This is a genomic window from Sphingobacterium sp. UBA5670 (assembly GCF_002420705.1).
GTDB lineage: Bacteria > Bacteroidota > Bacteroidia > Sphingobacteriales > Sphingobacteriaceae > Sphingobacterium.
On record NZ_DIIM01000011.1, the window covers coordinates 57,672 to 115,342 of the forward strand.

General features: G+C 39.6%; 38 protein-coding genes (2 of these 38 cut by a window edge). 30 read left to right on the forward strand and 8 right to left on the reverse strand.

The features are described 5' to 3' along the window. The 4 genes from B3C94_RS10210 to B3C94_RS10225 form a co-directional block, all read right to left on the reverse strand. Window positions 1–733, reverse strand: the start of a protein-coding gene (locus B3C94_RS10210) for a TonB-dependent receptor (RefSeq protein ID WP_293902983.1). Its footprint begins 2,843 nt before the window's first position; only the first 733 of its 3,576 coding nucleotides appear in the window; the start codon lies at window positions 731–733; its stop codon lies beyond the left edge, outside the window. Window positions 734–919: 186 nt separating this feature from the next. Then, window positions 920–2,056 (reverse strand): FecR family protein, encoded by a 1,137-nt coding sequence (locus B3C94_RS10215; protein WP_293902985.1) that lies wholly within the window; start codon window positions 2,054–2,056, stop codon window positions 920–922. Between the two features lie 141 nt (window positions 2,057–2,197). Then, on the reverse strand, window positions 2,198–2,773 hold the full coding sequence (locus B3C94_RS10220) for an RNA polymerase sigma factor (protein WP_293902987.1): 576 nt from the start codon (window positions 2,771–2,773) through the stop codon (window positions 2,198–2,200). Between the two features lie 108 nt (window positions 2,774–2,881). Continuing rightward, window positions 2,882–4,315: an arylsulfatase gene (locus B3C94_RS10225; protein ID WP_293902989.1), complete on the reverse strand. Its 1,434-nt coding sequence runs from the start codon at window positions 4,313–4,315 to the stop codon at window positions 2,882–2,884. Between the two features lie 396 nt (window positions 4,316–4,711). Here B3C94_RS10225 and B3C94_RS10230 point away from each other — a divergent pair, with 396 nt between their 5' ends. From B3C94_RS10230 to B3C94_RS10375, 30 genes are all read left to right on the forward strand, one after another. Further along, a complete protein-coding gene (locus tag B3C94_RS10230; protein ID WP_293902991.1) occupies window positions 4,712–5,698 on the forward strand; it encodes a LacI family DNA-binding transcriptional regulator in 987 nt (328 codons plus the stop codon). Window positions 5,699–5,843: 145 nt separating this feature from the next. Further along, the gene (locus B3C94_RS10235; RefSeq protein ID WP_293902993.1) at window positions 5,844–8,192 is read left to right on the forward strand and encodes a GH92 family glycosyl hydrolase; all 2,349 of its coding nucleotides are present in this window, start codon (window positions 5,844–5,846) and stop codon (window positions 8,190–8,192) included. Window positions 8,193–8,202: 10 nt separating this feature from the next. Beyond that, window positions 8,203–8,925 (forward strand): basic secretory protein-like protein, encoded by a 723-nt coding sequence (locus tag B3C94_RS10240; RefSeq protein ID WP_293902995.1) that lies wholly within the window; start codon window positions 8,203–8,205, stop codon window positions 8,923–8,925. A 10-nt stretch (window positions 8,926–8,935) separates the two neighbouring features. Further along, window positions 8,936–11,230 carry a GH92 family glycosyl hydrolase gene (locus B3C94_RS10245; RefSeq protein ID WP_293902997.1) on the forward strand — a complete coding sequence of 765 codons (2,295 nt, stop codon included), beginning with the start codon at window positions 8,936–8,938 and terminating at the stop codon, window positions 11,228–11,230. A gap of 595 nt (window positions 11,231–11,825) precedes the next feature. Then, window positions 11,826–14,765, forward strand: coding sequence for a SusC/RagA family TonB-linked outer membrane protein (locus B3C94_RS10250; RefSeq protein ID WP_293903000.1), 2,940 nt, complete (start codon window positions 11,826–11,828; stop codon window positions 14,763–14,765). A gap of 11 nt (window positions 14,766–14,776) precedes the next feature. Further along, window positions 14,777–16,291, forward strand: a complete 1,515-nt coding sequence (locus B3C94_RS10255; protein ID WP_293903003.1) for a RagB/SusD family nutrient uptake outer membrane protein — start codon at window positions 14,777–14,779, stop codon at window positions 16,289–16,291. Window positions 16,292–16,302: 11 nt separating this feature from the next. After that, window positions 16,303–17,406: a fasciclin domain-containing protein gene (locus B3C94_RS10260; RefSeq protein ID WP_293903006.1), complete on the forward strand. Its 1,104-nt coding sequence runs from the start codon at window positions 16,303–16,305 to the stop codon at window positions 17,404–17,406. Window positions 17,407–17,427: 21 nt separating this feature from the next. Further along, window positions 17,428–18,537, forward strand: coding sequence for a DUF5007 domain-containing protein (locus tag B3C94_RS10265; protein ID WP_293903009.1), 1,110 nt, complete (start codon window positions 17,428–17,430; stop codon window positions 18,535–18,537). A gap of 11 nt (window positions 18,538–18,548) precedes the next feature. Continuing rightward, window positions 18,549–21,707, forward strand: coding sequence for a SusC/RagA family TonB-linked outer membrane protein (locus B3C94_RS10270; protein ID WP_293903012.1), 3,159 nt, complete (start codon window positions 18,549–18,551; stop codon window positions 21,705–21,707). A gap of 12 nt (window positions 21,708–21,719) precedes the next feature. Beyond that, complete coding sequence (locus B3C94_RS10275) at window positions 21,720–23,267, forward strand: RagB/SusD family nutrient uptake outer membrane protein (protein WP_293903015.1); 1,548 nt, start codon at window positions 21,720–21,722, stop codon at window positions 23,265–23,267. A gap of 12 nt (window positions 23,268–23,279) precedes the next feature. After that, complete coding sequence (locus B3C94_RS10280; RefSeq protein ID WP_293903018.1) at window positions 23,280–24,041, forward strand: fasciclin domain-containing protein; 762 nt, start codon at window positions 23,280–23,282, stop codon at window positions 24,039–24,041. 30 nt (window positions 24,042–24,071) lie between these two features. Further along, window positions 24,072–25,688 (forward strand): DUF5008 domain-containing protein, encoded by a 1,617-nt coding sequence (locus tag B3C94_RS10285; protein WP_293903021.1) that lies wholly within the window; start codon window positions 24,072–24,074, stop codon window positions 25,686–25,688. 16 nt (window positions 25,689–25,704) lie between these two features. After that, entirely contained in the window at window positions 25,705–27,441 is a 1,737-nt protein-coding gene (locus B3C94_RS10290; RefSeq protein WP_293903023.1) for an alkaline phosphatase family protein, read from the forward strand. Window positions 27,442–27,504: 63 nt separating this feature from the next. Beyond that, window positions 27,505–28,875 (forward strand): discoidin domain-containing protein, encoded by a 1,371-nt coding sequence (locus B3C94_RS10295; protein ID WP_293903026.1) that lies wholly within the window; start codon window positions 27,505–27,507, stop codon window positions 28,873–28,875. Between the two features lie 44 nt (window positions 28,876–28,919). Further along, window positions 28,920–29,963: a PKD domain-containing protein gene (locus tag B3C94_RS10300; protein ID WP_293903029.1), complete on the forward strand. Its 1,044-nt coding sequence runs from the start codon at window positions 28,920–28,922 to the stop codon at window positions 29,961–29,963. 245 nt (window positions 29,964–30,208) lie between these two features. Beyond that, complete coding sequence (locus B3C94_RS10305) at window positions 30,209–32,506, forward strand: GH92 family glycosyl hydrolase (protein WP_293903032.1); 2,298 nt, start codon at window positions 30,209–30,211, stop codon at window positions 32,504–32,506. Between the two features lie 219 nt (window positions 32,507–32,725). Further along, a complete protein-coding gene (locus B3C94_RS10310) occupies window positions 32,726–33,088 on the forward strand; it encodes a hypothetical protein (RefSeq protein WP_293903035.1) in 363 nt (120 codons plus the stop codon). 270 nt (window positions 33,089–33,358) lie between these two features. Further along, complete coding sequence (locus B3C94_RS10315; protein WP_293903038.1) at window positions 33,359–34,465, forward strand: efflux RND transporter periplasmic adaptor subunit; 1,107 nt, start codon at window positions 33,359–33,361, stop codon at window positions 34,463–34,465. A 14-nt stretch (window positions 34,466–34,479) separates the two neighbouring features. Beyond that, a complete protein-coding gene (locus B3C94_RS10320; protein WP_293903041.1) occupies window positions 34,480–39,030 on the forward strand; it encodes an efflux RND transporter permease subunit in 4,551 nt (1,516 codons plus the stop codon). 249 nt (window positions 39,031–39,279) lie between these two features. Further along, entirely contained in the window at window positions 39,280–40,908 is a 1,629-nt protein-coding gene (locus B3C94_RS10325; RefSeq protein WP_293903044.1) for a DUF6377 domain-containing protein, read from the forward strand. Between the two features lie 255 nt (window positions 40,909–41,163). Next, the gene (locus B3C94_RS10330; protein WP_293903047.1) at window positions 41,164–44,142 is read left to right on the forward strand and encodes a SusC/RagA family TonB-linked outer membrane protein; all 2,979 of its coding nucleotides are present in this window, start codon (window positions 41,164–41,166) and stop codon (window positions 44,140–44,142) included. An 11-nt stretch (window positions 44,143–44,153) separates the two neighbouring features. Further along, window positions 44,154–45,671 (forward strand): RagB/SusD family nutrient uptake outer membrane protein, encoded by a 1,518-nt coding sequence (locus tag B3C94_RS10335; RefSeq protein ID WP_293903050.1) that lies wholly within the window; start codon window positions 44,154–44,156, stop codon window positions 45,669–45,671. 74 nt (window positions 45,672–45,745) lie between these two features. Beyond that, window positions 45,746–47,218 (forward strand): glycoside hydrolase family 30 protein, encoded by a 1,473-nt coding sequence (locus tag B3C94_RS10340; protein ID WP_293903053.1) that lies wholly within the window; start codon window positions 45,746–45,748, stop codon window positions 47,216–47,218. A 57-nt stretch (window positions 47,219–47,275) separates the two neighbouring features. Beyond that, window positions 47,276–48,613, forward strand: a complete 1,338-nt coding sequence (locus B3C94_RS10345) for a DUF5125 domain-containing protein (RefSeq protein WP_293903056.1) — start codon at window positions 47,276–47,278, stop codon at window positions 48,611–48,613. A 197-nt stretch (window positions 48,614–48,810) separates the two neighbouring features. Then, a complete protein-coding gene (locus B3C94_RS10350) occupies window positions 48,811–49,188 on the forward strand; it encodes a hypothetical protein (RefSeq protein WP_293903059.1) in 378 nt (125 codons plus the stop codon). 446 nt (window positions 49,189–49,634) lie between these two features. Further along, window positions 49,635–50,540: a hypothetical protein gene (locus tag B3C94_RS10355; RefSeq protein ID WP_293903062.1), complete on the forward strand. Its 906-nt coding sequence runs from the start codon at window positions 49,635–49,637 to the stop codon at window positions 50,538–50,540. Between the two features lie 5 nt (window positions 50,541–50,545). After that, the gene (locus B3C94_RS10360) at window positions 50,546–52,534 is read left to right on the forward strand and encodes a TonB-dependent receptor plug domain-containing protein (protein ID WP_293903065.1); all 1,989 of its coding nucleotides are present in this window, start codon (window positions 50,546–50,548) and stop codon (window positions 52,532–52,534) included. A gap of 21 nt (window positions 52,535–52,555) precedes the next feature. Next, window positions 52,556–53,407, forward strand: coding sequence for an MbnP family protein (locus B3C94_RS10365; RefSeq protein ID WP_293903068.1), 852 nt, complete (start codon window positions 52,556–52,558; stop codon window positions 53,405–53,407). Window positions 53,408–53,488: 81 nt separating this feature from the next. Beyond that, complete coding sequence (locus B3C94_RS10370) at window positions 53,489–54,517, forward strand: cytochrome-c peroxidase (RefSeq protein ID WP_293903071.1); 1,029 nt, start codon at window positions 53,489–53,491, stop codon at window positions 54,515–54,517. 21 nt (window positions 54,518–54,538) lie between these two features. Continuing rightward, window positions 54,539–55,636 carry a hypothetical protein gene (locus B3C94_RS10375; RefSeq protein ID WP_293903073.1) on the forward strand — a complete coding sequence of 366 codons (1,098 nt, stop codon included), beginning with the start codon at window positions 54,539–54,541 and terminating at the stop codon, window positions 55,634–55,636. Between the two features lie 56 nt (window positions 55,637–55,692). On the opposite strand, the gene folP is transcribed toward B3C94_RS10375, so the two are convergent. The 4 genes in view from folP to B3C94_RS10395 are tightly spaced (at most 32 nt apart) and all read right to left on the reverse strand, a layout consistent with a single transcriptional unit that may run on beyond the window. Further along, window positions 55,693–56,535: a dihydropteroate synthase gene (folP, locus tag B3C94_RS10380; RefSeq protein ID WP_293903076.1), complete on the reverse strand. Its 843-nt coding sequence runs from the start codon at window positions 56,533–56,535 to the stop codon at window positions 55,693–55,695. A 32-nt stretch (window positions 56,536–56,567) separates the two neighbouring features. Further along, window positions 56,568–57,047 (reverse strand): DUF4920 domain-containing protein, encoded by a 480-nt coding sequence (locus B3C94_RS10385; RefSeq protein WP_293903079.1) that lies wholly within the window; start codon window positions 57,045–57,047, stop codon window positions 56,568–56,570. Between the two features lies 1 nt (window position 57,048). Next, window positions 57,049–57,627: an L-threonylcarbamoyladenylate synthase gene (locus B3C94_RS10390; protein WP_293903082.1), complete on the reverse strand. Its 579-nt coding sequence runs from the start codon at window positions 57,625–57,627 to the stop codon at window positions 57,049–57,051. Between the two features lie 26 nt (window positions 57,628–57,653). Further along, a protein-coding gene (locus B3C94_RS10395; RefSeq protein WP_293903085.1) for a 2,3,4,5-tetrahydropyridine-2,6-dicarboxylate N-succinyltransferase crosses the window boundary here: on the reverse strand, window positions 57,654–57,671 show its final stretch. Its footprint extends 801 nt past the window's final position; 18 of the gene's 819 nt are visible here — the last part of the coding sequence; the start codon falls outside the window, past its right edge; it ends in the stop codon at window positions 57,654–57,656.

Below are 57,671 nucleotides of genomic sequence, written 5' to 3' on the forward strand. Positions count from 1 at the left end.
CGATTGAACTTGATGCCGATTCTTTTAATATGATATCGAATTTTGATTTGCCATTAACGACGACTTCTTGTGGGTCATATCCAACCATTGTAAAGACCATTGTTGCATTAGCAGGTACCTTTAGCACAAAAGCGCCATTGATATCGGTCGCTGTACCTAAACCTGATTTCCCCTTGACACTCACACTGACGCCCGTAAGTTTTCTGCCTAAGGTATCACTGACAGAACCTGTAACTTGGGTTTCTTGCTGTATGTCTAAACTTTTATTGATGATTGGCTTGCTGATAATCCTGCTTGGTTCTTCACGATGTGGTTCAGTCTTTTTCTTAATGACAATTGTTTTGTCAAAGAAATCGTAAGTAAAATCTGCATTCCCTAATATAATGTTTAAAACCTGTGAAAACGGCTGGTTTTTTACATCTATAGAAATGTCTTTATTGGCAGATATTTCATTCTTTTTGTAGAAGAAAGTATATCCACTTTGTTTCTCAAGATCTTTTAAAATAACTTGAAGACTTGCATTATGCTTTTTAAGCGTAATTTGCTGTGCATAGGTATGAGCATCCACTTGGGATAGCCCTAGGCCGATCAATAAAGTGATTAAGTTGACCCTCATAAGAGATCTAGGTAATGGTCGCGCAAAAAAAGGTTTTTGTTTTTCACTTTTAAGGCTTTTATTAGGCGTCATGTTAACGCCCAATAAACCTTCATGAAAATCCCTCTCCTTTCTCATGAACGGAGTTGTTGAAAATTTCATTAAATTCGTTTGGTTTTAATGTGTTAATAATTGAGATGTTATAAGACGCTTTAATACCAATTACTATGACGGATTCTGCGCCAACAGGGTCCGTTTTTTATTGGCATTAACAATAAGTAATTATGGTGGAAGTTTTGTGCTTGTCATAATTTTAGCAATTGGTTATGTAATGATTAATTTAATTCGGCTATTGTCACCCATCAAAGCTTTTGTATTGATATCTGCATAATTGAGTAGCTCAATCAATTTGTTTAAACTTAAATTGCGGGGGATTGTACCCATGTATTGTTCTTTGCTTTTATTTCGTCTGTAGATGATGTCAATGTTATACCAGCGGCCAATTTGTTGCATTACCTCTTCTATGTTATTACCATTGAAATAAAACTGACCTTTTTTCCAGCTTAATACTTCTTCAATATCTATGTGGCGGGAATTTAGTGTGCCATGTTGTAGAGTAGCCTGTTCATTTGGTTTTAGGTAAATATTGGATTGCGGTACATCTTGTGCTGAGACGACCACAGACCCTTCCTCTAAGGTTGTTTGTGTTCTATCTGTTTCGGGATAAGCATTGACATTGAAGCGGGTTCCAAGAACCTCAATTTTCTGACCAGGTGTCTTAACGATAAATTTGCGTCTATTGGTTGTTTTCTTTACATGAAAGTAGGCTTCCCCCTGTAATTCAACTTCTCTGTCTCCATGGTCAAAGGAGGTTGGATATGAGATTTTCGAATCAGCGTTTAGCGTCACCAATGTGCCGTCTGATAAGGTTAGGTCATAGGTAGCACCTTTTGGCGTATACATGCTATTTTTCTGTATACTTATTTGTCCTGTTTTTACATCATGATAGCTGATTTGTCCCTTACCATCCTTTTTTATAATAACATCTCCTGTTTGTATACTTTGATTGAGCGAAAGATGTTCGAGATCTATTCGTTTACCATTTCCCAAGATTATGATTGCTCTTTCTTTACCAGGCGGGATTGATGCCAATTGCGCTGTGGTTGCTAAAATCTCGGGCTTTGGCCTGAATTTTAAGATTGAAAAACCAATCAACAGGATGCTGGCAGCGATAGTTATATACCTGACTGCACGAAGCTGTATAATTTTTCCTGCGGGATTTTGTATCTCCTTGATAAGGCTCTTTTTTGCATTATTTTGAATATCTGCAAATTCGGCCTCAGAAATGCCATTCTCGGATTGTTTTTCAAACCAGTCAAGTAGTTCTTTTCTCTCTCGAACTGTATCCTTCCTATTCAAGAAGACGGAAATCAGCTTGTATATTTCGTTCATTTGATTCATAACAGGTTCCATTGGAATGGTCAGTTATTATACAAGTGTGTAAAATAAGGTGCAACCTCCAGTCGAAAATGAAAAAAAATATTTTTTTTAAAAATGGGTAAAATATTTATGGAAATATCTGTTAAAAGGTAGGCGTGTTGACTAAAAAAACAGTGTAAAATGAAATAATTGGCTTGTGGCTGCTCGAAGATGTTTGAGTGCTTTATTAATGTGTTTTTCGACAGTAGACTCGCTGATATTAAGCTGCTGAGCAATAGCTTTGTTGCTCATGTAGAAATCACGACTCAATTTAAATACTTCCCGGCACTTTTCGGGAAGATTTTCGACTTCTTTAGCGACAATATCAATGATATAACGGTAATAGAGTTTGTCTTCTATTGAAACGGTTTCATCTTCCAGTTCGAGCTCGTCAAAATCGAACGCTGATACCTTTAATTTTATATTTTTGCGATAATGCGCAAGGATGAGGTATCTACAGGAACTAAATAGATAAGCTGGAAGAGATTCAATTTCCTCAATCATTTCCCGATTTTTCCATACAGACATAAAAAGGTCGTGCAGTATATCTTCAGCGACTTCACTGCTAGCAACTTTTTTTGCAATAAAAGCGATTAAATCGGGCGTAAATAAATCATATAATAAAACAAATGCTCGTTGGTCTCCCTGGCGTATAAGAGGGAGAAGCTCGTGATATTGATATGATTTTTGATTTTTCATGGGTACACTCGGGCAGTAAACTTAATGAAAAAAATATGATTTCATGTTATAGGAAAGATAATCTCTATTTTGGGAGTAACATCTAGTAGCTACTCCCAAACCTTCGTTTTATTTTTTATGTGTGGTTGCACTTGTCAATGGAAAAATATTACTTTCGACATGTGATTTTTCAATCAGCTGTCGCAACTCCTTTACTTTCTTTGGGTTTTCCTGAGCTATATTGTTTTGTTCCGTAGGATCATTTTTGAGGTTATATAGTTCGGCTGAAGGCTGGCTACTTGTAACATTTTGTAAGATAAGTTTCCAGTCTCCCCGACGCAAGGCTTGACGTCCCCCGTCTTCATGAAATTCCCAGTATAGGTATTGATGCTGTTTTTGTTGTTTATTTTTACCCAGCAGCGTTGGCACAAATGAGATGCCATCCGTATAATTAGGTTTGTTCGCCTGGGCAAGCTCGACCATCGTCGGCATAATATCCCAAAAAGCTCCCAAGTAGCTTGAAGTTTTCCCTTCGGCAACTTTACCATGCCAATAAACAATGAAAGGAGTCTTGATACCACCTTCGTAGAGGTCGCGCTTGTTGCCGCGTAACCCACCAGAGCTATTGAAAAAATTGGGGTCAGCACCGCCTTCTTTGTGTGATCCGTTGTCGCTCGTAAAAATGATAATTGTATTATCCAATAATTTGTTTTTGCGTAAGCGATCAACAATTTGACCGACATAAGCATCCATACGGCTTACCATACTCGCATACATGGCATGCGGTTTTTCGACCGAAGTGTAACCGGGAACAGTCGCTTGTGGTCCATAGTCGTTTCCTTTATGCGGTTTTTCATCAAACCTGTCTGCATATAATTGGTAATATTTGTCATCCGGGCCTGATAATTCGGCGTGAGGAAGCACTGTGGGTACATAAAGGAAAAAAGGTTTTTCTTTATTTTCATCAATAAATTCCAAGGTCTTCTCTTGGATTAATGCCGGTGCATATTGCCCTTGTGACATTAAGCCATTACCATTTAGTTCTATCCTTTCCTTATTATGCCAGAGGTGAGTTGGGTAGTAGCGATGGGATTGACGTTGACAGTTATAGCCATAAAATTCATTGAATCCTTTTTGATCAGGTGCGCCTGTCGTATTGACCATTCCAAGTCCCCATTTTCCAAACGCACCGGTTGTATAGCCAGCTTGTTGGAGGAGCATAGCAAATGTCTGTACGGAGTCCGCTAGCGGTTGTTGTCCTTCAGGTTCAATTTCTTTGTTGCCACGCACGTAGGTATGTCCGGTGTGCTGTCCCGTCATTAAAGATGAGCGAGATGGCGCGCATACGGATGTACCAGCATAGAAATTGTCAAATTTCATTCCTTTGGCAGCCAATGAATCGATGTGCTTCGTTTCAATTTTTTGCTGACCGTATACGCCGAGGTCTCCATATCCTAGATCATCTGCCATTATAAGTACAATATTCGGTCTTTGGTCCTTCTTTTGAGCTATAGCAATAGAGGCTAGGGTCAAAAGAAAGGATAACATAAAAGATGTTTTCATTTGCATTCGGTTATTTCTTCAAAATAATTTTTTCTTCGCTAAGACTTTTCACTAGTTTATATAACAGTGCAACTTACTCCATTAAAACAGTAAGATGGTCTTATTTAGTTTTATTGGTAATGGTTCGTATGCTTTTTTAGTACTTCTCTATTTAGAGAAGCATTATCCTAAAAAGAATGATCGTTAAATTTAATCATAAATATCTTTTTGCGGGTATCTATGCTCATTCACAGGGGCTAATAATCGAGTGAGAAATTAGTCTTAATTAGGTGTTTATTCATTTTTTCGTTTCTACGCATACGATTGTGTAATAATTTATTTCATGTTGTCAATTGTAATCTCCGATATGTTCATATTTATTTTCTAATTTCACCCTAATTTTATGAAAATGCTCTTATGGCCAAATCAATTAAAGAAATAGCACAGGAACTCAATGTGTCTAAATCGACTGTATCATTAGTCATCAATCACAAGGCCGAACAAGCACGGATCAGCAAAGAATTGGAAAACCGCGTACTAGCATACGTTGAAAAGGTTGGCTATAAGCCTAATGCTTTGGCAAAAAGTTTAGCGACGGGGCGGTCAAATACTATCGGTCTTATTGTAGAGAATATTGGGGATTCTTTCTTTGGCCCATTTGCATTGTATGTGGAGGAATTGTTTCGGAAAAAAAATTATCATGTTCTCTACAGTAGCACACTTGGAGACTCACAAAATGCGCGTGATATCATCGATTCTATGCTGGAAAAGAAAGTGGAGGGTATTATCTTGGCTCCAACAATAGATTTGGAGGAATATCAACGAAAGATTTTGGAATATGGTGTGCCACTGGTTGTTTTCGACAGAAATAGCCCAGCGGTAGAGACACATTATGTCCATATTGATAATGAGGATAGCAGTAGAAAAGCTTGTGAACATTTGAAGTCCATTGGCTGTCGGAATTTTGGATTAGTTACCATTGACTCGGATCAACCGCAGATGTTGGCACGAAAGGGGGCCTATTTAGGCTTCTGTGAAGAAAACGAAATGGAACCACGTCTTTTGCACTTACCTTATCAACAGTTAAAGCAAAAGGGGACGCAGTTACTAAGAAAATGGGCTGCTGAAAATCCTACATTGGATGGATTATTTTTTACAACAAATTACCTCTGTATCCTTGGCTTAAAGGCGCTTCGTTCGGAAGGCGAACATACCTTTGACTTTCCGATGTTTTCTTTTGATGATCATGAATTGTTTGATATTTTAAATCCAAAAATATCCTGTATTCAACAGCCGTTGGAACCTCTCGCAAAAACATGTGTCAAGGTCCTGTTAAAAGAGATTGATCAGGGGGTATCGAAGCCAAAAGAGTATATTATTTCGACCAAATTAATCGCGCGATAAGATTATTCGCGGGGTAGTATAAAAATTGAATTGTAAAAATCATAAGACGTATCCGTCCAATTTTGGGGGGCTATTTTGATTTATTATTCTTTTTTATATCTTTACTAATACGTTTTAGTAGAAATATTTTTATATATCCTAAATAATGAAGAAATCTTTAAGTGTTTTTCTGGGTTCGTTATTGTCTTTTGGTTTGTTTTGCGCAAAACCGGTTTTGGCTCAGAAATTTAGAGGGCAGCAGCTAGAAGCTGTCGATCTTGTTAATCCGTTAATGGGTACCGAATCCAAATTTGAATTGTCAAATGGGAATACCTATCCCTCGATAGCTAGACCATGGGGGATGAATATGTGGACACCTCAAACAGGTAAAAACGGTGACGGATGGCAGTATCAATACACCGCGGATAAGATTCGTGGTTTAAAACAGACTCACCAGCCATCACCTTGGATGAATGATTATGGTGTTTTTTCTATCATGCCCGTGACAGGAAAGCCTGTATTCGATCAAGATGAGCGTGCAAGTTGGTTTTCGCATAAAGCTGAGATTGTAAAACCTTATTATTATTCGGTTTATCTAGCAGATCATGATGTGACTGCTGAAATGACACCCACCGAACGGGCTGCAATGTTTAGAATCTCGTTCAATAAAACAGACGATGCTTATATCGTTTTGGATGCTTATGAAAAGGGATCTGAGGTTCAAATTATTCCCGAAAAAAATATGATTATTGGTTATTCTTCGAAATATGCACGTGGTCCTCTACCTGCAAATTTTAAGAATTATTTTGTATTGGTTTTTGATCAGCCTTTTGCGAGCGTTGCAACCTGGGAAGGAAAAGAGAAGAAGGATGGACAGCTACAGATTAAGGGCGACCACACAGGAGCAATTGTCGGATTTAAAGTAAAGGATAAAACTAAACCAGTACAGGTGAAGGTCGCTTCATCTTTTATCAGTGCGGAGCAGGCTCTCCTCAACTTAAATGAGCTGGGGAACAAATCCTTTGATCAAATTAAAGAAGACGGGCGTCAGATATGGAACTCTACTTTAGGAAAAATTAAAGTGGAAGGTGATGATATCGATCAGTTGCGTACATTCTATTCGACCATGTATCGGACCTTATTTTTCCCGAACAAATTATATGAAGTTGATGCGCAGGGAAAAGCGGTCCATTACAGTCCTTACAATGGGAAAACACTTCCGGGATATTTATTCGGAGGAACGGGTTTTTGGGATACTTTTAGAGCATTATATCCATTCTTGAACTTTATGTATCCATCTATTAACAAGGAAATGCAGGAAGGTCTTCTTAATGCATATCTAGAGGGTGGGTTTCTGCCTGAATGGAGTAGTCCTGGATATGCGGATATCATGGTGGGCAATAATTCTGCATCGGTAGTTTCGGATGCCTATATGAAGGGATTGCGCGGTTATGATATTAATAAGTTATACGAAGCTTTACAGCATGGTGCTAATAACGAAGGACCAATGAGTGCTGTTGGAAGAAAAGGTGTTGAATATTACAATAGCTTAGGCTATGTGCCCTATGACGTTAAAATCAATGAAAATGCAGCGCGTACATTGGAATATGCCTATGACGATTTCACGATCTACCAATTGGCAAAAGCGTTGAACCGTCCGAAGGCTGAAATTGATTTGTATGCTAAGCGTGCACAGAACTATAAGAATTTATTTGATCCATCGACCAATTTGATGCGTGGAAAAAATAAAGATGGAAAATTCCAGAGTCCTTTCAATCCATTGAAATGGGGCGATGCTTTTACTGAAGGCAATAGCTGGCATTATTCGTGGAGCGTATTTCACGATGTTCAGGGGCTGATCGACCTGATGGGAGGAGAAAAGACTTTTGTGAGCATGTTGGATTCGGTGTTTGTTCAGGCTCCAGATTTCGACGATAGCTATTATGGCGGTATTATTCATGAAATACGTGAAATGCAGGTTGCTAATATGGGACAATATGCACATGGTAATCAGCCAATTCAACATATGCCTTATCTTTACAACTATGCTGGCCAGCCTTGGAAAACGCAATATTGGGTCCGTCAGGTAATGGACAGAATGTATAAGCCGACTGCTGATGGTTACTGTGGTGATGAAGATAATGGACAAACTTCCGCATGGTATGTGTTTTCTGCCTTAGGTTTCTATCCGGTATGTCCAGCGACGGATGAATATGTTCTGGGAGCGCCATTATTTAAAAAAGCAACTTTGACTTTTGAAAATGGGAAAACATTGACAATCGATGCCGCCAAGAATTCTGCTGATCATATCTATGTGAATGCATTGCAGTGGAATGGTGCAACTTACGGTAAAAACTGGCTAAGCCACAAAGCATTGCATGAAGGAGGAACGCTTAATTTTGATATGGCTGCAAAACCTAACTATACTAGGGGAAGTGCTAAAAGTGACGCACCTTATTCAATGACAACAGACTTGAAGACCAATATTAAGTTAAAATCGAACAAAAAGAAATAAATTTTGTGCTATGATGAATCTTAAAAACTTAAAAGTAGCTCTTACCATAGTTGGATTGGCTTCTTCTTGTTCGCTTTTTGCACAAGACAATTGGAAACACACAGAAAACGACCGTCAGGTGGCGGTGGACGTTGATAGTATTAGCAAAGGTGGTTATACCTTGATCTGGATCAATAAAGACAAAGATTTTAGTGCTCCATTAAAAGAGAGATTAATTGCGGCTTATTTCACCAACTATCCAAAATTGGCGAAGAAATACAATAAAAAGACAATCAAAAAAGTTTCATTTGTGATTGACCCGGATTACAAGGGAGTTGCGGCTACAGCAGGCGGAATTGTACGATATAGTCCTGCCTGGTTTGCTAAAAATCCGGGGGATATTGATGTTGTTACCCACGAAGTCATGCACATTGTACAAGCATACCCTGATGGCGCTGGGCCTTGGTGGATTACAGAGGGAATAGCAGATTTTGTCCGATTTGATGATGGTATTGATAATGCTGGAGCAAATTGGAAATTACCTGACTATAGCGACAAGCAAAAATATACGGATTCTTATCGTGTTACAGCTCGATTCCTTTATTGGATCAATAGCCATGTAAAAAAAGATTTTGTTAAGAAATTGGATGCAGCTATGCGCAACAAAAGCTATAATGATGCTTTTTGGAAAGCCCAGACGGGGAAGACAATCGATGAGCTATGGGCGGATTACAGCAAAAATCCTACAATATAATTCTTGAGCGATGAATATAAAAAGTTTGGTCTTTCTGGGATTGATCAGTGTCCCACTTGTATCAAAGGCACAAGAAACTAAATTAGTGCAGTATGTTAAACCTCTCATCGGCACTGCCCGTATGGGGCATACCTTTCCTGGGGCGACTGTTCCCTTTGGCGCTGTACAATTAAGTCCGGATACGGATACCTTAGCGTATGCGGTAAATGGACGCTATAATGGAGATGTGTACAAATATTGTGCAGGCTACCAGTACGATGATCCTACGATTGTCGGTTTTAGTCACACCCATTTTAGTGGTACCGGTCATTCCGATCTTGGTGACATACAGATTATGCCGACCCAGGGCAAAATTCAATTAAATCCTGGAACAGCAGATCGTCCACAAGATGGCTACAGGTCTCCCTACAGCCACACGAATGAACGTGCTGAAGCTAATTATTATAGTGTTCTGTTGGACAAACATCAGATTAAAGCTGAGTTAACGACGACGGCACGTGTGGGTATACACCGTTATACGTTCAAAGAGTCTGATGCGTCGCATCTGATAGTTGATCTGACTGCTGGGATCTATAATTATGACGGAAAAAATGTTTGGACTGTTGTTAAAGTATTGAACGATTCAACTTTGGTTGGATACCGCCAAACAAATGGTTGGTCAAGGACCCGCACGGTATATTTTGCCATTAAAACATCGAAACCTTTCAAGAATTACGGTGCCAAATACGAGGATGGAAAATCTGTATATAACGGTTTCTGGCGTAAGTTTGATCAGCAAAATAATTTCCCGGATCTAGCAGCTCACAATATCAAGCTACATCTTGATTTTGACACCAAATCACAGGAATCGATACTTTTAAAAGTCGCATTAAGCCCGGTGAGTATGAAGAATGCACTGGCTAATATGAATGTGGAGGCGCCAGACTGGAACTTTGATGGGTATGTTAAGAAAGGTCAGGAAGCTTGGGAAAAGGAGCTGCATAAAATAGAGGCGGAGATGCTGAACAAGGAAGATCTTGTGAATTTCTATACAGCGATGTATCACGCAAGTCTAATGCCAACGGTCTATATGGATACCAATGGCGAGTATAAAGGGCTTGATCAGGAGGTACATCGTGCGGAAGGCTTTACGAATTATACCTCATTTTCGCTATGGGATACCTTTAGAGCGTTTCATCCGTTGTTGAATCTCATTAATCCATCCCGCAATGCAGATATTGTCGCCTCCATGATGGCTCACTATGATCAGAGTGTGCTGAAGATGTTGCCGATTTGGTCGCATTATGCGAATGATAACTGGTGTATGAGCGGCTATCATTCGGTATCAGTTATTGTCGATGCTATTCTTAAAGGTGTTTACAAGGGAGATCCTGAAGCCGCATTAGCGGCTTGCGTACAAACCGCAAATACACGTCAATATGAAGGTATAGGCGCTTATGTTGATATGGGCTATGTACCTGATGATGTGTCGGGTACGTCTGTCTCTAATACATTGGAGTATGCATATGACGATTGGTGTATTGCGCAATTAGCAAAAAAATTGGGAAAGGACGATATCTACAATACATTTTCCAAACGGGCTGAAAGCTGGAAATCACTATATGACCCTTCTATAGGTTTTATGCGTCCTAAGAATTCAGCAGGAAAGTTTAAAGAAAAATTTGATGTCCTGGATACACATGGCCAAGGATTTATCGAGGGCAATTCATGGAATTATAGCCTTTATGTGCCTCATCAACCGACTGAAATGATGGCATTAATGGGTGGGAAAAAACGGTTAGAATCTTATTTGGATTCGCTTTTTACCATGGAATTGCCTGATAAATATTTTGAACATACAGAGGACATCACACGGGATGGCATTATCGGCAATTATGTGCATGGTAATGAACCTTCGCACCATGTGGCCTATTTGTACAATATTACCAAGAGTCCATGGAAAGCCCAAGCGCGTGTTAGACAAATTATACGTAATCAGTACCACAATGGTCACGCAGGATTAGGTGGTAATGACGACTGTGGACAGATGTCGGCCTGGTATCTATTTACGGCACTAGGATTTTATCCAGTGTCGCCTGGAGAAGACAGCTATTGGATCGGCAGTCCATTGGTAAAATCCGCAAAAGTAAATCTTGAAAATGGAAGGAGTCTTTCCATCGTCGCGCGGAATCAGTCTGAAAAGAACGTCTACGTGAAATCTGTTTCTTTGAATGGACGGAAATTGGATAATTTGCTGCTCTCCTATGATAGTATTATAAACGGAGGAGAACTGGTTTTTGAGATGAGTAGTAAACCGAATAAATAATCAGTCAACGATATGACTATAAAGGCCCCTTCACTTAATGAAGGGGCCTTTTATTTTGTTCCCCATCGGCGGGAATAGATGAGGAGCTCTTTCTCTCGTGCAATCGTTTAATATGCTGTCTATTAGTTGTTTTGATAGTGATGGTGTTACAATTTGAAAAAAAATTAATTGATAACATTATTTTAGCAAAATCTTATTTTTTATATGAATTAACCCACTTTTTTAGCTACAAATTGCTTAATGTTGTAAACTAAACCAGTTTAGCAAATTAAAAAAATACTTCCAAAAATTTTTTTTTCTCGTTTTTCTATATATCTTCATTATAACCAAGTGAGATAAGTGCTGACCAATTAAGCAATCCAATCCGTTTTGACATTTCATGATGTTGTGTTATGCTAAAACGTTTTTTTTATTTTTTAAACTTAAAACCTTAGATTATGATGTTAGTCCTGTTTGATACTGCATAATATCAATTTTGGATGGGAATTGACCAATTTTCCTATCTCGAAAAATCAATAAATTTTCACCTATTTTTTGGGTGATTTTAACCAGTTATAGTAGAAAAGTAAAAATAACCTAATTATATATCATCCATATGTACATGATTAAAAAAAGGTATTTGGATAGGCTTGTTCTGTTAGGATTCTCCTGTGCTTGTTATTCTTTTGCTTTTGGTCAAGACAAGGTGTTGTCACCTTCCGATAGCCTTAAGCTTCAGATTGGGACTGCGAAATTAGATTCTATATTTCAGATTAAAACAAGCCAAGTAAATCCCGTCGAAATCAAAAAACAAGCCCTATTACCTTATTCTTCTTTGGCACAATACCTGAAAGGGAACAATACAGGGCTTTATGTGACTGAACCCTCTGGAGAGCCAGGAACCAAACAGCCGATGTATTTTCGAGGAGTTTCTAGACCATTGCTTTCTGATATTGATGTGTTCCAAAATCAACCGTTGGTTGTCCTGGATGGCATTCCTTTGGTTGGGGAGCATCCATTTGCCTATGCCGTTCAGACCTATAATCTGGAACGAATAGGTCCGGCCACTAACTTATTGGCGAATATCAATATTGATATGGTGAAGTCCATTGAAGTATTAAAAGATGTTGCGGCGGTGGCTATGTACGGTCCTAATGCGGCAAATGGAGCTATCGTTGTTCGCACAAAAGAATATAAAGTGGATAAAAGTAATCGGATAGCAGTCAATATGTATACCGGCTTAGCAGAGCGTCCACATGTCACAACAATTAATGGTGACTACGAAAATGAATTCAGAAAACAGTTTTATGATCTGTATACTTCCAATGGTAAATATGATGACGGCGATTCATATCCTGTTTATTTAAGCGACTCGCTTAATATGAATTATTTTGGGAAATCTGATTGGACGGATTCTTATTACAATAACGGTTTAGTTTATAATCTGAATGCTAATCTCTCTGGAGGTGGTCCTCGCGCAAATTTTCAATTTGCTGCAGGATCGACCCAAGATAAAGGTATAGCAGATAAGGTGAAATTAAATAAGTATTATGCGCTTTTTGGTTTGAATATGCGACCGATGACCTGGCTTACCTTCTCCATGCAGGCAAATATCGCGAGGCTCGATCGTAATCGAAATCTAAATCTTCGCGATCGATTTGCCCAGCTTGCTTATTTTCCCGATTTGTCAGCTCCCTTATCACCAAATAAAGACGTTTACGATGAGTACCTGAGTTATTATAAAAAAGGTTTTGATAACAACAAATCCAATGTTGTACAGGGATATGGAAAGCTGCAGTTTGATTTTGGAAACTTTCATTTTCTTTCGACAGGAATGCTCGATTATAATGAGGGCTATAGGGACCAATTCTATCATAGTAAGCTGATGGAATCCAATAATTTTGCTTCTAACTACTATGGCTATAATCAGCGGGCAGTATTTGACAATAAGGCTTTTTATGACTGGAATATCAGTGAGAAGAACAAACTAAACTTATTGGTCGGCAATAGTTTGCAATGGGATACCTATCGTTACAATTATGCCTACGCTTACAAGGGGGTAAATGATTTTATTAAGGTGAATCTCTTGGAAGATGATGCTACAAAATCAAACTATTTGGAGGCTACTGCATATCCCAAGGCGCTTATATTTAAATATTTAGACCGTATTCGCCACAACTTAGTTTCATTTTATGGAAAAGCAACCTATAACTATGATAATAAGGTCGAAACCTCCTTGGTATTGCGCTCTGACGCGTCTTCCAATGCACAACCGGATGCGCGATGGATTTTTACGCCGTCGTTGTCGATAAATTGGAATATTAGAAACAGCTATTTTAATACAAACACGAATTTGAAAGAGCTGACTGCTCGTTTAAGCGCTGGCCGTATAGGGTTAAGCAATGTGTTTGACGATTTTGCACAGGGACCTAATTATGTCGCGCAAATGGGTTTCACAGGTAATCAACTTATTGCAGGCTATAACGCTATTGCCGGATTGGTAAGACCTTATGAGTCGGGATGGGTTGGGTACAATATTCCTTGGGCTTATACAGATCAAGGTAATTTGGGGCTGGACTATGCGATTCAAAAGAAAAATTTCCATGTTTCGCTGGATGTCTATATAAAACAGACAAAGAATCAGCTGATCAATATTCCATCCTATAGCGAATATGGCTATAAATCCAGTTATGCAGCGGGAATGAATGTACAGAATGTTGGTGCCGAATTAACCGTTGGTCTTGATCCCGTTCAATCGGATAATTTTAAGTGGTCTACTGCACTGAACGTATCACATAATCAGAATAAATTGAAGGCATTACCCAATGGTTTAGATCGGCTCGTAATAGGTAATAATCTTTTGGAGGTCGGGAAACCCTTGGATCAATACTGGTTACTTGTTAATAAAGGAATTTACAGGACGGATGCAGAGGTCCCTCAGGGAATGACCTATAATGCGATACAATTGCGTGCGGGAGATCCTATTTGGGAGGATCGAAATGGCGACAATATGATTAACGATGAAGATAGGAGATTGCAAGGGCATCGTTTGCCTGCTGTTTTTGGGAATTGGTATAACAATTTCGTGTTTGGAAAATGGGACCTGGGGATTAATATGTATTATAATATCGGTCGGGAGCTCATCAATCAAGAAATGGCTAATCGTTTTGATTTTATCAACAATGAAGGCGCTAAAAATCTGGATGCGATCAAAGAGATTACATATTGGGAAAAACGAGGTGATTATAGTAAATATCCATTGTATAACCCTTGGAGTACTGTTATCGCTTATCAGGCCGATCAGGATCTTTTCTTAGAGGATGCTTCATTTGTTAAAATAAGGGCGATCACGTTGGGCTATAATTTAACTTCTCTGTTGGCGGGCCGAACTCAGGCCATTAAAAATGCGTATGCCTATGTGTCTGCTAATAATGTTGCCACGATTACATCTTACAGTGGTGTGGACCCTGAAATTGTGGATTACACCGGCTATGATATTGGGTCAAAAATGAGGATACCACGAATTTATACGCTAGGAATAAAAGTTGACTTTTAAACGCAAAGGAAATGAAAAGATATCATCTCATATTTAGTGTTTTGCTGCTTTTCTTGTTGCTTCTAGGAGGCTGTAAGAAAATGCTGGATGTAGACTCTTCTCGCACTGTCAAGGAAGAGAATATGTGGAATGCTTTGGAGGACACGCGTGCAGGTTTGATGGGGATTTATGGTTTAACCAAAGCAGCTTTGGACGATAATAATGCCTATTGGCTGTATGGAGAGGTTCGATCAGGGGATTTTGAGAGCCCTAATCGACAGGATTTAAAAGCAATTATTAAGAATGACCTCAAAGCGAATTATGAATCGTTGAATGCACTATCGAATTGGCGACGGTGGTTTGCTGTAGTTAATTCAGCCAATATTTTTATGGAGCGTGCACCAGAAGTGCGGGAAAAGGACATGCGTTATACAGAAAACAATTTGGTTGTCGATGTAGCACAGGCTCGATTTTTACGTGCGTATGCCTATTTTAATATGGTTCGTATCTGGGGAGATGTACCCCTGATCTTAAATTCCCATGATGGAAATTTTGAGAATAAAGCGAAAGAGGACCGTTTGAAACTGTATGCTTGGATTGAAAAGGAAATGTATGATGCCGCACAGCTGTTGCCATATTCCTACAGCACGGGTGATGAACAGCAGATTGGTAATTATTACAATGAAACATCAGGCAGATGGAATGGTGCCTTGGTAAGAAAGCTTTCTGCTTATGCTATTCTTGCACATTTAGCCGCTTGGCAGGCCAATTACGCGGATGCAGCGTCCTATTCACAGTTCGTTATGGATAACTATAACAAAGCGGGAGCCTATTATTTGTCCACATCTTTTTTAACAGATGGTAATGGATTCTTCTTTGAGAAGAGATCCGAGCAGATGTTCTCATTCCCTTATATATGGGCACATGTGGAGGCATCGTTTACAGGACATATTGAAGAGCTTAGCCTTGCGTCTCCTGTTGTTAATAAGTCGGTGCCAGATATTTATATGCCGAAAGAAACGATTTTAAAAACATTCAACGAGAAGAAGGACCAGCGGTTTAGCATTGATACACTTGGAGCCCCTACCACAGAGGTATATTTCCGAAATTTCAATGGGAAATACCCGATTTTTAGCAAAATCAAATGTATTATGGGCGGTTCTTCGGATCCAACCTTTCGAATTTTTACCAGTGCTACAGTTTTAACGCGTTTAGAAGATATAGCGCTTTTACGCGCTGAATCTTTAGCCGTTTTGGGGGAGAAATCTACTGCTATTGAACTGTTAAATGAGATTCGGGAGCGGAGAGGACTTAAAGTCTACAGTGAAAATGCAAATGGAGATTTGGTGGACGCTATTTTTTTAGAGCGAAAGAGGGAATTGATGGGGGAGGGGCATCGCTGGTACGATATGATTCGCCGAGAAAAGATAAAACATGACAATCCTCAATTGGCACAGTTAATTGCTAATGACGGGATCTATTGGCCAATTGCTCGAGAGATTCTCGCACAAAATAAGTTGATCGAACAAAATGCTTATTGGAAGTAAAGGAGTTAATTATGAGAAATAACCTATTTGTACGTGGTGTATATGCACTCTTAATGACAGCCCTGCTGTACGCTTGTGCCAAGGATAAAGGCTATTATTCGCCCACAGCCCAGCAGCCGGTCTTTAAAGGTAATTTATATAGCTATCTTAAAAGTAAACCTGGTGTATATGACTCTTTAGTTAAAGTCATTGATAGAATTGGTCTGCAAAAGAAATTGGAAGATAGTACAGTGACGCTTTTTGCACTGACCAATGCCAATTTTCAATTGGCTATCCAAAATCTCAATAATACATTGAGTGTTTCTGACAAGCCTGCACAATACCTGAATTCGGTTAAATATGAAATATTGGATTCGCTGCTGTGCCAATATATAATTCAAGGGCGGATTGGCAGCGACTCGCTAAGTAGCCAGGATGGCAAGGATGTATTGGGAATTCGCTATGGCTACCCAATGCATATTGGATTAAATAAACAGGCCTCATCGGGCTACCTAAATGGAGGTCCTACAATTGTTGATCTATCAGATACCAGGCGATCTGTTTTCAATCGTAATTGGGTAACGACGGAAACAAGCTCCTTAAATATCCAGACTGATAATGCTATTGTCCATGTGTTGAATCCGGATCATGTTTTTGGTTTTAACAAATTTGTTAGTCAAATTATTTATATACCGCCGCCAGAAAACTTGTTCAAGACCATTGGCGGACAGTGGTCCGCTTCAAAAGAGACGTCTGGCGGCCCAGATGCTGTTGAAGCATCAAAATATGTATTTGACGGCAACCCAGAAACCAAATTCTTTTTGTCGAGTCCTGGCTTATTCTATTTGCAGTGGGACTTTCCTGCTGCGGTGGTTGCAAATAGTTACACCCTTAGATCAGCGAATGATATTCAAGGTCGCGATCCCGCAGACTGGAATCTCCAAGGACTGGATGAACAAGGAAATTGGATTACGTTGGATATTAGACAGGCTGAAGAATTTGACGAAAGGTTTCAGTTGCGGGTATTCTATTTTACGAATACCAAAGCGTATAAAGCTTATCGTTTGAACATTATACGGATGTATGATGGTAACGATTTCCAATTGGCTGACTGGACAATGAACCGTAATCAATAACCAATTTAAGAATGTATGGAAATGAAAATTGCTGAAAAATTTACTACAATAAATAAGATATGCAACTTGGGCCTGCTCATCTTAATGTGTATCGGCTTTAATGGATGCAAAAAGCTTTACAATTTACCTGACGAGAAGGAATTTTTAAGCGTCAACTTGACTTATGATGGGAAGTCTTTTTATCCCATCTTGGGAAGGACGACGCTTATGGGGACTATTAATACAGATCATTCAACCACACCATTGCGTTTTGAAATTGTTAATCCTCGCTACGGAGATGGCCGTCCTTATAAGGATCTTTTTGAAGTGAAACCTGTCTACCGATGGATATCCCGCTACGATGGTACCGAAAAAAACTTGGAAGAAATAGATGCAAAACGTCAATTGGTGTATCGGCCTCTTTTTGAAGTTGACTCTACCGGCAGTTTTATTTTATGGAATTCTTCTACAAATGAGCTGATAGAACCTCGTTCAAAAGACAGTATCGATCTGGTGCAGAACATACGTTATTTTGATCTTAAGGTCTCTAATTCTGGCGGATCAACGGTTATTAAAGATTTTATGATCCTCCCTTGGCGTGTTCAGGATTATGAACCTTATTCGGATAAAAATCCCTATAATGGTGAAACTGCCCCAGATCCGAATGATCCCAAGAACCCCAACAAGAGAAGTTACATCTGGCCTTCTTATATGAATGAGGTTTATGGAGAATCTTCCAATCAGCTATTGCGGACGAATGAGGAATTTAAAGATCTTGTTGTCTATATACGAAAATTTACCGGTGGCAACGGACATAATTTACGTTTTGTCTTTTTGAATAAGAATGGGGAGGTGATAAATCCGGACAATTTTAATGAAACAAGGTGGAATGAACTGGTACATGGCTTTAATATGAAAAAGACACCCGATTATGTACAATATGATGTAGCCTATCCAATTCCTCTGACAAGTTATCCAACAAAGTATACAAATGGAAATAGCGCAAAGGTAGATTTTTCCTACTCCAGAAAGGGATTTGGAGGCGGTTTGATTACAGCCAATTTTGGTTTGAATTTTAAAATTTTTACCAAAGGGGATTGGGAGATTGTTTTCCATTTTCAAAGGGAAAATCCACGATTTGATAACGAATAATTGAAATGGTTATGCAATTTAAGATATTTTATAATAGCTGTATGCTGCTGGTATTGTGTATGTTTCTTTCTACTGCAGTTTTTGCGCAGACTGTCATCATGTCGGGGAAAGTGACAGACAACAAGGGAAAGCCGCTGGCTGGTGTTACCGTACGTTTTGGCAAATCTGGAAAAGAAGCGACTTCGACAAACTCATCGGGGGCCTTTAGCGTAACAACGATGGTTGGGACTTCAGTCGCGTTTAGATTGATTGGTTATGATGGGGCTTCAATGACGGTGAGGGCCGATCGGAATGTGGTCGTTCACTTAAAGGAAATAGATAATCAGATGGATGAAGTTGTTGTTAGAGGCTATGTAAAGCGTCCAAGGGAGACGACTACCGGATCTTCGACCAAGATCAGTGGAAAGGAAATTCAAGATATCCCGTCTGCAAATGTGGAGAATCTGCTTCAAGGAAAGGTGGCAGGTCTAAATATACAGGTAAATACTGGGGCTCCAGGCTTTCGGGGTTCGACCCAAATCCGTGGACTTTCGACAATTAGTGTGACGGGTAGTGGCGATCAATCTTTTCTCACACCGACGTCTCCTCTTTATGTGATCGATGGCGTCCCAATGGATGCAGATAGGGCAAATGAGCTTGGATTGAGCCAACAGGGACCGGGAATCAGTCCATTGTCATTAATTCCGCCCGAAGATATCGAAAGTATAGAGGTGCTTAAAGATGCCCAAGCTACATCTTTATATGGGTCATTGGCGGCCTACGGGGTAATTATTATCAATACCAAACGAGGTAATTCCGAGGTTCCGAGGGTACGGTATACAGGAAATTTTTTCCTCAAAACCCCGCCCCAATTGCGCCCAACGTTAGGTGGAAATCTAGAACGTCGTTTAAAGCTATTACAGATCTACGGAAACGCTTTGTCACAGGAAGATTTGGATCGAATTTCACAGACGCCCATGTTATCGGATAGTTTGAATGCCTATTATAATAATTCAACCAATTGGCAGGATTTGTTTTACGCCACCACATACAATCAAACACACAACGTGGCTATTGACGGTGGAAATCAAAAGCTGAATTATAAAGCGAATCTAAATTATTATAATGAAAACGGGATCATCAAAAATACAGGTTTCGATCGTTATATGGCCAACATGCGATTTGAATATTACCCTAATGAAAAATTTAAGTTTACAGCACAGGTAAATGCTTCCCTTGGTTCAAAAAGCAAAGGTAATGGTTTAGGTATTTTACAGTCTGGTGTAGCAAAAAACGGGATGACTTCAACGCTATTGCCCGGCCCGTCTTTTTATCTGGCATCTTCAGGATATAATTCAGCGTTAAAAACGCGCAATGATAACTCATCCAAATCGATCAAACCTTTTATTGAGGCATCCTATGAAATTATTCCGGGGTTGCGGGCAACCACTACCATGAGTTACGAATCCACTTCTGATAACGAAAATACGTTTACACCAGCCGCAGCAAATGGACAATTTGCACAGGTATATGCTTATTATGGTCGGTATAATTCACTTTATAATCGGAATTCAATCAACTACAGTCGTACATTTAAAGAAAAACACACTGTATTTTTCAATCTCTTTAATGAGATCCGAACCTTGGATAAACAGGCGAATGCGACTTTACAGGCCCGGACACCTAATGATCAATTTGAGGGGCCACTTGGATTTGATGGTTATTTTTCCAAAGGTGGCGGATTATTGCGCCGTGGTTTTGGAAAAGAAAGAGGACTGTCCTTTGCAATTGCAGGTACGTATGATTATATGAAAAAATATGTGGTCGATCTTTCCTACAGAATGGATGGGTCTTCGCAAAATGGATTTGGCAATCTTTATACTAAAAATCCTGCTGTTGGTTTTCGATGGAATGCTTATCATGAGAATTTTTTGAGAGATGTGGACTGGATTAATTTACTATCCATTCGAACAAGCTGGGGGGTGAATGTTATGCCTAATAGTACCTTGGAGCGGGTTTATGGAAAATATGATATTGCAGGAAGCTACAATGATAAAATAGGTATCGGTATCAACTATGAACAAATTCCTAATCCCGATTTAAAACCGACAACAACGAGTCAGGTCAACCTAGGTTTGGATCTTGCGTTTTTTCAAAACCGGTTTGAATTGACTTATGATACTTATTATAAAAAAGTAAATAATATCCTATTTGAAGAGTTGCTTTCCTCTTCGCTTGGTTTTGAAAAGGTGAATAGTAATTCGGCGGCCATTGCGAATTATGGGCATGAGCTGTCTGTCATGCTAAGGCCATGGACTGAGGGTCGCTTTACGATGTCAATAGGAGCGAACGGGGCTTACAATCGAGACGTGTTGTTAAAACTGCCGGAGCATTATGGTGGTCAATTTGTTCGTTGGGAAAACATTGATAGATATAAACAACATGTGGTTTTTAGGGTAGGAACATCAACGATGTCCAATTATATGTTATTAAATCGAGGAGTTTACAGTACAGATGCTGATGTGCCGGTAGACCCAGCTACTGGGCGACGATATCGAATGGCTAATGGGACAGAATTTCAGGCCGGTGATCCCATATTTGCAGATCTGGATGGCAATTATATTCTCGATGAAAATGACTATGCGCGCACTGGAAATTCTCAGCCTTTGATAACGGGTGGTCTGCAGTTGAATTTTAATTACAATCATGAAACTCTTGGAACTTTTGGTTTGAATTTATACGCATCTTACACGGCAAAACGTACCATTTTGAATAACGCTTTAGCTGATCGGCTGCAGTTGATGAATGATCCTTATGGTGATAGGGCCGTGGTTCCATTGGATGATGTTAATATGTGGCTGAAGCCCGGTGATATTGCGAAATACCCTTATGCTTACGATTTCAAGAGGTACTCAAGCATTGATCCATTTCGGATGGACCAAGATTTATGGGCAGAAGATGGATCGTACTTTAAATTAAATAGTGTGACACTGTCTTATATGTTTACGAAAAATGCTATTCGGAGATATGGACTTGAGCGTCTACGGGTATATATTTCGGCTGATAATATAACTACATTATCAAAGTACAGCGGGCCTAATCCCGAAAATGTGAGTACGATGGGACGGGATGCATCTGGCGGATATCCTGTGCCTAGGCAGTATAATGTTGGTGTTAATATTGATTTCTAATTGGGCTATATTATGAAAACAAAAAGAAATATAGGAAGAATAGCGTTTGTCATATGTCTATGTACAACCGTAATGATGGGCTGTAAGAAATTTTTGACGGTAGAGCCGATTGATCGACTTACCGGGAATAATTTCTACCAGTCTAAAGAGGATGTAGAAGCGAATATAGCACGTATTTATAGTCAGTTTTTTGAAAAACTGAACGAATCATGGGTAATGGGTGCCATTGGAGAGGCTAGATCAGGTGAAATTTTCCCTTCTCCTACATCCGGAACTGATCGCATGATTCTTCGCGATCTTGGGACAAATAGTATGAATGCTGTGTATAACAATACATTGGGTGGCGGTCGCTCACAGGGGTATGCCATGTATAAGGTTTCTATCTGGGATACTTATTATAAAGTTATTCAAAGCTGTAATATTTTGATTTCCAAATTGGAAGAGGGAATTCCCGGCTTATCTGCCGCAGATAAAGATCGCTATAAGGCCGAAGCTACATTTATGCGCTGTCTGAGTTACTTTTGGATGGTTCGTTTGTATGGTGATGTGGTGTATTATACCGATGCATACTTTGCTAAGCAGCTACCACGTGAGGATATGGTTTCTGTAATCAGCAAATGTATTGCTGATTTAGAGCCTGTAAAAGATATTATGCCCTGGACTTTTGGCGATGCATCACAACGAGGTGCTCGCGCAAGTCGAGGAAGTATTATCGCGCTATTGATGCATATGAAGATGTGGAATGCAAATTTTGATTCGGGCAACTCCATGAAGTATTATGAAAGTGTTGCGAGCTTAGGTAAGGAGCTGCGTGCAAGCGGCGTACATCGTCTGTATAGACTAACACCTGAAGAATGGGCTAAAGTCTCTAAAGGACGCACGGAGGAATCTCTTTTTGAATTTTATAGGACGATCAATTATAATGATCTTAACAATGCGTATGCGCCATTGTGGGATCATTTTTTACGGTGGCCCTATAAATTTCCTCGTTATAACCAACAATTCAGCATCGCCTATTATTCCTCTATTTTCATGTATCGGATTTATCCGCTTAATGGTGCAGCAGATAAGCGAAAAGAGCTCTGGTATGAGGATATGTACGCAAATGACGGACTATTTGTCTTGAAGAAATTTGCAGCTAATGTTTTTGCATCGGGAAATGAAGATTCTAACCCAGATAATACATTTATGATATTTCGTTATGCAGATGCGCTGCTATTAGAGGCTGAGGCCTTAGCTAATTTAGGTGGTGCACGAGAGGCTGAAGCGGTCTCCGTGCTTAATATTGTCCGTGATCGGGCTGAGGCTCCACGCTATGCTGGGGGTGGTGCAGATCTTAAGAATTTCATTTTTGAAGAACGTTGTCGTGAATTGATTGGGGAAGGGGTAAGATACTTTGATCTGATCCGTACGCGAAGAATACTAAATCCGCAATGGACCATGAACCCTATGACGATCGATCAATATAACCGTCGTGCGTGGACTTGGCCTTTGGACGCTTCAGCCAAAAATTTTAACTCAAAAATCGTGTTGAACGATTATTGGACAGGTGGAAATTAAATCAGTTTAATTATGATACAAGCAAAGATTATAGGATATGCCTTCATAACGGTGATGTTAATATTGGGTATGGGATCATGCAAAAAAGACGCGTATTATCAGGATGGCGGATTGGCACAGGCAAAATTTGATGGTTCGATTATGGATTATCTGGATTCGAAACCAAGAGAATTCGATTCAATTGCCCAAATTATCAGATTAGCAGGTTTGGAAGAAGATTTTAAGTCCAAAGAGTTTACTTTTTTTGCTCCTAGAGATGAGAATATAAAGAAGTTGATCGGTCTGGCAAAATCAAATACCGTTATCGATCAAAGCGTCAATTGGATGCTTTACAATTTAGGAAGAGATACCATCAAAACACTAGCGGACATTGATAGTGCGATCTGGCGCAAGTATTTACTACGTTACATGTTTAATGGGAAACGAAAATTGATGGATTATCCCCAGATTGATTTTGATCTCTTGAATGTCTATAAAGGACAAAATTATACCGCACTGGGGAATACCGTGTCAAATATTGGTGTTGTTTACAATGATGCAATAAATGATTCTGACCCTAATAATATAACTCGTTTAAAATATATGGGCTATAGGCAGCTCTATATCTCCTATATCCCGGATGTTAGTAGGCCAAATGACTGGCGATCCTGTCCAGTAGCATCATCGGATATTCAACCAGATAATGGTGTTGTTCATGTTATCGATTATACCAAAACTCAGTTTGGGTTTAATCAGGGTGACATTCAGTGGGATATATTGGAAAGTAAGCGTTAATAACCAATTGTAGATTAAATTATGAAAGTTATGTATAATACGATTTGGAAATATACAGCCCTTTTATTCGTTATTTCTCTTCTATTAGGGTGCAATAAGGATAATAAGATGTTTTCAGCTCCCTATGAAGATGGATTGCCTCCGTTGGGCATCGAAATCAATCCAACGGATAAGATGCAGCCTGAATCTGGTAAAACTGGAGGTGAGACGATCATGCGAATTAAAGGCCTGGATAAATATAAAGACAAGGCTATCATTCGGTTTAACGGTGAGAAAGCGCAGATTGTTGAGTTAACGGCAGATCATGTGAAATTGAAGGTTCCGCCTTTCGCCAGCACTGGAGTACTCTCCGTCACAATAGATGATATTGTTTTTTTCGGGCCACAATTTACAGTTTTAGGGAATGTATCCCTTGACGCAACCTTTCAAGTGGGGGTGGGAACAAATGGTATGGTTTCCGATGTGCTCTTTTTGGAAGATGGCAAAATGATTTATACAGGTTCTTTCACCAATTATAATAATAAAGGGGCAATACGACCGATTAATCGTTTGGTGAGGACATTTGCGGATGGGACCTACGACGCGAGTTTCCGAATAGGTACAGGGGCCAATAACTCATTGAATAGCATTTTAAAATTGGGGAATTACTATTTTTTGGCAGGTTCTTTTTCAGGTTATGGGCAGCGAAATGCTGATATCAGCAATCTGACGCGAATTTATACAACTGGAGCCATCGATACCATGGGGATCAAACCATTCCGTAGACCTGGACAAACAGATACACTGAAGTATTATCCAACATTTAATGGCGGATTTGATGGCAATATCGGTAATATTTATGAGTCCGACGGGAAAATCTTAGCGACAGGAAATTTTAGATATTACATTCATCGAATCTATGGAAAACCTAACAAACTAGAAACTCGAGATACCGTTATCTTGGATAGTACAGAAATAAGGCATGTTGCCCGGTTGAATCTGGATGGTTCGTTAGACAAATCTTTTAGGTTTGGGGCAGATGGTAAACCGTTGTCAGGTGGAAATGGATCGGTAGCAACAGTATATCACAACAGTGGGACCTTAAAGGGGAAAATCCTAGTTTATGGTTCTTTCAATCGGTTTGATGGGCAGTCTGTAGGATATATTACCCGATTGAATGCTGATGGAACATTGGACCCGACATTTAATTCGGGTGGTACCGGAGCAGACTACAATGTTTCGTCAGTTACTTACAATACATTAACCAATAAGTACATGGTTGTTGGAGGGTTTAGTAAATATAATGGTGCTTCCGCGATTAAAGTGATGATGTTGAATGCAAATGGGACAGTGGATCCAACGTTTCAGACCAAAACATTTGACGGGGGTAATCCTTCTTATGCAATGCAATTAAATGATGGTTTAATTGTTGTTTCGGGTGATTTTGCGCGATATAATAATATTGCACGAAATGGCTTTATGATTTTAAATCCAAATGGGGAATTAAATAGTGATTACAATACCTCTGGTTATTTCTCTGGATTTATCAATAAAGCTGTAGAAACAAAAACAGAAGATGGTAAACGCGCATTGCTTTTGATGGGCTATTTTAGTCGATTTAATAACGAAGAGGTTCATAATCTCATTCGAATTAAATTGGAACAATAACTTAAATATTAAATTGATGAGATCTCAAGCTAATTTTCGAAATATAGGTTGCTGGCTACTGTCGTTCGTATTATTATCGGCAGTTATGTCCTGTAAGGATGAATTTGGTCGGTTGTTGCCGGATAATGAAGGTAAACAGGATACGGTGGATTTGGTGTATGGAAAGCCCAAAGTATTATTGCTCATTGTGGACGGTGCTCGGGGAGAATCGGTCCGAACAGCAAATATTCCGACAATGAATGGTTTGCTTAACCATTCTATTTATTCGTGGGTTTCGTTAAGCGAAGAACATGATGATGTACAGACTACAGGAGCTGATTTATCCAATATTATCACTGGAGTGAGTCAAAATAAACATTTGGTCATTGGCGATAATTTTAAGAATAATAATTTTCAGACCTTTCCAACAGTCTATACGCGAGTGGCGGCGAATATGAAGACCCCAGAATTTAAAGTGTACAGTAGCTCCAAGATATTTGTTGATAACTTAGCCCCGACAACGGTAGCTAAACTAGAAAATTCAGATGAAGAAGTTGTAAAGGATGTCAAAGAGGGTTTAATGCAACCTGAACTGACGATGTTGACTGCACATTTTACGTCGGTTGATAAAGCGGGAAAGAGCGGGGCTTATGACAATAGCAGTGCTGTCTATAAGGCTGCTATAGAAAACTTCGACAAACAGGTAGGGGAGGTCATACAGGCTTTGGAGCAAAGACCCGCATTTAAAAAGGAGAATTGGCTGGTGATCATCACCTCAAGTAAAGGTGGTCCTTTTGAGATTCCTCCAGCACAGAACGACAATACGATTTTTAGTAACCCTAATGTCAATACTTTCACAATCTTCTATTCACCTAAATACAAATCGAGATATATTAATAAACCCTATTTGGGCAGTCGTTTTTCTGGAGATTTTTTGCGGTTTAAGAGCGGAATCTACGCAGAGTTGACCGAAGGGGACAATCCTGTATTTGATCTAGGAGATAAAGAAGAATTTACAATTGAATTAAAGGTGAAAAAGAATAAAGGGCCTAATAATACGTACAAATTTCCTAACTATCCATCTTTTATTGGCAAACGTGAAAAATGGGAGTCGGGTGCACCGACAAATGGGTGGATCTTGGCCTTTAAGGAAGACTATTGGATGTTTAATGGCCGTGGTCCTAACGGAAGTGGAGAAGTAAACGGACCAAAATTGAACAATGCGACCTGGAATAATGTAACTATTGTTGGATCGCTAACAAGTGAGGGTAAACGAATCGTGAAAACCTATACCAATGGCCTGCCTGGCAATGAGATGGACATTAGTTCATGGGGATCAATCAGTAGCCCTGCAAAATTTAGATTGGGCTTAATAAATGGGGGAAGCAACTGGAACGAAGGTGATTACTATCTGGCTGATATACGCTTTTGGAAGGCCGCCCTGCCATTGGCAGTTATTTCGCAGTATAATTGTCAAGTGGGAATCAATGAGGAACATCCTTATTATGCAAATCTTGCGGCCAATTGGCCTGTTGTTGGAACGGTTACCAATGGTGTTCTCTACGACGAAGGCCCCTATGGAAATACATTGAAGCTAGGAAACTCGAATTATGAAATCTCCAAGCTCAATGATTTTCTTTGTGCCCCATCTGTAGAAACGATTAATACATTGGTTCCCAAAAATACGGATGTAACAGCGCAGATATTCAGTTGGTTGCAGATCGCTAGACAGGAGAGCTGGCAATTGGATGGACGTGTTTGGGTTGATAAATAATCCTAAACAGAATAGTTTAACATGGTAGGCTTCATTAATGATGAAGGTAAAAATTATTTACAGATGAAAAGATTTTTTTATTTTTTTACGATGATTTTGAGCTATTGCCAATTTATGGCCTGTTCAAAAGATAATCTTGAAGGCTTCGGTTTATTGGAGAATAATCCTGTACAGGTTATTGCCGAAGGTGGAGGAAAGGATTTAGTAAAAACAAATGACTATGTCCAAGTGCCGATGAAGGTCAAGTTAAGTAGCCCCGCTTCGAAAACCTTTGATGTAGAGCTGCAGTTGAATACAGACACGGTGACGAAGCTAATAGGGTCGGGCGTGCTCAAGGATGTTGTCACTTTACCAAATCAAGCCTTTTCTTTCCCAAATGTGGTGAAGTTTCAATATGGCGCAGACACGGCCTCCTTTTTATTGAAAATTTCGAGGACGGAAATAGAGAGAGTTTATGGCAAAAAATTTGCGCTTTCCTATAAATTAATCAATCCAGGAAAAGGAAATCAGTTGGGGAACCCCAATAGCGTCATTGTCACATTAGACTCCAAAAGCCTGCTGACCGCTACAGATATTCATTATCTCTCTGTGACGAATACACCCGGAGGAATCATCTTAGCGAGCAAACATAATAATTATGAAACCACACCTTCCGGAATTGAAATTCCTATTGGAGTTTCTTTAGCATCTTTTCCGAGTAAATGGTTTTATGTTGAGGTAAGGGGGACCAGAGATTCAATTCCAAACTGGATCACAAAAAAAATATTGCCTGCAAACACCATTGGATTACAAGACAATGAATTTTCACTATCATCCCGCATACAGGTGGCAGGCAATAAATCTTCTGCAAATTTTAATATTGCTGTTCCTTGGGACGTCATCGCTAAAAATAAAGATAAATTTCTAGCGGTGACAGTTTATTTAAAAGATCCCACTTTACATGTTATTGATCCACAGAGAAACTATACAACAATTTTAATTGATTGTGCCAATGTTGTTGAATTTGACGTGACAGGTGAAGGAACTTTAACCGTAAATCGGGATAATGATGGTGGTCCAAATGCAGGTGAGGGTAGTCTTAAATTGGTTGATAATCGCACGGATACTAAATTTTTACAAGGTGGATTTACAGGAGATTTACAATGTACGTTGACGTTTACTCGAACACTGAAGATTGGCGCATATACATTGACGTCAGGTAATGATGAAATTAGCCGTGACCCAAAAAGTTGGAACCTCGAAGGGTCTTTGGACGGTACTAACTGGGTCGTCATTGATGCAAGAACAAATGAAAGTTTTCCAAATAGGCTTGAAACAAGACGATTTAATGTACAAAAGCCAGGAAGCTATAAATTCTATCGTTTAAATATCACAGAAAATGTAGGGAACCGTTTATTTCAATGTTCCGAATGGCGTATGATCGAATTTTTATAGGTATTGTAGTCATTATATGTATAACATCAAAGAAATTTACAACAATGAAATTAGGGAAATATAGCTATTATATATTCTTACTGTTTACCTTATTAGGATGCAGTAAAGAAAAGGAAGTGGTTGTTGAAAAACCTCAGCTTCCAAATCCAGTTTCTGCTTTTTCTATTAAGCAGGTTGCGAAGGATGACCCATTTACTTTTGAATTTACAAATCAGTCAAAAGACTATACTGAAACACGTTGGAGCTTCGGGGATGATAGCACTTCGTCAAAAACCTCGCCGCAACATACTTTTTTAGGTACGGGTGATTTCACTGTAAGACTTAAAGTACTCAATGAAAATGGCGATTGGGCCCAACGGGAAGAGGTAATTAAAATTGATGCGGAGAAGCTCATTCGGTTCAATGCAACAAAAAACGGAACTGGAAAGTTGATCTTGAGTTATGCTAGTGACATTGCTGTCAAAGGAGTCACTTGGTCAAAGATGACTGATAAAGATAAATATGAGCAAGTTTCTGATAAGGAGAAAGCTGATATATCGATTGAGGTGGGAAAGTTCGAAACCTACCAGCTAAACGTAAAAACCCCAAAGGGTTCTCAAATTGTAGTTACAAAGATGCTAACGGATCTAGGCATTATAAAGGACTGGACAAATATTGATAATACATTCCTAATTTCTCAGGATAACTCCAGTGGTCCTGATGCGGGCGAAGGATCGAAGAAACTGATAGACGGTGATACCAGGACGAAATTATTTATTGGTGGATATCAGTCGGGGATGTATTGGCAATTTGTATTCTATCAACCACAAACCATTAATGGTTATACCATAACAACCGGTAATGATTCTCCTGAAAGGGATCCTAAAGACTGGGAAATACAGGCCTCTGAAAATGGGAATTCTTGGGTAACCTTGAGCTCCGTTACCGGGTATGGTTTTGGTACCACGCCGGCAGATAGAAATAAATCCGTCAATTTCACCTTTGTGAATTCAAAATCTTACGCGTATTATCGCTATGTTGTGAAATCTGTTTCTTCTGGGTCAAATTTCCAGATGAGTGAATTTAGACTTTTGGAACTACCGCAGTAGATCCCAAAGAACGAGTTCAGTAAGCTAGTTAGTGATAAAAGAGTGATTGGTGCAAAAAGTAGTCGTAAGGTATTCGCTTGAAAGAGGGATATTCTACGGCTATTTTTTTGTTTGGAAGGGATATGATCTATTTTGTAACCATCTTGTGAAAAATACCTTAGCATATTCTATATTTAATTATCTTACTTATATTTACTAATACGTTTTAGCTTTTTTGCTAGTACGATCAACCAAATACGTAATTTATGTTTAATATTAAAAAACTAACAGGTAGTATTCTTTTTCTATTCGCGATCCATGGGGGGATGGCACAGCAGGCTTCACCAGTTGATTTTGTTAATCCATTGATTGGTACAGAATCGAAGTATGAATTGTCCAATGGAAATACCTATCCTGCAATAGCACGTCCTTGGGGGATGAATTTTTGGACGCCCCAAACGGGGAACATGGGCGATGGATGGGTATATACTTACACGGCAGATAAAATTAAAGGATTTAAGCAAACCCACCAGCCAAGTCCCTGGAACAATGATTATGGTCAGTTTTCCATCATGCCTGTAACTGGCACACCGCAATTTGACCAAGAAAAGCGGGCCAGCTGGTTTTCACACAAAGCAGAAATAGCCAAACCTTATTATTATAGTGTCTATCTTGCTGATCACGATGTGACAACAGAATTGTCGCCATCGCAACGTGCTGCAATCTTTCAATTCACATTTCCCAAAACCGACAGCGCTTATGTTGTTATTGATGCATTTGATAAGGGGTCTTATATTAAAGTAATTCCGCAGGAGAATAAAATTATTGGTTATTCAACAAAAAATAGCGGTGGTGTTCCGGAGAATTTTAAAAATTATTTTGTCATTACTTTCGATAGACCTTTCTCGTACAAAGCCGGCGTAAAAAGTGGCTCGATACGTAAAGATGAATTGGAGATTCAGGATAATCATGCGGGAGCAATTGTAGGTTTTCCATCATTGAAGAGAGGTGATCAGGTGATCGCCCGTATTGCTTCTTCCTTTATAAGTTTTGAGCAGGCAGAACTTAATCTAAAAGAAGTGAAGTCCAAAACATTTCAACAAGTTGTTGAAGAAGGTAAGGGACAATGGAATGAAATACTCGGGCGAGTACAGGTTGAAGACCATAATATTGACCGATTACGTACATTTTATTCCTGCCTTTATCGTTCAACACTTTTTCCGAGAGATTTTTCTGAAATTGATGGAGCAGGTAAGCGGATTCACTATAGCCCCTACAATGGGCAGGTCCTACCAGGTGAAATGTTTACAGATACAGGTTTTTGGGACACATTCAGAAGTCTGTTCCCGCTGTTGAATTTATTATATCCATCCATGAACGATCGCATGCAGGAAGGGTTGGTCAATGCTTATAAGGAGAGTGGTTACCTCCCTGAGTGGGCTTCACCGGGACATCGTGCATCGATGATCGGAAACAATTCAGCATCTATTGTTGCAGATGCCTTGATTACTAATCGGAAAGGTTATGATAAAGAGCTGTTATGGGAAGCACTTAAGCATGGGGCCAATAGTGCTTATCCGAAACACTCTTCGACAGGACGCTTTGGTTATGAATATTATAATAAATTGGGCTATATACCTGCCGATGTAAAGGTAGATCAGAATGTAGCACGTTCATTGGAATATGCTTACAATGACTGGTGTATCTATGAATTTGGCAAAGCACTGGGTAAACCGGAAGCTGAAACGGCCATTTACGCAAAGCGAGCGATGAACTACAAAAATCTATTTGACCCAAGTACAAAACTTATGCGTGGGAAAAAAGCTGACGGATCATTCGTCGCGGATTTTGATCCAAGTGCTTGGTCACGGGAATATACGGAAGGCAATGCATGGCATTGGAGCTTTTGTGTATTCCATGATCCACAGGGGCTGATTAACCTAATGGGAGGCAATAAGTCTTTTGTATCCATGTTGGATACAGTGTTCGTCATCCCGAGTTATGAAGGAATGAAGAGCCGTGGTATGATCCACGAAATGCGTGAAATGCAGGTGATGAACATGGGGCAGTATGCGCATGGAAATCAGCCTATTCAACACATGCCTTATTTGTATAATTATGCTGGAGAGCCCTGGAAAGCACAATATTGGGTGCGTAAGATAATGGATAAACTTTATTTGCCGACACCAGATGGCTATTGTGGTGATGAAGATAATGGACAGACTTCAGCCTGGTACGTCTTTTCTTCGTTAGGATTTTATCCTGTTTCTCCAGCCTCGGGCGAATACGTGATTGGTTCACCACAATTCGATAAAGTGACACTACATCTCGAGAATGGGAAAAAAGTACATATCCAAGCTAAACAGCATGGAGCAAATCAGGTCTACGTAGATCAGTTATCTTGGAATGGAAAACCTTATAGTCACAATTATATTCGGTATAGTGATTTATTGCAGGGCGCTAACCTCGAATTTAAAATGAGTGACACACCGAATAGAAATAGGGGAACAAAAAAAGAGGATGCTCCTTATTCCTTTAGTAATGAAAAAACAAAAGGAAAATAAAGATTGAGGTCTGAATAGACAATAATGAATTCAATGATGATCCTTTAGTTGTAAGTAATTGTGTCGACTGTTTAATTGTTCCTTTAAGGTTAATAACAGAAAAATTACTTTGTTTTTGAAAAACCATGACGGCTAAATTTCGGGCTGTCATGGTTTTTTTACATGAATAAAATAATCTTGGTTATTTAAAGTCATACCTTTGTGATTCGGAATTTCGATATGTTAGGTAAAATATTTCATTTTTTAACACTCTTTGCATACCTTAATCTGTTGACCTATGAGTCTTTCTCCTCGGCAACGGGACAGGTTTTGCATGCAGGTGAGACCATCGTGGAGTATCTTTTGGATGATGTATTGGATCTCGAGCCTATTCATTCTTCCCAAGAAGAAAAGGTACTATTGCAGGATGACTATCGCATATTTTCTCTTAATAGTCAGGTATTACCAATTTTTATTTTTGTTTTTGGGATCGTCTTTACAGCATTATGTTTTGCCAAGGACGATGAACACCCTTTTTATCGCTCTAAAACTTTGTGCTTGCCGGGATACTACCGGTTTTTATCCCGTTTTCGACCCTTCTAGTTACGCTCCCTAAATTTTCTAGCGGAAGCTGCAACCAGTTTATTTTATCTTGATATTAAGCTATTGAAGCCCAGAGATCTTCTCTTTGCTATATAGACTTTGTCGCTTCCATCTCGCACATTCTCCTAAGTTTCGACTTTGAATTTCTTGAGGAGGATTTAACACGTTACATTTTTTATCGTTTATGAAATACCCCGGTCTAAGACTACCGACATTGATGAAAATCAACGAGGTATTCTATAGGACCTTTAAAAAGAAGATTATTCCCCTATGAACAAATTCCTTATGCTGTGCCTTTTCGCAGGTATGGTAGGGATGCTGGCCTCATGCCGCTCCTCCAACGCTAACGCTGATCAAAAAGAAGAGATTAAAAATATTCCTATTACGCCACTAATTGTAATGGATACAACTGTTTATCAGGAATATATTGCTGATATCCAGGCCTTGAAAAATGTCGAGATCCGGTCGAAACTGAACGGTTTTTTAGATAAAATTTATGTAGATGAAGGCGCTTGGGTAAAGAAAGGACAGGTATTATTTAAATATAACAATGAAGAATATCGTTCGGAACTTGCAAAAGCCAAAGCGCAGTATGACAATGCTATTGCGGAAGCGCAAAAGATCAAACTGGAAATGGAGCGGACACAAAAATTGGTTGACAAGAATATCGTGAGCTCTTCTGAGTATAATTTATTGAAAATACAGTTAAAGGCGGCCAATTCCAAAATCGAAGAGGCCCGTGCGTTGGTTAATCAAGCCCAAACAAGATTAGACTATACAGTTATTCAAGCTCCATTTGATGGACGTATAGACCGGATTTTATTAAAAGAAGGTTCGTTATTGACAGAAGGAAGTCTGATTACCACAATCTCTGATCTAAGTAAAGTGAACGTTTATTTTGATATTTCTGAAAGGGAATATCTGGCACTGATGCGCGACAAGCTGAATGGCAAGGAAACGCAAAAATCTGTCAAATTAATTCTGGCAAATGGGGAGTTGTATCCACACGAGGGGATAGCTCATCTGGTGGAAAGTGAATTTGAAGCCAATACGGGGTCTATTGCCCTTCGCGTACAATTTCCTAATGCAGCGCATATTCTAAAGCATGGGGCAACAGGTAAAATTGCTGTTCCGATGGAAACAGGTGAGCATACTTTTGTACATCAAAAATCAGTATTTGAAATTCAGGATAAAACATATGTGTATACTATGCAAGGCGATAGTACGGTGAAGATGACACCTTTTGTTGCCGGGCCACGTGTAGGGCATTATTATATTGTCGAGGGCGGTCTCGATCCGAATGCCAAAGTGGTGTACGAGGGCGTACAAAGTTTACGTAGCGGAATGAAGATTAATCCAAAATTGAGAAAGCTGTAACGGAGGGATAGATTATGTTTGAAACATTTATAAAACGGCCCATATTATCGTTGGTCATCTCGGTGTTCATTACGCTTTTGGGACTGCTGGCTTTGTTTACGCTGCCTATTACACAATTTCCTGATATTGTACCGCCTTCGGTGGTTGTAAACGCTAATTATACAGGAGCAAATGCGGAAGTAAGTACAAATGCGGTAGCCATTCCTTTGGAAAAAGCAATCAATGGTGTTGCGGGAATGACCTATATGAATTCGGTGTCGACTAATAACGGAAGCACAGTTATTCAAATTTTCTTTGAAGTCGGTACGGATCCGGATATTGCTGCCGTAAACGTACAGAACAGGGTTACCACCGTATTAGACGAATTACCTGAAGAGGTTATCAAAGCGGGGGTAACTACAGAAAAAGAGGTCAACTCGATGTTGATGTATCTGAATGTCTTTACTGACGATGCAACTGCAGATGAAAGGTTTATTTACAACTTTGCCGATATCAATATTCTAAAGGAACTGAAACGTATTGAAGGCGTTGGTCTTGCACAGATCATGGGAATGCGGGATTATGCGATGCGTGTTTGGGTCAAACCGGATCGTATGGCAGCTTATAATATTTCTGCTGAAGACGTCGTGGCTGCATTAAGAAAGCAGAATATTGAGGCTGCTCCCGGACAGACAGGTATCAGTTCGGATAAAATGCGCAATATGCAGCAATATGTACTGCGTTATCCGGGGAAATTTACTGAAATAGAAGAATATGCCAATATACCTATACGCGCGAATGCTAGTGGATCCATAATCCGTATTAGGGATGTTGCTGATGTTGAATTTGGCTCATTGGATTATGAGATGGTATCCAAAACAGATGGACGTCCGTCGGCTTCCATTATGTTGAAGCAATTGCCGGGCTCAAATGCCCAGGAGGTTATTCAGCGTGTAAAAGACCGGATGGCTGAATTAAAAGAAACTCAGTTTCCGACAGGTATGACCTATACCATGGGTTATGATGTATCCCGTTTTTTGGATGCATCAATTTCTTCTGTTATCAAGACTTTGTTAGAAGCTTTCCTTTTGGTTTTTATTGTTGTGTTTATCTTCTTGCAGGATTTCAGGGCGACGGTAATTCCTATTTTAGCAGTACCCGTCTGTTTGATCGGGGCATTGTTTTTTATGCAGATGCTTGGATTTTCGATCAACCTATTGACTTTATTTGCCTTGGTACTCGCTATTGGTATTGTCGTAGACAATGGAATTGTAGTTGTTGAGGCCGTATATGCCAAAATGGAGGAGGAGCATTTGCAGCCAATGGAGGCCACGTTGGAGGCAATGAAAGAAGTTGGGGGTGCTGTTGTGGCTATTACGCTAGTCATGTCTGCGGTATTTGTTCCAGTTGCTTTTCTATCTGGGCCAGTAGGGATTTTTTACCGACAGTTTTCGTTGACATTGGCTGCGGCGATTGTTATTTCTGGGATTAACGCATTGACGCTGACCCCTGCCTTATGTGCGCTTTTCTTGAAATCACCTCACGATCGAAAACCATCAAATAATTGGCTCGATCGTTTCTTTAAAAAATTCAACGCAGTATATGATAAAACAGCCTTTGGTTACAAGGGGATTTTGGTAAAGACAAGCGCGCGGCGCGGGTTGACCTTACTTTTACTTGGCGTATTCTTTGTTGCCACCTGGGGAAGTAGCGCGATATTGCCTTCTGGATTTATCCCAACGGAAGATCAGGGCATGATCTATGTTGCCGTGACAACACCTGCTGGGGCTACAGTAGACCGTACAGAGCGTGTGCTGGATAAAATTGACTCTGTTGCTCGTCAGTTGGATGTTGTTGAAACGGTGTCTACATTGTCGGGGTACAGTATCATAACAGAAGTATCAGGTGCTTCCTATGGGATGGGGATGATCAATCTTAAACCTTGGAAAGAGCGAGATCAAACGGTCGATGATGTCATTAGAGAATTACGCGATAAAACAAAGGATTTTGCTGATGGAGAGATTGACTTTTTTCCGCCGCCGACAGTTCCCGGTTTTGGTAACTCTTCGGGTTTCGAATTACGTTTATTGGACCGTAGTGGTAATGAGGATCTCAATAAGACGGCTGAGGTTTTACAGAAGTTTATGGAAGATATGGAAAAAAGTGATGTTCTTCAGGATATCAACTCCAGTTTTGACGTGAACTTTCCTCAGTATATGCTGAAGGTTGACTACGATATGGCTGCGAAAAAGGGGATATCGGTGGAGAATGCTATGAATACGTTGCAGACATTAATGGGGAGTCTTTATGCTACTAATTTTATCCGTTATGGACAAATGTATAAAGTGATGGTACAGGCAGGCCCTGAATACCGGCAGCGACCGGAAGACGTTTTACGTCTGTACGTAAAAAATGAAACTGGTGAAATGGTGCCTTACAACGCTTTTATTTCGATGGAAAGGATTTATGGTCCAGAACAAATTACCCGTTACAATATGTTTAGTTCGGCGATGATTACAGGGCAGTCCTCGGCCGGGTTCAGTTCTGGACAGGCGATCGAAGAGGTGGAAAAAATAGCGTCGTCTCTTCCAAAGGGATATAGTATTGAATGGTCCGGTATGACGCGGGAGCAGAAAATTTCAGGGAACCAGGCTTTGTATATTTTTGCGCTCTGTCTGTTGTTTGTTTATTTACTGCTGTGTGCGCAGTACGAAAGCTTTTTGTTGCCATTACCAGTTCTTCTCTGTCTTCCGGCGGGAATATTTGGTGCATTTATTTTTCTGAAAATCTTCGGACTGGAAAACAATATTTATGCACAGGTTGCATTGGTCATGCTCATTGGTTTGCTGGGCAAAAATGCGATCCTGATCGTGGAGTATGCCAATTTGAAATATAAACAAGGAATGGATATTGTGACCGCTTCGATCGAAGGAGCCGTAGCGCGTTTAAGACCAATATTAATGACTTCCTTTGCATTTATTGCAGGATTGATACCACTGATGATGGCGAGTGGAGCAGGTGCTTTGGGGAATCGAAGTATTGGTACTGCTGCGGTAGGGGGAATGCTTATCGGGACGATCCTCGGGGTTATTGTCATTCCGGGACTGGTCGTTTTATTCTCAAAAAAGGATAACAAAAAACAGGTCGTAAAACAGGCTTCCTTAGTAATCGCTGCTCTTATCTTATTTGGAAGCTGTTCAGTTCCAAAAAAATCTCTTCAGCCGCAGAAAGTAAATGTCCCAAGCTCATTTTCCAAGGATGTTTCACCAGATAGTTTAAATGTTGGCGGTCGATCATGGAAGGAAATTTTTAAAGATCCAAAGTTAGTTTCTTTGATTGATTCTGCTTTGCAGAACAATTTGGATATTCGTCAATCAATTTTACGGCTAGCATCTGCACAAGCTTATTTTAAACAGCGTAAGGCCGCATTAGGCCCAACTGTAGAGGCCGCCGTAGAAGGAGGAATACGAAAATATGGACATTATACGGAATCGGGAATAGGTAACTACGATTCAAATTTTTCGGAGAACTTGAAAAGTGATGAGAAATTACCTGAACCATTTATCCCAGACTATTTTATTGGACTTCGTTCTTCTTGGGAGATTGATCTTTGGGGCAAGCTAAGGAGCCAGAGGCAAGCTGCTTATTTTAGCTTTTTAGCGGAGCAGGAGGGGAAGCGTCTATTAGAAACGGAATTGGTATCCAATATTGCCACTGCTTATTATGAATTAATTGCTTTGGATCAGAAGATCAAAGTCTATGATCGGAATATTGAGTTACACAAAAATGCATTGGAAGTTGTTGAAGTAAAAAAGGATGCTGGTTATGCCACTGAACTTTCTGTACAGCAATTTAAAGCGCTATTGGCCAATTCCAAAGCAGCAAAGGAACAGATGATTCAGGAGATCGCACTGTGGGAACATCACATCAATGGTTTATTGGGACGATTCTATCAACCTATTGTAAGAAGTACATATACTGAAAATGCAGATTTATATTATGCGATGAGTTTTGGTACACCAGATGATTTGGTTAATCAACGCCCAGATATTAAGGCTGCTTATCTGAAAGTGATTGCATCGTCAAATAATCAAGAAGCGTCACGTTTGGCTTTTCTACCTTCTGTCGCTATAAGCCCTTTTATCGGATTGCAAAGCTTTAGTTTCAACAAGTTATTCAATCTTGATAAATCTATTGCTTATAATTTATTTGGTGGTATCACACTACCGATCTTTAATCAAAGACAGTTGAAAACGCAGTATGAGATCGCAAAAGCAGATTATGGAATTGCTTTTGTGGACTATGAAAAAAGCGTTATAAATGCCTATAACGAAGTTTCCAATGTGATCATGACGCAGGAGGCTATCGGTAAGCGACGAAACTTTGTCGATGAACATGTTCAAGCACTGAACCTTTCCATAGAGGCTGCGCAAGAACTGTTTATCGCAGGAAGGGTAACATCGCTAGATGTTGTAACAGCACAGAAAGAGTCGCTCGAAGCTCAAATAGGTAAAGTGGAATTAGAGAAGGAGAATACATTGAATCAGATTCTGCTTTACAAAGCATTGGGAGGAGGCTGGCAATAGATCAGACAGATTAAAAACAGAAAACTATTTTTCATGCGATAAAGAATTAATATGTTAATTCTTAGATCCTTTTAGAGGGTCAGGGAAAGAGGCCGTCGTGAGATGTCCTCTTTTTTTTTGAAAGTTTCTGATGTTATAGGCCAGAAAGAACCTTCTTCGTTATACTTGCTATTGGTTCCTGCGAAGTCATGAAGGTTTTGTTGTTATTTTTATGTAGTTTAGTCGACACTATTTTGAACCGAGTCGATTATGTTGCAGCGCATATTTCTTTTTATCCTTTTCTCTCATCTTAGTTTTAGTCTATTAGCCCAGGAGCAACCCGATAGTAGCAGAGTTTTACAGCGGCTGGAATATCTGATGGAAAATCAGAAGATTTATGTCAAGAACAGAGAGGATAAGCTAGAAAAGTTAAAACAGGAGGCAAAGGCACTGGAAGGCAATTCCGCTCAGTTTTTGAAGAAGAATTACGAAATTTTTGAAAATTATAAAAAGTTTGATTCGGACGCGGCGCTTTCTTATATTTTACTATGTCAGAAGCTGGCTCCATTAAATAATGATTCATTGCAAACCGTGATTCATTTGGATTTAGCTTGGGTATATTCTACCATAGGACGGTATATAGAGGCGTCAAAGTTGTTGGGAGCAGTTGAGCCGTCTGCGCTTGGCAAGGATCTCCTCGCAAAATATTATGATACTTATAGTTCATTCTATAGCCATTATGGTCAGAGCAATAATCGCCCCGAGTATTATCAGGCGAGTGAACGGTATCGTGACTCGCTGTTAACAGTTTTGCCAAAATCCTCTTTAGAATACCGTACTGCAATTGCTATTAAAACTTTATTTAACGGTAATCGGGAGCATGCTAAAGAGCAACTCTTGGTCCTTTGGAAGGAGAATAAAAAAGATATTGAGCAAAGAGCGCTGATTGCTTACTTTCTGGGGCTAATCTATAAATATGAAAAGGATACGAAAAGTCAAATTTATTATCTTTCCATATCGGCCAGTGCGGATATTGAAATGGCAAACCGCGACAACGCTTCCTTTCATGATCTGGCATTAACTTATTATGATCAACAGGATTTCGATCGCGCATTTCAATTTATCGAAAAAGCGATCGATGACGCTATGTTGTGTAAGGTACGTTATCGTATTATCGAGGGGACTTCTTCTTATCCGATCATCAATGCGGCCTATCAGCAGAAAATAAACAGCCAGAACACGCAATTGGTTGCTTTGGTTGTTATCGTTAGTATTTTATTAATTGGTGTTATTATTGGACTTGTCATTATTTACAGGCAAGTGCAGCATTTGAGGCGAATACGATCGGAATTATCGGCCAGCAATCAGCAACTTCGCGCATTGAATAATGAGATCAATCAAACTAACTTTAAATTGTCGGAATCCAACCATATTAAGGAAGAATATATTGCTCAATTTTTTGATATGTGCTCGAGTTACATCGATAAAATGGAAGATATTAGAAAAGTACTATTAAAGAAGGCTACAAATCAACAATGGGACGCGTTGAGAGAGCAGCTGAAGTCTACGCAAATGGAGGAAAGAGAGGTGCAGCAGCTCTATGTTAACTTTGATCGTATCTTCTTAAATCTATATCCGACTTTTGTTGATGAATTCAATGCCTTGCTTCAGGATGATGAGAAGATTTATCCCAAAAAGACAGAACTGTTAAATACTGAGCTTCGAATTTTTGCTTTAATTCGATTAGGGATCGATGACTCTGTAAAGATTGCAAGCTTCCTTCGCTATTCTCTACGGACAGTTTATAATTACAGAACAAAGGTACGTAATAAAGCCGCAGGAAATCGGGATGCCTTTGAAGCTGCTGTATGTCAAATTGCGGTGATTGATCGACCGTAAATGTTAGATTATACGTGTAAATTGACTTGATTAACGACTATTATAGACTCATTTAGGTACTTTTTAAAGGTTGGTTTATTTCATAAAACGCTCTTTATTAGATTTTTGTGTTTTTTATCTGGTACTTTTTGAGTACTAGGCCTTTTTTCTCCGTCTTGGTGATCTTAGTTTTGTTTTGAGCAATGAAGGAGGGGAAACTCATTGCCATTTTGGAATAACCAAAAAATTAAACAATAACCAATTTTTTTATTTCATATGATTTACTTTACTCGAAAAGTAGCCTTTTCAATGGGCTTGGCTTTCTTGTTTACCTTAGTGAATTTTGTGTTTGCACAAGACAGAATTCAAATCAGTGGACGAGTCCTGGATGCCCAAGATCAGAAACCTCTTTCTGGGGTGACCATTACGCAGAAAGGAAGTAACAATGCTGTCTCCAGTAATGGGGAGGGTCGTTTTCAAATTTCCGTAAGCACAGGCAGCATACTTCAATTTACATTTGTGGGTTATGACAGCAAAGAATTGCCTGCCAACAGTACCATGGTTGTGCAATTAAATTCTTCTACGAATGTGCTTGAAGATGTCATTGTCATCGGTTATGGCAGCGTAAAAAGAAAGGATGTCACGACGGCAATTTCTTCTGTATCTACCAAGGATTTGGAAAAGAGACCTGTTACTAATTTTGGCCAAGCCATTCAGGGTAAGGCTGCTGGTGTAACTGTTATTCAGCCAAATGGCCAGCCAGGTTCTGCCCCGCAGATTCAAATCCGGGGTATAACATCTTTTAATAGCAATACTACTCCTTTGTATGTGGTAGATGGAGTTCCTGTGGAAGATATTAAATTCTTGTCACCCAATGATATTGCTGATATCCAAATCCTCAAGGACGCATCATCTGGGGCTATTTATGGTTCTCGTGGTTCAAATGGTGTGATCCTCGTGACGACAAAATCAGGGAAGGCTGGTGAAGCAAAAATTACACTTGGAACACAATGGACAGCCAATGTTGTCAATAACACTGTCAAAGTTTTAAATACTAGCCAGTATAAAGATTTACAGGATGAGATAGGTCTTGTCAACCTTCCGGAAGGGTTGTTGGATCAGACAGACTGGTTTAAAGAAACCTACAAAACAGGTATTCAGCAAAATCATCAACTGTCAGTTTCAGATGGTAATGAGAAACTTCGTTACTATTTGGGGGGCGGTTATTTGAATGAAAAAGGGACATTACAAGGTTCCTTCTTTAGGAGGTATAATTTCCGTGCTAATATTGATAACCAAGTTCGGAAATGGCTAAAGGTCAACGCGAATATCAATTATTCCGATAACAATGACAATGGAATTACATCTGGGTTAGGGTCTAATCGTGGCGGGGTAGTGACCTCAGTGATTACAACACCGACCTATGCCCCTGTATGGGATCCAGCAAATCCAGATCGATTCTATAATAATTTCTATGGTATCAACAACATTACCAGTCCTTTGGAAAACTTAGCAAGGACAAGAAATAATAATAACCGAGAAAATCGTCTCGTTGCTACAGGAAGTGCACTGGTTTCCTTTATGCCCAACTTAACTTGGAAAACTTCATTTTCATTTGATAGAAGATCTGGTGTGATGACGACCTTCTTGGATCCTTGGACGACAGCATGGGGAAGAAATCAATTTGGGGAAGCCTCTGATCTTCGCAATACAAATACTGTATTGACCTGGGATAATATCTTAACCTATAGCAAAAGCTTTGGTAAGCATAATCTAGAAGTAATGGGCGGTTCTTCCTGGACAGACTCTAAGTACTCTAGAAGCTACATCTATGGTTCAAATTATGCGAACGGAATCATTGAGACACTTAATGCGGCAAACAAGATCTCTTGGGATAGAACAGGATCCTCTGCTTCCAATTGGGGAATTATGTCCTATTTCGCCCGTGCAATGTATAACTACGATGGTAAGTATTTGTTGACTGCGAATATGCGTGCCGATGGCTCTTCGAAGCTGAGTCCTGAACGTCGCTGGGGATACTTTCCTTCTGTCTCAGCTGCCTGGAGAATCTCTTCTGAAGATTTTATGAAAGACGTAGATTGGATAAATGACTTTAAAATCCGTGGGGGATGGGGACAGACAGGTAATCAATATGGACTAGGTGATTACGCTTATCTTCAATTGAGCGGTATTCAACGTCAACAATGGTTTGTAGAGGGAAAGGACAATTCGGTGCCAAATATCAATAAACCAACGATCTTAAGGGCAAACGACTTGACTTGGGAAACCACAAGTACAACGAGTATCGGTTTAGATATCACGATGTTAAACAATAGACTAACGTTCAGTGCCGATTATTATAATAAGGACACGAAGAATCTTTTAATGAATGCGAGCTTGCCTGCAGGACAGCAAGCAACCACAATCCAGAGAAATGGTGGCCGGCTGAGCAACCATGGTTTTGAATTTGCCGTAAATTCGAAAAATCTGACCGGTAATTTTATATGGAATACAGATTTTAATATTTCATTTAACAGAAATAAACTGAAACAATTGGATTTACAACAAGTGTACTACGATGTCAAGACGAACGATTATGTCAATGATTTTGTGGTGAAGAATGAACCGGGAAGATCGCTTGCAGGATTCTTTGGTTATGTATCAGATGGGGTAAACCCTGAAACCGGCGAGCTCATGTATCGTGATCTGAATGGCGACGGAAAGATTTCATCAAGTGACCGTACTTATATCGGCAATCCGCTTCCAAAGTTTGTGTATGGTATGACAAATAGCTTCTCCTGGAAAAATTTCGATCTAAGCGTATTCATTCAGGGAACTTATGGAAACGATATTTTCAATGCCAGTCGCATGGAAACAGAAGGTATGTATGATGGTCGAAATCAAACGACCGTTGTATTGGATCGCTGGAGGGTACCGGGACAAATTACCAACGTTCCCAAGGCTGGCTTTGACATGAAAAATTCAACCTATTTTGTTGAGGATGGAAGTTATCTACGTATGAAAAATGTTTCCTTGGGCTATTCCATCTCTCCGGAGAGACTGAAACGCATTGGTATCAATAAAATCCAGCCTTATCTATCTGTAAGTAATTTGTTTACGTTGACAAAATATTCGGGTATGGATCCCGAAGTAAACCAGTTCTCTGGGGGATCTGAGTCTAGAATCCAAGGTATTGATTGGGGAACCTATCCACAGAACCGTTCATTTGTTTTAGGTCTTAATATTGAGTTTTAATTGTCTGTATCATGAAAAAATATATAAGTAACGTTCTTTCTCTGCTAACTGGCTCTTTGTTTTTATTTTCTTGTTCATTGAACCGTGATCCGCTTTCAGATTATTCGGATGTCAGTCAGGGGAAGACAGAAACAGGAACTCAGGTTGTTTTCAAGAATAAGTCTGAGGTTGAGACCTATTTGGCTGGAATTTACCAACAGATGAAAGACAGGCAGGAGCATTGGTATCTTGATTTGTTATTAATTGGCGATTCACATGCCGATAACTCCTATGCAGGAACGACCGGAGCAGAAGTTGTACCTTTTGAGAATAATTCGATTGAAGGATCTAATTCCGTCGTTGACCGGGATTGGGGAAGGTATCTGGAAGATGTTGGACGGGCAAATCGACTGATCATTTATGTCGACAGTGTAGCTGATAAATCGGTGAGCGATACGGAAATTAGAGCCTATAAAGCGCAGGCTAAGCTTTTCCGCGCATTAGCGATGTTTGATATGGTCCGCATCTTTGGATCGGTCCCTGTCATTACCACAATCGCACCTGATATCACGGGTGATAATGTAGGGGAAGTTTATCCGCAGTATTTTCCTAAACAGGCGACCGAAGAGGAGGCCTACAAGCAGATCGAAAAAGATCTGATGGAGGGATTAGCTGATGCACCTGCTAATAATAATGGGAACAAAACCTTATTTACCAAATCGGTCGCACGAGCGATGTTAGCGAAGATCTATGCCGAAAAACCAATTCGGGATTATGCTAAAGTTATTCAATATGTCGATGCATTGACTGAGGATGGATTTGACTTAAATCCTAATTATTCGGATTTATATGCGATGAATGCGAGTAATACGGATCTTGCGCAACGTAATACAAAGGAATCTATTTTGGAAGCGCAGTTCACTTCAGGGGGCGGCAATTGGGCGACTTGGATGTTTGGAAGGGATTTGTCCAATTATGATAATAACTTCACATGGGCAAAATGGGTGACTCCATCCCGAGATTTGATACAGGCTTATAGCAACGAAGGTGATCAAATCCGTTTGGGGCAATCGATCGTCTATTATTCGACAACCTGGAGCAATTATTATCCTTCAAATAATTACCCATTCATGTTTAAGCTGCGGTCTGCATTTAATAGCATTGTCAAGCTTCGTTATGCCGATCTATTGTTGTTAAAAGCGGAAGCATTAATTCAACAAGGATCAGATTTATCGGGGGCTGCCGATATTATAGATAGAATTCGCACTCGGGTTAAATTGCCGAAATTGGCAACTGCAGTTCGTTCAAATAAAGATGCTTTATTCGAAGCATATTTGAAGGAACGCCGTTTGGAATTAGCGTTTGAAGGACAGCGCTGGTTTGATCTGGTGCGGTTAGACAAAGTGGAGTCCGTTATGAATGCTGTTTATGCAAAAGACGCAGGGAGAAAAGCACAGGTGTATCCCTTCACGAAAAACTCATACCGATTGCCGATTCCGCAACCAAAAATTGATCAGAACCCTAATCTAGTTCAGAATCCTGGCTATTAATTGATTTAACAATGGGAAGTTCCGTCCGATGGATGGGAAAAAATTATTAACAGATGAAATATAATAATACAACTATGATATATACATTCTTGTTGTCCTGTTTGATAACGGCAACATCTTGTAACCGTGACAGCTATACTCCTTCACAAGGTGAAGATATTAAAAAAAGTGGCGATGTAACTATTTACACAACAACAGGTAGCCGGTCTGTGGATTTTGGAAAACGCTTTGTGGACTTCAGTTCCAAATTCAATATGTCTCCGAATACTATTACGATAGATCCTACGCAAAAATTCCAGACGATGGACGGATTCGGTGCAGCGATTACAGGTTCTACCTGTTACAATCTAATGAAAATGAATCAGGAAGACCGGACGAAATTCCTCACGGAGACGTTTTCCGATAAGGAAGGGATGGGGATGAACTATATCCGTATTGCCATTGGATGTTCTGATTTTTCTTTGAGTGAGTATACCTGTTGGGACAAGGAAGGAAAGCAAAATTTTGGGCTACAGTCGGAAGAAACGCAATATATCATTCCAGTGCTGAAAGAAATACTTGCGATCAATCCGTCCATAAAAATTATGGGTTCACCCTGGACTCCACCGAAATGGATGAAAGTGAACAACCTGACAGATTTAAAGCCCTTTGATTCATGGACCAGTGGTCAGTTAAATCCAAAATATTATCAAGATTACGGTTGGTATTTTGTTCAATGGATTCAGGCAATGAAAAAAGAAGGCATCAATATTTATTCGATTACTGTTCAAAATGAACCATTGAACCGGAAAAATTCCGCTTCGCTTTATATGTCTTGGCAAGAACAACAAGCTTTTGTCAAACAAGCTTTGGGGCCACAATTAAAAGCAGCTAACTTATCAACAAAGATATATGCATTTGATCATAATTATAATTATGATAATATTGCCGATCAGGCTGATTACCCTGTAAAGATCTATAACGATGCCGGAGCGGCCTCTTTCTTCGCTGGAGCTGCATACCATAACTATGGTGGGGATAAAGCGGAGCTAATAGATATTCATAATCAACGCCCAGACAAGGAGCTGATATTTACAGAAACATCCATTGGAGAATGGAATGATGGCCGGAATCTCGAAAAGCGATTAATGGAGGATATGCGCGAAGTCGCACTTGGTACTGTAAACAATTGGAGCAAGGGTGTTATCGTTTGGAATTTGATGTTAGATACCGACAAAGGGCCTAATCGCGAAGGAGGCTGTCAGACGTGTTACGGAGCCGTGGATATCAGTAAGGCAAATTATAAGAATATAACACGCAATTCGCATTATTATATTGTTGGTCATCTTTCTTCGGTGGTCAAATCAGGAGCAACGCGGATTGGTACTTCTGGCTACACAGCGGAAGGCCTTGTGTATACTGCGTTCCAAAATACAGATGGGACCTATGCTGTTGTTCTGTTAAACGAATCTGGCGATAGTCGTAAAATCACGTTGGCAGATGGTAAACATCATTTTAGCTATGATGTACCAGCCAAGTCGGTTGTTTCTTACCGTTGGACCTATTAACTGGAGGATGATAAAACCTAAGCGCTATCACATGGATAGCGCATAAATTATGAACAAATGAAAAGATATCTCATCAATATGCTATTGGGAACTGCTGCTATTGCCGCAGTCAGTTCTTGTAAAAAGGATGAAAAATATACCTATCAAATAGGGGATCCTAAAATCGAATTGAAATCACCCATTTCAGCTGCAAATTTTGGGGATAGTCTCGAATTTCAGGTGCACGTGTCGGATAGTGAAGTTGCGTTGTCTACAGTTAAAGCACAATTGTATTTTACAGACGATAAAGTAACAGAAACCGTCATCCGTACCAAACAAAATGGAGACTACTCGGGAAAGATTTATGTTCCGTTCTTGAAAGATATTCCTGATGGAAAAGCAACCCTTAAGTTTGTCGTACAGAATATTAGCCAAAAAATAACGGAACAAACTTTTGATATTAACCTGAGCAGACCCGATTTTCCATATTTAACTTTAGTCACAGAGTCCAAATCCTATCGCATGGAAAAGGTAGGGCGTAATCAATATGCGGCAAAAGAGAATTTTGCAGCCGAGGTAAAAGGCTATATTCAAGCGCCAAAAGTAGGTACACAAGGCAATGCGATGAACTTTGGATGGGTGAATAATGCCATTAATTTAGGTTCTACCGCTGAAATTCCATTTTCAAATTCGACTTCTGGTGTATATCCAATTCAATTTAATACATTGACATTTCAGGCATCTCCATTTATTGTTGTACTATTAAATGGATCGCAGTTCAGTCGACTGGATGATAAACATGCTAAAGTCGAAATTGAGCTGGCTCAAGGGAAAACGACGACTTTTGAAGGAATTGCGGATCTGCAAGATTGGTGGATCGATCCAGATTTCTTTACCAAAGCGGCCGATGGAAGCCTATCGTTTAAAGGATCAACTGGAAAATACCGTGTTACAGCAGACTTTAACTTAAAATACTTTGTGGTTGAGGCGATGACAGGCAATGATTTGGCAAAACTCCAAGATGATGGATCTGGGGCTGTCTGGATTATTGGTGAAGGAATTGGAAAGCCTAAAGTATCCAGTAACCAGGTGGGCTGGAACACGGATAAAGCGCTTTGTCTAGTTCCACTAGGTAACAAGAAATACCAGATAACTGTTAAGGCAGGAGAGTCTATAAATTCTGATAACATCAACTTCAAATTTTTCCATCAAAAAGGATGGGGAGGTGAATTTGGGGGTACAGACCTGACGACTACAAGTGATATCGTTTTTGTAGGGGATGGCAAGAATGGTCGTGATTCAGGCAATCTGGGCATCAAAACGGGTAAAGTATTAGAGGCCGGTAAAACCTATGTTTTTACATTGGATTTAACTGCAGGCAATAAGAAAGCTGTCTTGACGATTGCGACAAAATAATAAAGATTGATTTTTTCAAGTGCCAGGTAGTTTTCTATCTGGCACTTTTTCTTTCTAATGGAATTTGATTATTCCAAGTTTCATTTGTTATATTTGCCCAAACTCAGGACGAATTATCATGAGCTTGAGTTGGGCAGTTTATAAAATAAAGAAGCAATCTTCCTGATGTAAGCTGCTATTGAGAATAAAATATTCGAATGAAAATCAGACTGTTTATATGGATTCTATTACCCTTGATGCTCCTACAGAGCTTCTCAACGGTATGGCTATGGACAGTGTTCGAGTTGAATCGAGATTATATCGCACGTTACGAATGTATCAATCGTTTTAACGATAATGCGCTTGCCTGTCGAGGGCAGTGTATTTTGATGAAGAAAATGCGCGAGCATGAGGAAAAGGAACAAAAAAATCTTGAATTACGTATTATTGATGTTGTTTTTATAAATAATACGCAAGATTTTACGTTTAAAAATACGGCTCTTTATGAAGACACTGTGGAGCGCCTGCTTCCAGTATATAAAAAAGATTATTCCTATAATCCCATCTTTACAATATTTCACCCCCCTTTGGTTTAAATCCAGTTAGTAATTTATTTGAATAAGTAATCGATCGCTGATGATGGTTTACAATGTACGCTAACATTAGCTTCGCTTTAGAATTGCGTTGTGAAAATGCGTTTAGCGATGCCTTGTCAAAGTAATCAATCCTCCGATTAAGTTGCTTATTCAGTATTTATTTCAATGAAACCGTTATGGTTATTTGGGCTACATCGCGATGTGGGTCCGAATCATTTTGAATTTTGATCATGGATAGTAATCTGTTTAAAATCAACAGTATGGTTTCATTTCGATAGAAAAAATATATCCATTCGTCATATAGGATACCGGCATGATTTATTCAAACCGAGTGAAATGAGATCACGTATACAAAAAGCAGATTGTACATGAATATTCATGAGGAAACCGAGCTTGTGAGTTCACGAAATAAATCGGAAAGCTTCCTGACACATGAAAAATTATAGATGAGAGATTTATTTATAAAAAAAGCGGGTTTTTATATCGCGATTATAGGCCTTCTTCTAGTCGCCTGTACCAAGGAAAAGACAGATTATGAGGCCGAGCGGGGAAATACTGTTGAAGATAATACGGAGTTTAAAGAAGTGACAAGCATTATTTCTTCAGGGTACAATGTTCGTATTGAAGCCCCAGGCGGGGTATTGTATCGCGGTTATAATGATATCCACGTGAAAATCAATAAGCAGCAAAATAATGAACCTGTTGCCGTTTCCGCAGTCAAATTGCTGCCAATCCAAACCAATGTGCAAGGAAGGAAAATTGTTTGTCCGCACCAGTCCGTAATGGACTACACGTTGGATGGAAGCTACTTTTCCGGTTACAGTGTGTTTACAGATGAAAGTTCTGCAGCAGCAAACTGGAGTTTGGAAATCGATTTTACAATTGGCGGTCAGACCTTCACAGCTACACAGAATATAACTGTAAAGCCGCAGGTAAATAAAAATCGTAACATAACCACCTTAACGGGGAAAGATGGCGAACAGTATTTAATCGCCTTGATTGCTCCTTGGAAACCAACTGTTTCTGAAAATAAACTGGTCGCCGGGATTTATAAATTAGACGCTGCACAATCGTCTTATACAACAGTCAATGGATATACCTTGCAGTTAGATCCACGTATGCCTGAACCTTCGATGGGCAACCATTCTTCGCCCAATAATAAGGACTTGGTACAACAGGCCGACGGATTGTACCATGGCGTTGTGAATTATACAATGACAGGTAACTGGACATTGAATTTTATTTTGGTCAACCAAAATGGAAGGGTGATAGCAGGAACTGAGGTGCCTAAGGACTTTACACCGGGGGTAGAAGGTCGTAAAAGCGAGTTATACATTGATATTCTATTCTAGAGGCTATGAGGAAGATAAGTATGATGCTCTTTATGTTGTCTTTGGGATGGAACGTACACGGACAAAACAATCCTGTTACTCGCGATACAACGAGACGTCTAGCGGAGGTTACAGTCAATGCAGCTGCCAAAAAGAGGATTGAAAACGATCTGAAGATGACGGTCTCTGTGGATGAATATTTGGCTTCTGCAAGTAATATTAGCTTTATCAAACGTGGTGCCTACGCTTGGGAGCCCCTACTCAATAATATGAGTAGCGAGCGTTCGACAATTACGATCGATGGGATGCATGTCTTTGGAGCATGTACGGATAAAATGGACCCGATAACCTCTTATGTAGAAAGTAATAACCTTGCTGCCATAGCTATTAAATCGGGGCAGGAAGGTAATCAGCATGGTGCTACGGTCGCTGGCAGTATAGATCTAAAAAGAAGGAATACGTCGTTTGGTCTACAGAAAAAAATTGGTGGAGCCTATCAGACAGGTATTGAATTCAATAATAAGCAGACCTTTAATCTTGGAAATTTATATTATTCAAGTGACAAATTTGTGGCAGATGGAAGTATTGCTTTCCGGAAGGCAGGGAATTATTATGATGGCAATGACGATGAAGTAAGACATTCTCAATATAATAAATTCAATGCATCGTTAGGCCTGGCCTATAAAACAAGTCCTCTTTCCGCTGTTCGAGTGGATGCTATTTTTGATCGCGCTAAAGATGTGGGCTTCCCAGCTTTACCAATGGACTTATCGTTATCCAGAGCAATCATCACTTCTGCGGCATACAAGCAGTTGTTTGAAGAGGGCTTGGTAAAAGTATGGGACACTAAAGTTTATTTTAATGCAGTTGAACATTATATGGATGATACAACTCGTCCGGAGAATTTGGTCCATATGGATATGCCAGGTTGGAGTACGACTTACGGTCTTTTATCCAAAATTAGTCTGCAGAAAGATCGTTTTTCTTCGGAAATACAAGCAAATGCTTACGATAATCTGTCTATAGCTGAGATGCGTATGTATCCGCAGGATCGATCCAAACAAACCATGTTTGCGTATAGCTGGCCATGGGTGACCACCCGTTTCGCGAGTGTAGCCATCAATAACTCATTGGATTTGTCCGATATTAGCAGGCTTGTCTTTGGAGGTTCATTGGGTTTGAACTATAACTATTCGAAATACGTTGAATTCAATTGGATATTTCATCCCGGTTCCCCGCAAAAGAAAAATAGAGTTCTTCCGAGCCTACATGCCAGCTATCAATTAAATATTGGTCAGTTTGACCTTTCCCTAGGTACAGGGTTTGGGCATCGTGCTCCCTCTGTTTCGGAAGCGTATGGTTATTACATCTATAACAGTTTCGATCGTTATGACTATATCGGAAATCCGAATTTAAAAAATGAAGTTTCTTATGAAGCCAATGCCAGTGCAGGATTTAAGACCGGAAAGTTAAGCATTGGAGCCAAGGCCAATTATTTCTTTATCCAAGACTACATTATTGGCCGGATTTTGAGTTTGGGTAGCCCCATGAACTATCAATCGGTAGGCGTGAAAGGCTATACCTCTTTAGATCATGCGACGCTGTTTAATCTGGCACTCAATGCGCAATATCAGATTTTGCCCGATCTAGATTGGAAAGCTGTACTTACTTATGCCAGAGGGCAAGACAATATGGGCGGAAATCTGCCTTTTATACGTCCCTTGAGTTATCAAACATCACTGCATTACCGATACAAAATGATCGGTGTGCAGACCTCAATGAATGGGGACTTTAGTCAGGTAAATTTTAGTCCTGAATATGGAGAGGACCAAACTGCATCCTATAAGATTTGGAATGTCTCGGCAGATTATAACTTCCATATTAGAAAATTAAATGCCACGTTTCAGGTCGGTGCGGAGAACCTCTTCAATGAATACTATAGTACCTATGCAGATTGGGGAAATATACCACGCATGGGTAGAAATATGTTTACATCCTTAAAAATCAATTTTTAATAATTTAAAACTTAGTATAAAATGAAAAAAAATACAATAAAACTTATGATGATCTCTTTGGTCATGATTTCATGCAGTAAAAGTGAAGATGTTGCCAATAATGTTAATTTGCATTTCAACAATACATTTAAAAATACGACAATCGTCTTAGGCGGAGCTGAATCTCCTGCGGCTACAACGAATACCTCGGCGAATGGGCAAGTGCATCAATTTTCGGAGCTTAAGTATGTAATTAGCAATATCAGGCTTATTAAGGCTGATGGGACTGAAATTCCTTATCATGTAAATGACTTAGACAAGGGGGCTACGGTGGTCAATCAGGCAAAGCTTTCGAGCTTGGACTATACGTTGGCCGACATACCTGTAGGGGAGTATAAACAGCTTAAGTTTGGATTTGGAGTGAAGCAGGAACTAAACACCCTAGATCAGTTTAGGTTCCCTGTATTTTATGCGGCTGCGGGAGCCAATGATACGGAGATGATGTGGCAGTGGGCGACGGGCTATCGTTTTGCCAAATTGGAGGGCTTTTATGAGAGTAATCATCAGAAATTTACGATTCATACTGGAAGTACATTAAATGGAAAGTCTGGGCAACCGGATACCTATGTACAGGGGATAGATGCTTATCGCGATATCACCTTGGATTTAAATACAAGACTTGTCGTTGGTGGTAACCATCCGGAGATTACGATTAAGGCAGATTTTGATAAGCTATTCAGTGGAAATAATAAGATCATTATCGATGAGAAATATGAGACAGCACCACAACAACATGAAGGAATGGAGGCCATGGTAACGTATGTCAATAACCTCGGCGGAGACGGTAAGGAAGATCGCGTTGGAATGTTCGCTATAGAAAAAGTCAAAAATTAACGTAACCAGATAAAGATCACTACGGATAGCCTATACCAGGTTTGAGTATAGGCTATCCATGATGATTTTATAATAATAGCTATGCAGATGAAAATGGTGGTCGGGATATTGTTTATGTTGTTATTCATATTATCCTGTCATGATGAGGATAGTTTGGTGTCGGATAACACTGATAATCCCGAGATTCTTTTTTTTATACCAACAGATTTTCCCAAGCTGAATAATTCTGTAAGTGATAATAAACCAACAAAATATGGCGTCGAATTGGGTGAAAAGCTATTTCATGAGAAACGATTTAGTGGTAATAATACGATCTCATGTGCAAGCTGCCATAACCCTTCTCTTGCTTTTTCAGATGGAAAAATGCAAGCGATAGGTATATACGATCGCGTTGGATTGCGGAATACGCCGCCCTTACAGAATTTGGCCTTTATGAAATTTTACAATTGGGATGGTAACATTCTTGAATTGGAAAAGCAACCATTGGTTCCCATCATCACGCATGAGGAGATGAATTCCTCTATTTTGGAGGTAATCAGTAAAATTAGTAGCGATGATGATTACAAAGATTTATTTAAAAAGGCATTTGGTGATGGGGGGATAACGCCTGATCGGATTTATAAAAGCCTCGTACAATACGAGTACACTTTAGTATCAGCGAATAGCAAGTATGACAAAGTGAAAAGAAATGAAGGAGAAAAGTTTACGGAAACAGAAGAACGTGGATACAAGTTGTTTAAGCTAAAGTGCGCCAGTTGTCATGCGACGGAATTGTTTACTGACCAAAGTTTTAGGAATATAGGCTTTCCGCTAAATAAAAATATGGAGGAGGCTGGAAGAGCGCGGGTAACAGGAGTTTCTTCGGACTACATGGCTTTTCGGGTACCTTCTTTAAGAAATGCCGAATATACGGCTCCTTATGGGAGTTTTGGCCAATTTCCAACGTTAAGGTCGGTTTTGGACTATCTTGATAATGGGGTATTGGATGCAGCTAATTTAGATCCTTTGCTTAAAGAAAATGGCAATAGGATTGCTATGACCGAAGCCGAAAAGGAGGATATCGTCGCATTTATTAAAACATTAAGCGATGCTGCCTTTGTAGGTAAATAAATTGACCCACCATAGGTGCCGATGAAAGAGAACTATGCAGAAGAAATATCTGTAGCGTATCCGGAAGTAACATCGTTTTTATTTGAAGAAAAAGAACTAATTTCAATTATTCCGTTTAACAAACGCATTACGATTATGAATCTTTTCAGTATTTCTACGAAAATCTCTTCCGTGTTGTGCCGAACATTCTTCTTTTTAGCTTTTATAGGAGGACTAGTCTGTTGTAAAAAAGGCAACTCAAATGATGACAAAGGCCCTTTAGCTGGGGGATATTCTATTTTAGTCAATAAGGGAAATGTGCTCGTCAGCGGTTTTAGGGCTGAGGGAGGCAATGTGAATACAAAATATTGGGTCAATGGAGACAATTCGAACCAAGCTACCTTTACGGGACTTGTCGGAAATCAATCTGGTTACAGACAATCCGTAGACAAGAAATCTAGAACTGTTTATACTTATAAAAACCTAGATGGTACGCTCCAAAACTATCAATTTAATCAAGGGAGCCTGGCAAATGACGGTAAGATTTTCTATTATAAAGACAATACCATGATAAGTATGAAGGGGGATAACATTGGGAATATTTCCGCTGTTGATTTTTATAGTGGAATGCCTTATTTTGGTGGTTTTCTAGGGGAAATCACTTCCTCTGAAACGGGAAAGGTTTTGCGCCCCATAACACCATTTGTATGGGATGGTAATTCATCGTTCACATTGTTGTCACTTCCCAAGAATGTGCTTTATTTTAAAGGCGTCAGTACGATCTATGCGTCAGGATCGGATGAGTTTTATGTAGGTGGACTTTGTGGTATGCCTGTGTATTGGAAAAATGAAGAACCGGTTGTGTTGGACGAACGTTACGGAGAGGTTTGGCAAATCACCAAATCGGGTTCTGATGTGTATGCCGTAGGACTAATCAATAAATACAATTCTAATAGTACGGGACATACTGCATGCTATTGGAAAAATGGAAAACTTCATGAACTTGAGGACCGTGCCCAGGCTTTCGGGATATATGTAGATGGAGATGATATTTATGTTTCGGGAGCAGTTGGAAATGTCCCCGCTAGCTACAGACCTTGTTATTGGAAGAATGGGGAGCGTGTTGACTTACCGATGTAACAGTTAAAAAAATACAGGTATATCTCCGCTATAAATAGGTCTCTCCATACTTGGAACTATGTATAGAAGAGATCAACTAATTGTTTGGCTTCCTTTACGTCATGTACCCGGAGTAGCTGTATACCTCTTTCGAGCAACAAGGTATTTAGAGCAGTCGTACCATTTAATGCATCTTGGGCTGTGATTCCAATTTTTTTATAGATCATCGATTTACGGGATATTCCGCCCAAAATCGGTAGTTCGAAGTAGTGAAGTTCATTGACACGATAGAGCAACTCATAATTTTGTTCGACTGTCTTTGCAAAACCAAAGCCCGGATCAAGAATAATGTCTTTCACCCCCATACTTCTTAGCGTCGCAATGCGGTCACCTAAAAACGTGGCAACGTCAGTTACAATATCTGTATAGTCTGTTTGTTCTTGCATATTTTCAGGGATACCGCGCATATGCATGAGAATATAAGGAACTTGATATTTGGCTACCGTAGCGAACATGTTATCGTCGAGTGTACCTCCCGAAACATCATTTATGATGTGCACTCCCGCATCGATTGCAGCAGCAGCAACGTCTGCCCTAAAGGTATCGATTGATAAAACAGCTTCCGGAAATGCTTCCTTAATTGCGCGAATTGGAGGAAGAGCCCGATCCATTTCTTCCTGTGAAGAAATCAGCGGGGCACCTGGGCGGGAGGAATAGGCACCAATATCAAGAATTTGCGCACCTTCAAGTAGCAGTTTTCTTGCTTTCTCGACCGCTAATTCAACTGTTGTATTGTCACCGCCATCATAAAAAGAATCTGGAGTCACATTGAGTATCCCCATAATAACAGGTTTTTCGAAGGTCAATAAATTCCCATCCACCCGTATAGAATGGCAAGCTGACGTTTGGAATCTTTTCATTAGAGCAACAGTAGGTTAAGCGTATGAAAATTTTATTTTACAACCAGAACTCCATCAGCTATAATACTAATGTCTTTTTTGGGTTGTGTAATTTGATCTATTTCAGTTTGCGATTTGCCAAGATCTTTGGCCGCGTGTTGTAAAGAAGCAACAGAAACTTCCTTTTTCTTTGCGATACCCTCAATGACAACTGTTTTACCAATTATATCCGCCGGCATAAAGAAACCATAGTCTTTGAAACGCACTGTAATAGGCTCTTCACCATCTCGTTGCAGTGTCATGAAACAACCTTTTTTCTTACAAACTTCAACAACCTTGCCTTCTATTCTGCCGTTGAAAGCATTTTTTTTGCTGAGTTCTTTTTCAAGCTTTGCTACTGATATTGCATGGGAAGCAGAGATTTCCTTTCCATATTTTACACCTGGCTTTGCTGAAGGAATGTCCTTTTGCTGTGCTGAAGAAAGGTTGGTAAGGGCAATCCCTAATACAAAAAATAAAAAAATCTTTTTCATGCTATTTTCTAATAAATTCGAATTTACCACTTGGGTCCAGTTTCATAATGGTAGATGATTTTCCATCGGTTTCTACATCTCTGTCGTAGGCGACAATATAGTCCACTCCCTCTTTGATGGCATCAGATATTTCGTCAAAATCTTTTGCTGTGGGTTCACCGCTAATATTTGCCGAAGTGGAGATTATCGGTTTGCGGAACCGTTGTAAAAGCTGTTCACAAAAAGGATGTTTGACAATCCGAATGCCAATTGATCCGTCTTCCGCTATTGCGTTGGGAGCAAGATTTTTGGCATTCGAATAGACAATTGTCAAGGGTTTTTCCGTATATTCAATAAGTTGATAAGCAACCTCTGGAATCTCATTGACATAACTCGCCAATTGATTGTCGTTATGTAATAAGACAATCAGGCTTTTAGATTTATCTCTTCCTTTCAGCTGAAAGACTTTTTCTACCGCTTCAGGATTGGTGGCATCACAGCCTATTCCCCAGATTGTATCCGTGGGGTATAAGATCAGTCCACCATTTTTTAGCGTCTCCAAGGCCTTATTCAAATCTTCTCGATCTACGAATCCACTCATTTTATTTTTTAATGCTAATTTTAACGTTAAACAGCAACATTGTG

Bases quoted from the DNA above. Each gene is read 5' to 3' on its own strand.
- B3C94_RS10275 (WP_293903015.1), top strand. From the start codon at position 21,720: ATGAAAACAAAAAGAAATATAGGAAGAATAGCGTTTGTCATATGTCTA.
- B3C94_RS10325 (WP_293903044.1), top strand. From the start codon at position 39,280: ATGTTGCAGCGCATATTTCTTTTTATCCTTTTCTCTCATCTTAGTTTT.
- B3C94_RS10295 (WP_293903026.1), top strand. From the start codon at position 27,505: ATGAAAAGATTTTTTTATTTTTTTACGATGATTTTGAGCTATTGCCAA.
- B3C94_RS10375 (WP_293903073.1), top strand. From the start codon at position 54,539: ATGAAAGAGAACTATGCAGAAGAAATATCTGTAGCGTATCCGGAAGTA.
- B3C94_RS10320 (WP_293903041.1), top strand. From the start codon at position 34,480: ATGTTTGAAACATTTATAAAACGGCCCATATTATCGTTGGTCATCTCG.
- B3C94_RS10265 (WP_293903009.1), top strand. From the start codon at position 17,428: ATGAAAATTGCTGAAAAATTTACTACAATAAATAAGATATGCAACTTG.
- B3C94_RS10315 (WP_293903038.1), top strand. From the start codon at position 33,359: ATGAACAAATTCCTTATGCTGTGCCTTTTCGCAGGTATGGTAGGGATG.
- B3C94_RS10230 (WP_293902991.1), top strand. From the start codon at position 4,712: ATGGCCAAATCAATTAAAGAAATAGCACAGGAACTCAATGTGTCTAAA.
- B3C94_RS10280 (WP_293903018.1), top strand. From the start codon at position 23,280: ATGATACAAGCAAAGATTATAGGATATGCCTTCATAACGGTGATGTTA.
- B3C94_RS10310 (WP_293903035.1), top strand. From the start codon at position 32,726: ATGTTAGGTAAAATATTTCATTTTTTAACACTCTTTGCATACCTTAAT.
- B3C94_RS10340 (WP_293903053.1), top strand. From the start codon at position 45,746: ATGATATATACATTCTTGTTGTCCTGTTTGATAACGGCAACATCTTGT.
- B3C94_RS10245 (WP_293902997.1), top strand. From the start codon at position 8,936: ATGAATATAAAAAGTTTGGTCTTTCTGGGATTGATCAGTGTCCCACTT.
- B3C94_RS10290 (WP_293903023.1), top strand. From the start codon at position 25,705: ATGAGATCTCAAGCTAATTTTCGAAATATAGGTTGCTGGCTACTGTCG.
- B3C94_RS10235 (WP_293902993.1), top strand. From the start codon at position 5,844: ATGAAGAAATCTTTAAGTGTTTTTCTGGGTTCGTTATTGTCTTTTGGT.
- B3C94_RS10255 (WP_293903003.1), top strand. From the start codon at position 14,777: ATGAAAAGATATCATCTCATATTTAGTGTTTTGCTGCTTTTCTTGTTG.
- B3C94_RS10345 (WP_293903056.1), top strand. From the start codon at position 47,276: ATGAAAAGATATCTCATCAATATGCTATTGGGAACTGCTGCTATTGCC.
- B3C94_RS10365 (WP_293903068.1), top strand. From the start codon at position 52,556: ATGAAAAAAAATACAATAAAACTTATGATGATCTCTTTGGTCATGATT.
- folP (WP_293903076.1), bottom strand. From the start codon at position 56,535: ATGAAAAGATTCCAAACGTCAGCTTGCCATTCTATACGGGTGGATGGG.
- B3C94_RS10220 (WP_293902987.1), bottom strand. From the start codon at position 2,773: ATGAAAAATCAAAAATCATATCAATATCACGAGCTTCTCCCTCTTATA.
- B3C94_RS10215 (WP_293902985.1), bottom strand. From the start codon at position 2,056: ATGAATCAAATGAACGAAATATACAAGCTGATTTCCGTCTTCTTGAAT.
- B3C94_RS10270 (WP_293903012.1), top strand. From the start codon at position 18,549: ATGCAATTTAAGATATTTTATAATAGCTGTATGCTGCTGGTATTGTGT.
- B3C94_RS10385 (WP_293903079.1), bottom strand. From the start codon at position 57,047: ATGAAAAAGATTTTTTTATTTTTTGTATTAGGGATTGCCCTTACCAAC.
- B3C94_RS10285 (WP_293903021.1), top strand. From the start codon at position 24,072: ATGTATAATACGATTTGGAAATATACAGCCCTTTTATTCGTTATTTCT.
- B3C94_RS10240 (WP_293902995.1), top strand. From the start codon at position 8,203: ATGATGAATCTTAAAAACTTAAAAGTAGCTCTTACCATAGTTGGATTG.
- B3C94_RS10250 (WP_293903000.1), top strand. From the start codon at position 11,826: ATGTACATGATTAAAAAAAGGTATTTGGATAGGCTTGTTCTGTTAGGA.
- B3C94_RS10390 (WP_293903082.1), bottom strand. From the start codon at position 57,627: ATGAGTGGATTCGTAGATCGAGAAGATTTGAATAAGGCCTTGGAGACG.
- B3C94_RS10305 (WP_293903032.1), top strand. From the start codon at position 30,209: ATGTTTAATATTAAAAAACTAACAGGTAGTATTCTTTTTCTATTCGCG.
- B3C94_RS10360 (WP_293903065.1), top strand. From the start codon at position 50,546: ATGAGGAAGATAAGTATGATGCTCTTTATGTTGTCTTTGGGATGGAAC.
- B3C94_RS10370 (WP_293903071.1), top strand. From the start codon at position 53,489: ATGCAGATGAAAATGGTGGTCGGGATATTGTTTATGTTGTTATTCATA.
- B3C94_RS10335 (WP_293903050.1), top strand. From the start codon at position 44,154: ATGAAAAAATATATAAGTAACGTTCTTTCTCTGCTAACTGGCTCTTTG.
- B3C94_RS10260 (WP_293903006.1), top strand. From the start codon at position 16,303: ATGAGAAATAACCTATTTGTACGTGGTGTATATGCACTCTTAATGACA.
- B3C94_RS10330 (WP_293903047.1), top strand. From the start codon at position 41,164: ATGATTTACTTTACTCGAAAAGTAGCCTTTTCAATGGGCTTGGCTTTC.
- B3C94_RS10225 (WP_293902989.1), bottom strand. From the start codon at position 4,315: ATGAAAACATCTTTTATGTTATCCTTTCTTTTGACCCTAGCCTCTATT.
- B3C94_RS10300 (WP_293903029.1), top strand. From the start codon at position 28,920: ATGAAATTAGGGAAATATAGCTATTATATATTCTTACTGTTTACCTTA.
- B3C94_RS10355 (WP_293903062.1), top strand. From the start codon at position 49,635: ATGAGAGATTTATTTATAAAAAAAGCGGGTTTTTATATCGCGATTATA.
- B3C94_RS10350 (WP_293903059.1), top strand. From the start codon at position 48,811: ATGAAAATCAGACTGTTTATATGGATTCTATTACCCTTGATGCTCCTA.